General features: G+C 71.4%; 45 protein-coding genes, 1 tRNA gene, 3 pseudogenes and 1 riboswitch (1 of these 50 running past the window's edge). Of the genes and pseudogenes, 19 read left to right on the top strand and 30 right to left on the bottom strand.

Annotation, left to right across the window (positions count from 1 at the left end; all coding sequences use genetic code 11):
• Both ABZ624_RS27575 and ABZ624_RS27570 read right to left on the bottom strand, forming a co-directional pair.
• Positions 1-91, bottom strand: a pseudogene (locus tag ABZ624_RS27575) (FAD-dependent monooxygenase); its annotated part reaches 148 nt to the left of the window's first position; the annotation flags it as partial.
• Positions 92-238: 147 nt separating this feature from the next.
• Positions 239-325, bottom strand: a tRNA-Leu gene (locus ABZ624_RS27570).
• Between the two features lie 425 nt (positions 326-750).
• Between ABZ624_RS27570 and ABZ624_RS27565 the strand changes: the two genes are divergently transcribed.
• Positions 751-1,521, top strand: coding sequence for an ABC transporter ATP-binding protein (locus ABZ624_RS27565; RefSeq protein WP_360094365.1), 771 nt, complete (start codon positions 751-753; stop codon positions 1,519-1,521).
• Entirely contained in the window at positions 1,521-4,049 is a 2,529-nt protein-coding gene (locus ABZ624_RS27560; RefSeq protein ID WP_360094362.1) for an FtsX-like permease family protein, read from the top strand. Before ABZ624_RS27565 ends, ABZ624_RS27560 begins: the two co-directional genes overlap by 1 nt.
• Positions 4,050-4,121: 72 nt before the next feature.
• Here the strand turns inward: ABZ624_RS27560 and ABZ624_RS27555 are convergent, their stop codons facing one another.
• From ABZ624_RS27555 to ABZ624_RS27490, 14 genes are all read right to left on the bottom strand, one after another.
• The gene (locus tag ABZ624_RS27555; RefSeq protein ID WP_360094359.1) at positions 4,122-5,423 is read right to left on the bottom strand and encodes a cyclopropane-fatty-acyl-phospholipid synthase family protein; all 1,302 of its coding nucleotides are present in this window, start codon (positions 5,421-5,423) and stop codon (positions 4,122-4,124) included.
• A 163-nt stretch (positions 5,424-5,586) separates the two neighbouring features.
• Complete coding sequence (locus tag ABZ624_RS27550) at positions 5,587-6,978, bottom strand: NAD(P)/FAD-dependent oxidoreductase (RefSeq protein ID WP_360094356.1); 1,392 nt, start codon at positions 6,976-6,978, stop codon at positions 5,587-5,589.
• Positions 6,979-7,422: 444 nt separating this feature from the next.
• A complete protein-coding gene (locus tag ABZ624_RS27545; RefSeq protein ID WP_360094353.1) occupies positions 7,423-8,364 on the bottom strand; it encodes a Ppx/GppA phosphatase family protein in 942 nt (313 codons plus the stop codon).
• Positions 8,361-8,897 carry a DUF501 domain-containing protein gene (locus tag ABZ624_RS27540; protein WP_360094350.1) on the bottom strand — a complete coding sequence of 179 codons (537 nt, stop codon included), beginning with the start codon at positions 8,895-8,897 and terminating at the stop codon, positions 8,361-8,363. Before ABZ624_RS27540 ends, ABZ624_RS27545 begins: the two co-directional genes overlap by 4 nt.
• Positions 8,898-8,949: 52 nt before the next feature.
• Positions 8,950-9,426 (bottom strand): septum formation initiator family protein, encoded by a 477-nt coding sequence (locus tag ABZ624_RS27535; protein WP_360094347.1) that lies wholly within the window; start codon positions 9,424-9,426, stop codon positions 8,950-8,952.
• 116 nt (positions 9,427-9,542) lie between these two features.
• On the bottom strand, positions 9,543-10,829 hold the full coding sequence (gene eno / locus ABZ624_RS27530) for a phosphopyruvate hydratase (RefSeq protein ID WP_360094344.1): 1,287 nt from the start codon (positions 10,827-10,829) through the stop codon (positions 9,543-9,545).
• A 345-nt stretch (positions 10,830-11,174) separates the two neighbouring features.
• Positions 11,175-11,891 (bottom strand): transglycosylase family protein, encoded by a 717-nt coding sequence (locus tag ABZ624_RS27525; protein WP_360094341.1) that lies wholly within the window; start codon positions 11,889-11,891, stop codon positions 11,175-11,177.
• Positions 11,892-11,895: 4 nt separating this feature from the next.
• Positions 11,896-12,069, bottom strand: a riboswitch (cyclic di-AMP (ydaO/yuaA leader).
• 182 nt (positions 12,070-12,251) lie between these two features.
• Positions 12,252-13,379, bottom strand: a complete 1,128-nt coding sequence (locus tag ABZ624_RS27520) for a transglycosylase family protein (RefSeq protein ID WP_360094338.1) — start codon at positions 13,377-13,379, stop codon at positions 12,252-12,254.
• A 150-nt stretch (positions 13,380-13,529) separates the two neighbouring features.
• Entirely contained in the window at positions 13,530-14,780 is a 1,251-nt protein-coding gene (locus tag ABZ624_RS27515) for a cytochrome P450 (protein ID WP_360094558.1), read from the bottom strand.
• A 68-nt stretch (positions 14,781-14,848) separates the two neighbouring features.
• Positions 14,849-15,910, bottom strand: a complete 1,062-nt coding sequence (locus ABZ624_RS27510; protein ID WP_360094335.1) for a nucleoside triphosphate pyrophosphohydrolase — start codon at positions 15,908-15,910, stop codon at positions 14,849-14,851.
• Between the two features lie 94 nt (positions 15,911-16,004).
• The gene (locus ABZ624_RS27505; protein WP_360094332.1) at positions 16,005-16,658 is read right to left on the bottom strand and encodes a SurA N-terminal domain-containing protein; all 654 of its coding nucleotides are present in this window, start codon (positions 16,656-16,658) and stop codon (positions 16,005-16,007) included.
• A 186-nt stretch (positions 16,659-16,844) separates the two neighbouring features.
• Positions 16,845-18,338, bottom strand: coding sequence for a protein kinase (locus ABZ624_RS27500; protein WP_360094555.1), 1,494 nt, complete (start codon positions 18,336-18,338; stop codon positions 16,845-16,847).
• 38 nt (positions 18,339-18,376) lie between these two features.
• On the bottom strand, positions 18,377-19,027 hold the full coding sequence (locus ABZ624_RS27495; RefSeq protein WP_360094329.1) for a hypothetical protein: 651 nt from the start codon (positions 19,025-19,027) through the stop codon (positions 18,377-18,379).
• Positions 19,028-19,193: 166 nt separating this feature from the next.
• On the bottom strand, positions 19,194-21,548 hold the full coding sequence (locus ABZ624_RS27490; RefSeq protein WP_360094326.1) for an N-6 DNA methylase: 2,355 nt from the start codon (positions 21,546-21,548) through the stop codon (positions 19,194-19,196).
• Between the two features lie 202 nt (positions 21,549-21,750).
• Between ABZ624_RS27490 and ABZ624_RS27485 the strand changes: the two genes are divergently transcribed.
• The 3 genes from ABZ624_RS27485 (at position 21,751) to ABZ624_RS27475 (ending at position 25,481) form a co-directional block, all read left to right on the top strand.
• Positions 21,751-22,449, top strand: coding sequence for a hypothetical protein (locus ABZ624_RS27485; protein ID WP_360094323.1), 699 nt, complete (start codon positions 21,751-21,753; stop codon positions 22,447-22,449).
• 44 nt (positions 22,450-22,493) lie between these two features.
• Entirely contained in the window at positions 22,494-24,206 is a 1,713-nt protein-coding gene (locus ABZ624_RS27480) for a M48 family metalloprotease (protein ID WP_360094321.1), read from the top strand.
• A gap of 150 nt (positions 24,207-24,356) precedes the next feature.
• A complete protein-coding gene (locus ABZ624_RS27475; RefSeq protein ID WP_360094318.1) occupies positions 24,357-25,481 on the top strand; it encodes a hypothetical protein in 1,125 nt (374 codons plus the stop codon).
• A gap of 27 nt (positions 25,482-25,508) precedes the next feature.
• Here the strand turns inward: ABZ624_RS27475 and ABZ624_RS27470 are convergent, their stop codons facing one another.
• Together ABZ624_RS27470 and ABZ624_RS27465 are read right to left on the bottom strand one after the other, a co-directional pair.
• Positions 25,509-26,252 (bottom strand): N-acetyltransferase, encoded by a 744-nt coding sequence (locus tag ABZ624_RS27470; protein WP_360094315.1) that lies wholly within the window; start codon positions 26,250-26,252, stop codon positions 25,509-25,511.
• Between the two features lie 86 nt (positions 26,253-26,338).
• Positions 26,339-26,824: pseudogene (locus ABZ624_RS27465) on the bottom strand (HNH endonuclease family protein); the annotation flags it as partial.
• A 126-nt stretch (positions 26,825-26,950) separates the two neighbouring features.
• On the opposite strand from ABZ624_RS27465, the gene ABZ624_RS27460 reads away from it, so the two are divergent.
• The 4 genes from ABZ624_RS27460 (at position 26,951) to ABZ624_RS27445 (ending at position 31,545) form a co-directional block, all read left to right on the top strand.
• The gene (locus ABZ624_RS27460) at positions 26,951-28,069 is read left to right on the top strand and encodes a tyrosine-type recombinase/integrase (protein WP_360094312.1); all 1,119 of its coding nucleotides are present in this window, start codon (positions 26,951-26,953) and stop codon (positions 28,067-28,069) included.
• A 437-nt stretch (positions 28,070-28,506) separates the two neighbouring features.
• Positions 28,507-30,267, top strand: coding sequence for a site-specific integrase (locus ABZ624_RS27455; protein WP_360094309.1), 1,761 nt, complete (start codon positions 28,507-28,509; stop codon positions 30,265-30,267).
• Positions 30,264-30,878, top strand: coding sequence for a DUF6262 family protein (locus ABZ624_RS27450; protein ID WP_360094306.1), 615 nt, complete (start codon positions 30,264-30,266; stop codon positions 30,876-30,878). The genes ABZ624_RS27455 and ABZ624_RS27450 overlap by 4 nt, the downstream gene beginning before the upstream one ends.
• Before the next feature lie 40 nt (positions 30,879-30,918).
• The gene (locus ABZ624_RS27445) at positions 30,919-31,545 is read left to right on the top strand and encodes a nucleotidyltransferase family protein (protein WP_360094303.1); all 627 of its coding nucleotides are present in this window, start codon (positions 30,919-30,921) and stop codon (positions 31,543-31,545) included.
• A gap of 21 nt (positions 31,546-31,566) precedes the next feature.
• Here ABZ624_RS27445 and ABZ624_RS27440 read toward each other — a convergent pair whose 3' ends face one another.
• Together ABZ624_RS27440 and ABZ624_RS27435 are read right to left on the bottom strand one after the other, a co-directional pair.
• The gene (locus ABZ624_RS27440; protein ID WP_360094552.1) at positions 31,567-32,283 is read right to left on the bottom strand and encodes an HNH endonuclease family protein; all 717 of its coding nucleotides are present in this window, start codon (positions 32,281-32,283) and stop codon (positions 31,567-31,569) included.
• Between the two features lie 148 nt (positions 32,284-32,431).
• A pseudogene (locus ABZ624_RS27435) lies at positions 32,432-32,671 on the bottom strand (hypothetical protein); the annotation flags it as partial.
• 261 nt (positions 32,672-32,932) lie between these two features.
• Between ABZ624_RS27435 and ABZ624_RS27430 the strand changes: the two are divergent.
• Complete coding sequence (locus tag ABZ624_RS27430) at positions 32,933-33,694, top strand: SDR family oxidoreductase (RefSeq protein WP_360094300.1); 762 nt, start codon at positions 32,933-32,935, stop codon at positions 33,692-33,694.
• Between the two features lie 13 nt (positions 33,695-33,707).
• Here the strand turns inward: ABZ624_RS27430 and ABZ624_RS27425 are convergent, their stop codons facing one another.
• The 4 genes from ABZ624_RS27425 to ABZ624_RS27410 form a co-directional block, all read right to left on the bottom strand.
• Positions 33,708-34,067 carry a MerR family transcriptional regulator gene (locus ABZ624_RS27425; protein ID WP_360094297.1) on the bottom strand — a complete coding sequence of 120 codons (360 nt, stop codon included), beginning with the start codon at positions 34,065-34,067 and terminating at the stop codon, positions 33,708-33,710.
• 16 nt (positions 34,068-34,083) lie between these two features.
• A complete protein-coding gene (gene mfd / locus ABZ624_RS27420) occupies positions 34,084-37,641 on the bottom strand; it encodes a transcription-repair coupling factor (RefSeq protein WP_360094294.1) in 3,558 nt (1,185 codons plus the stop codon).
• A 271-nt stretch (positions 37,642-37,912) separates the two neighbouring features.
• On the bottom strand, positions 37,913-40,495 hold the full coding sequence (locus tag ABZ624_RS27415) for an FtsX-like permease family protein (protein WP_360094290.1): 2,583 nt from the start codon (positions 40,493-40,495) through the stop codon (positions 37,913-37,915).
• A complete protein-coding gene (locus ABZ624_RS27410; protein ID WP_360094287.1) occupies positions 40,492-41,280 on the bottom strand; it encodes an ABC transporter ATP-binding protein in 789 nt (262 codons plus the stop codon). Before ABZ624_RS27410 ends, ABZ624_RS27415 begins: the two co-directional genes overlap by 4 nt.
• 414 nt (positions 41,281-41,694) lie before the next feature.
• On the opposite strand from ABZ624_RS27410, the gene ABZ624_RS27405 reads away from it, so the two are divergent.
• Positions 41,695-43,191, top strand: a complete 1,497-nt coding sequence (locus ABZ624_RS27405) for an MFS transporter (protein WP_360094284.1) — start codon at positions 41,695-41,697, stop codon at positions 43,189-43,191.
• Positions 43,192-43,453: 262 nt separating this feature from the next.
• Here ABZ624_RS27405 and ABZ624_RS27400 read toward each other — a convergent pair whose 3' ends face one another.
• From ABZ624_RS27400 to ABZ624_RS27385, 4 genes are all read right to left on the bottom strand, one after another.
• On the bottom strand, positions 43,454-44,425 hold the full coding sequence (locus ABZ624_RS27400) for a TauD/TfdA family dioxygenase (protein WP_360094281.1): 972 nt from the start codon (positions 44,423-44,425) through the stop codon (positions 43,454-43,456).
• A 70-nt stretch (positions 44,426-44,495) separates the two neighbouring features.
• Positions 44,496-46,169, bottom strand: a complete 1,674-nt coding sequence (locus ABZ624_RS27395; RefSeq protein WP_360094278.1) for an AMP-binding protein — start codon at positions 46,167-46,169, stop codon at positions 44,496-44,498.
• Positions 46,156-46,830: a thermostable hemolysin gene (locus tag ABZ624_RS27390; RefSeq protein WP_360094275.1), complete on the bottom strand. Its 675-nt coding sequence runs from the start codon at positions 46,828-46,830 to the stop codon at positions 46,156-46,158. Before ABZ624_RS27390 ends, ABZ624_RS27395 begins: the two co-directional genes overlap by 14 nt.
• A gap of 227 nt (positions 46,831-47,057) precedes the next feature.
• Positions 47,058-48,053 carry a helix-turn-helix transcriptional regulator gene (locus tag ABZ624_RS27385; protein WP_360094272.1) on the bottom strand — a complete coding sequence of 332 codons (996 nt, stop codon included), beginning with the start codon at positions 48,051-48,053 and terminating at the stop codon, positions 47,058-47,060.
• A 207-nt stretch (positions 48,054-48,260) separates the two neighbouring features.
• Between ABZ624_RS27385 and ABZ624_RS27380 the strand changes: the two genes are divergently transcribed.
• The 8 genes from ABZ624_RS27380 to ABZ624_RS27345 all read left to right on the top strand — a co-directional run bounded on the left by ABZ624_RS27380 (position 48,261) and on the right by ABZ624_RS27345 (position 55,177).
• Positions 48,261-48,431: a hypothetical protein gene (locus tag ABZ624_RS27380; RefSeq protein ID WP_360094269.1), complete on the top strand. Its 171-nt coding sequence runs from the start codon at positions 48,261-48,263 to the stop codon at positions 48,429-48,431.
• A gap of 55 nt (positions 48,432-48,486) precedes the next feature.
• Positions 48,487-48,720 carry a helix-turn-helix transcriptional regulator gene (locus ABZ624_RS27375; RefSeq protein WP_351247724.1) on the top strand — a complete coding sequence of 78 codons (234 nt, stop codon included), beginning with the start codon at positions 48,487-48,489 and terminating at the stop codon, positions 48,718-48,720.
• 43 nt (positions 48,721-48,763) lie between these two features.
• On the top strand, positions 48,764-49,111 hold the full coding sequence (locus tag ABZ624_RS27370) for a darcynin family protein (protein ID WP_360094266.1): 348 nt from the start codon (positions 48,764-48,766) through the stop codon (positions 49,109-49,111).
• Positions 49,092-50,012, top strand: a complete 921-nt coding sequence (locus tag ABZ624_RS27365) for a hypothetical protein (protein WP_360094263.1) — start codon at positions 49,092-49,094, stop codon at positions 50,010-50,012. Before ABZ624_RS27370 ends, ABZ624_RS27365 begins: the two co-directional genes overlap by 20 nt.
• Before the next feature lie 42 nt (positions 50,013-50,054).
• Positions 50,055-51,350, top strand: coding sequence for an aminotransferase class III-fold pyridoxal phosphate-dependent enzyme (locus ABZ624_RS27360; RefSeq protein ID WP_360094260.1), 1,296 nt, complete (start codon positions 50,055-50,057; stop codon positions 51,348-51,350).
• A gap of 29 nt (positions 51,351-51,379) precedes the next feature.
• On the top strand, positions 51,380-52,792 hold the full coding sequence (locus ABZ624_RS27355; protein ID WP_360094257.1) for an MFS transporter: 1,413 nt from the start codon (positions 51,380-51,382) through the stop codon (positions 52,790-52,792).
• A gap of 331 nt (positions 52,793-53,123) precedes the next feature.
• Positions 53,124-53,534 carry a DUF485 domain-containing protein gene (locus ABZ624_RS27350; protein ID WP_360094254.1) on the top strand — a complete coding sequence of 137 codons (411 nt, stop codon included), beginning with the start codon at positions 53,124-53,126 and terminating at the stop codon, positions 53,532-53,534.
• Positions 53,531-55,177 carry a cation acetate symporter gene (locus ABZ624_RS27345; protein ID WP_360094251.1) on the top strand — a complete coding sequence of 549 codons (1,647 nt, stop codon included), beginning with the start codon at positions 53,531-53,533 and terminating at the stop codon, positions 55,175-55,177. The genes ABZ624_RS27350 and ABZ624_RS27345 overlap by 4 nt, the downstream gene beginning before the upstream one ends.
• Positions 55,178-55,245: 68 nt before the next feature.
• On the opposite strand, the gene ABZ624_RS27340 is transcribed toward ABZ624_RS27345, so the two are convergent.
• Both ABZ624_RS27340 and ABZ624_RS27335 read right to left on the bottom strand, forming a co-directional pair.
• Complete coding sequence (locus ABZ624_RS27340; RefSeq protein ID WP_360094248.1) at positions 55,246-56,133, bottom strand: cellulose-binding protein; 888 nt, start codon at positions 56,131-56,133, stop codon at positions 55,246-55,248.
• Positions 56,134-56,397: 264 nt separating this feature from the next.
• On the bottom strand, positions 56,398-57,671 hold a 1,274-nt coding region (locus tag ABZ624_RS27335), incomplete at its 5' end, for an SUKH-4 family immunity protein (RefSeq protein ID WP_360094245.1).

The raw sequence follows: 57,671 nt of genomic DNA, 5'->3' as shown, positions 1-57,671 counted from the left end.
CCGGCCGGATCTCGTCGTCGGTCCACTCCTCGGCCTGCGTCCCGGCGGGCACCCGGAGGTAGCGCCGACCCGGTGGCGGCGGCCGAAGCGCGGCTCTCCAGGACCACGGAGTCGATGCCGGCGCGGTGCAGCAGCCGCGCGAGCAGCAGTCCGGCCGGCCGGCCCCGCTCCGATGATCCCGACGGTGGTGCGCATGAACCCGACCCTTGTCCGCGAACCCCTGTCGCAGGGGCGCGGGTGGTGCCCGGAGCCGGACTTGAACCGGCACGCCCGCGAAGGGGCAGCGAGGTTTAAGCTCGCCGTGTCTGCATTCCACCATCCGGGCAGGCCATTGGGCTCCGCATCGAGGTTCGAGCCTATCGGGACGCTTCCCCCGAACAGCGGACGGGCGGACCGATGTTGTCTTATTTTATTGACGTCTGAGGGTGCATCAGCCCGCGGAACGGGCCATCCGCACTTGCCAACAGCGTGCCGTGACGGGGGTACGGGCGTACGTGGAATGACGGAATTTCACCGTCCCAACGAGGGTGTTCCACCCGTTCTCGACATCGTTCGACACCGGTTCGGCACCGGTTCGGCAGCGCCCCCTCTCGGGGTCGGCCGTCCTCCCCAGGTATGACACGGCGTCCGCCCGTCCGACCCGAGTCGCCCTCCGGAACCGGAGCAGCGACTGACTACACGGGCCCCCGGCACCGGGACGATGGAACGGTCCCCATGGAACACACGTCGTCCCGACAGGAGCACCCTCCCGTGACCACCACACCCACCGCCGGCCGGACCACCGCCGTGGCCGCACGCGCCACGGAGCTGTCGAAGACCTACGGGCAGGGTGAGACCCGGGTGGTCGCCCTGGACCGGGTCTCCGTCGACTTCCGGCAGGCCGAGTTCACCGCGATCATGGGCCCGTCCGGCTCGGGCAAGTCCACGCTGATGCACTGCGTGGCCGGCCTCGACACCTTCTCCTCCGGATCCGTGCGCATCGGCGACACCGAGCTCGGCTCCCTGAAGGACAAGCAGCTCACCAAGCTCCGCCGGGACAAGATCGGCTTCATCTTCCAGGCGTTCAACCTGCTGCCGACGCTGACGGCGCTGGAGAACATCACCCTGCCGATGGACATCGCCGGACGGAAGCCGGACAAGGCCTGGCTGGAGCGGGTGATCTCCATGGTCGGCCTGTCCGGGCGGCTCAGCCACCGGCCCTCGCAGCTCTCCGGGGGCCAGCAGCAGCGCGTGGCCGTCGCCCGCGCCCTCGCCTCCAGGCCCGACATCATCTTCGGTGACGAGCCGACCGGAAACCTCGACTCGCGCTCCGGCGCCGAGGTGCTCGGCTTCCTGCGCAACTCCGTGCGCGAACTGGGCCAGACCGTCGTCATGGTGACCCACGACCCCGTCGCCGCCGCCTACGCCGACCGCGTGATCTTCCTCGCGGACGGCCGGATCGTCGACGAGATGTACGGCCCCACGGCCGACTCCGTCCTCGACCTCATGAAGCAGTTCGACGCGAAGGGCCGTACCAGCTGATGTTCCGCACCGCCCTGCGCAACGTCCTCGCGCACAAGGCCCGGCTGCTGATGACCGTGCTCGCCGTCATGCTCGGCGTGGCCTTCGTCTCCGGGACGCTCGTCTTCACCAACACCATCTCCGACGCCTACCAGAAGAGCTCCGCGAAGGGCTTCGACCAGGTCGACGTCGCCGTACGGCCCGCGTACCAGGACTCCCGGGGCGACCAGGTCGGCCGGACGGCCGGCCTGACCCGGGCCATGCTGGACAAGGCCGGCAAGGTCCCGGGCGCCGCCTCCGCGACCGGTGTCGTCAGCGGCTTCACCGCCGTCGCCGACCAGGACGGCAAGCCGGCCGGCGGCGACTGGCAGTCCGCCGGCGGCAACTACTGGGGCACCAAGGACGCCCGCTACCCGCTGGTCAGCGGCCACGCGCCGCACGGCGAGGACGAGGTGCTGCTCGACTCCAGGACCGCGAAGCGCGCCGGCTACCAGGTCGGCGACACCGTACGCCTGTCGGTGGACGGCCCGGTCCTCACCCCGGCCCTCGCCGGCATCTTCACCACCGACGACGGCAACGTGTCCGCCGGCGGCAGCCTCGCCCTGTTCGACACGCCGACGGCGCAGAAGCTCTTCGGCAAGAAGGGCACGTACGACGAGATCGACGTCAAGGCGGCGCCCGGCACCAGCCAGTCCGCGCTCAAGGCCGAACTCGACAAGGCCCTGCCGTCCCGCCTGGTGGAGACCGCCACCGGCAAGCAGCTCGCCGACGACCAGGCGAAGACGATCGCCGACTCGATGAGCAGCCTGAAGCAGAGCCTGCTGGTGTTCGCCGGCATCGCGCTGTTCGTCGGCACGTTCATCATCGCCAACACCTTCACCATGCTGGTCGCCCAGCGCACCCGGGAACTGGCCCTGCTGCGCGCGGTCGGCGCCTCCCGCCGCCAGGTGACCCGTTCGGTGCTCATCGAGGCGTTCGCGGTCGGAGCGGTCGCCGGTGTGGCCGGTCTGGCCGCCGGTATCGGCATCGGCGCGGGCCTGCGCTCCCTGCTGGGCTCCTTCGGCGCGAGCGTGCCCGACGGGCCGCTGGTGATCAGCCCGGGCACCGTGGTGGCCGCCCTCGCGGTCGGCGTCCTCATCACCATGCTGGCCGCCTGGCTGCCCGGCCGCCGCGCCGCGAAGATCCCGCCGGTGGCGGCGATGAGCAGCGTGCACGCCAAGGCGACGACCAAGTCGCTGGTGCTGCGCAACACGTTCGGCGCCCTGTTCGCGGCGGCCGGTGTCGCGGTGGTCCTCGCGGCCACGTCGATGGACGCCGACTCCGCGCAGGGTCCGATGGGCATCGGTGCCGTCCTGCTGATCATCGGCGTGTTCATCCTGACCCCGCTGCTGTCCCGGCCGCTGATCGCGGCCGCCGCCCCGGTCATGCGCGCCTTCGGCGTCTCGGGCAAGCTCGCCCGCCAGAACTCGGTGCGCAACCCGCGCCGTACGGCGGCCACGGCCTCCGCGCTGATGATCGGCCTGACGCTGATCACCGGTATGACGGTGACGGCGGGCAGCCTGCAGGCGGCGATCGACAAGATGGCCGGCTCGTCGCTGCGCGCGGACTACGTCGTCTCGATGACCAACGGCGACTCGCTCTCCCCCGACGTGGCGAAGAAGCTCGCCGCGACCGACGGCGTGACCGCCAGCAGCCCCGTGCGCCGTGCCGTCTCCCGCATCGACGGCTCCAGCGAGGTGCTGACCGGCGTCAACGGCTCCGCGATCGGCGTCCTGACCCATCTGGAGACGAAGCAGGGCACCTTCGAGGTGAGCGGCTCCCGGGTCGCCGTGGACGAGGACACGGCCAGGTCGCACGGCTGGAAGGCCGGGTCGGTCTTCACCGTGCACTACGAGGACGGCAAGCGGCAGAAGCTGACGGTCGCCGGTGTCTACCAGGGCAACGAGATGTTCAGGGAGATCCTGGTCGACAACAAGGCCCTCACCCCGCACCTGGCCCGTCCGGCCGACAGCGACGTCATGGTCAAGACCGCGGGCGGCGCCTCCAGCGCCACCAAGGACAAGCTGGTCAAGGCCCTCGACTCCAACCCGGCCATTAAAATCCAGGACAAGCAGGACATCTCCAACGCCATCGCGAAGATGTTCACGCTGATGCTGAACATGCTCTACGGCCTGCTCGGCATGGCGGTGATCGTCGCGGTCCTCGGGGTCATCAACACCCTGGCCATGTCGGTCTTCGAGCGCTCCCAGGAGATCGGTATGCTCCGCGCGATCGGCCTGGACCGCAGGGCGGTCAAGCGGATGGTCCGCCTGGAGTCGATGGTGATCTCCCTGTTCGGCGGGGTGCTCGGCATCGGGCTCGGCGTGTTCTTCGGCTGGGCGGCCGGTGAGCTGCTGGGCACGAAGCTGGCGACGTACGAACTGGTCCTGCCCTGGGGGCGGATGGCGCTCTTCCTGCTGCTGGCGGGCCTGGTCGGGGTGCTGGCCGCCCTGTGGCCGGCCCGGCGCGCGGCCCGGCTGAACATGCTGGCGGCGATCAAGGCCGAGTAGCCGTACGACGGTCAGGGCCCCCGTTCCGGTCGCGGAGCGGGGGCCCTTGCCGTGCCGGCCGTTCAGCCCGGGTCAGCCGTGCCAGGTGCGCGGGCGCAGCGGCAGGCCGGAGGCGCCGGACTCCGGGGTGCGGATCGCCAGGACCTGGTTGACGCCGATCCGGTTGCGTTCGAAGGCGAGCGCCGAGGCGGCCATGTACAGCAGCCAGACGCGGGCGCGGCCGGGGCTGGTGAGGCGGACCGCGTGGTCCCAGTCGGCCTCCAGGTTGGCCACCCAGCGGCGCAGGGTGCAGGCGTAGTGCTCGCGGATGGACTCCACGTCCCGCACCTCGAACCCGGCGCGTTCCAGCTGGGTGACGGTGCCGCCGATCGGGGCCAGTTCGCCGTCCGGGAAGACGTAGGCGTCGATGAACTCGTCCACGCGGTACGACGATTCGTCGTGCTGCGGGCGGCGGGCGATCTGGTGGTTCAGCAGCCGTCCGCCGGGCTTCAGCAGGCCGTACAGCCGGCGGGCGTACTCCAGATAGCGTTCGGCGCCGACGTGCTCGGCCATGCCGATGGAGGAGATCGCGTCGAAGGGGCCGTCCCTGACGTCCCGGTAGTCCTGGACCCGGATCTCCACCCGGTCGGTCAGCCCCTCGTCGGCGACGCGCTTACGGGCGTACGCCGCCTGTTCCTGCGACAGGGTGACCCCGACGACGCTCACACCGTGCTCGCGGGCCGCGTGGATGGCCATCGACCCCCAGCCGCAGCCGACGTCCAGCAGCCGCCGGCCTGACGTCAGGCCGAGCTTGCGGCAGACGAGTTCGAGCTTGTCGCGCTGGGCGCTCTCCAGCGTGGCACCTTTTCCGGCGGCCTCCCAGTATGCGCAGGAGTACACCATGGACGGGCCGAGGACGAGCTCGTAGAAGTCGTTGCCGACGTCGTAGTGGTGGCTGATGGCCCGCTTGTCGGTGTGCCGGGTGTGCAGGTTCCGGCGCGGCCTGCGGGCCTCCTCGCGCGGCGGGGCGGGCGGGACCGGGGGTCCCGCCAGCTTCAGCAGCTCACGTACGGCGGCCCGTACGGCGGGGTCGCGCACGGACTCGATCAGACCGCGGGCGTCCTCCCCGCGCTCCCAGACCAGGCCCGCCATCGCGTCCAGCACGGTGTACAGGTCCCCCTCGATCTCCAGGTCGCCGGAGACCCAGGCGCGGGCGAGCCCCAGTTCGCCCGGCTTGAACAGCATGCGGCGCAGGGCGCGGCGGTTGCGCAGGACGAGCGCCGGCGCGTCCGGCGGCCCGGCCTGCGAGCCGTCCCAGGCCCGCAGTCGGACCGGGAGCGGGGCTCCCAGTACCTGCTCGGCGATACTCCTCAGCCGCGACGCGGCGTCGGCCATGACGCACACCTCCAAGACGACGATCCCGGATGCCGGTAACCAGGTAAACACCGTCGGCCACCGAAAGTAGTCCCGCGGGTCGTCTTTTCGGGGGGAAAGCCGAAGGACCTCCCGCACCACGGATGGCGGGAGGTCCTTCGGACCGGTCAGCGACCGGTGGAGGTCAGGAGGCCTTGGCCTTCTCGCCGGCCTTGTCGGCCGTGCTCGCGGCGGCGACCGGCGCGGGCTTCGCGGCCTCGTAGAACTCCTCGCGCGGGTTCTCCATGGCGCCCAGGGAGACGACCTCGCGCTTGAGGAACATGCCGAGCGTCCAGTCGGCGAAGACGCGGATCTTGCGGTTCCAGGTCGGCATCGCCATGCCGTGGTAGCCGCGGTGCATGTACCAGGCGAGGCGGCCCTTGAGCTTGATCTTCACCTTGCCCATGACGATCATCGCCACGCCCTTGTGCAGGCCGAGACCGGCCACCGCACCCTTGTTGGCGTGCTCGTAGTCCTTCTGCGGGAAGCCCCGCATACCGGAGACCACGTTGTCGCCGAGGACACGGGCCTGGCGCAGCGCGTGCTGGGCGTTCGGCGGGCACCAGGCGTTCTCGTTGCCCGCCTTGCGGCCGACGAGGTCCGGGACCTGGGCGTTGTCACCGGCGGCCCAGATGTAGTCCGTGCCCTTGACCTGGAGCGTGGGCTCGCAGTCGACGTGGCCGCGCGGGCCGAGCGGCAGCCCGAAGCGGGAGAGCGCCGGGTTCGGCTTGACGCCGGCCGTCCACACGATCGTGTTGGAGTCGACCTCCAGGCCGTTCTTCAGCACGACGTGACCGTCGACGCAGGAGTCCATGGAGGTGGAGAGGTAGATCTCCACACCGCGGCCCTCGAGGTGCTCCTTGCCGTACTGGCCGAGCTTGGGGCCGACCTCGGGAAGGATCTTGTCGGCGGCGTCGACGAGGATGAAGCGCATGTCCTCGCGGGACACGTTCTTGTAGTACTTGGCCGCGTCCCGGGCCAGGTCCTCGACCTCGCCGATGGTCTCCGCGCCCGCGAAGCCACCGCCGATGAAGACGAAGGTGAGCGCCTTGCGGCGGATCTCCTCGTCGTTGGTCGAGTCGGCCTTGTCGAGCTGCTCGAGGACGTGGTTGCGCAGGCCGATGGACTCCTCGATGCCCTTCATGCCGATGCCCTGCTCGGCGAGGCCGGGGATCGGGAAGGTGCGGGAGACCGCGCCCATCGCGATGACGAGGTAGTCGAAGGGCAGCTCGTACGCCTCGCCCACCAGCGGGGCGATCGTGGCGACCTTGCGGTCCTGGTCGATGGTGGTGACCCGGCCGGTGAGGACCTCCGCCTTGGGCAGCACGCGTCGCAGCGGGACGACGACGTGGCGAGGGGAGATGTTGCCGGCGGCGGCTTCGGGCAGGAAGGGCTGGTAGGTCATGTACGACCGGGGGTCGACGACCGTGACGGTCGCCTCGCCGTAGCGCATCTTCTTGAGAATGCGCCGAGCTGCGTACAGGCCTACGTACCCACCGCCTACTACGAGGATCCTGGGACGCTCCGTGGTGCTCATGCCATCGAGTATCCACCCGCCTCGGAGGGGTCGCTCGTGCGCCCCTTCACAAGGTCTGACACACCCTGTGCTACACTCCGCGGCTCGCGTGACGCAGATCATGGCGGCCGAGGGGAACCGCAGCACTCTCGGAGCCGTTGTCAATGCCGCGTGAGCTGCCTCTCTCGCCGACGACCGAGCATGTGAGCCGTTCGCAACACCCCTGTCGGCACGCGATCCGAAGGTGCGGTACGACCTTCATCTGAACATGTTCAAAGGGCTCTTCGCCCCCTGGAAGGGCCCAGGGGAACCCTTCCGCGCCCCGACCGGGCCGAATTCCTTGTGAAGAACTTCACGAACTTTTCCGGGGCGGTCGCGACGGAGGGGCCCATAGGGCCCCTCGCTCCCGCTCAAACGTTATCCGTCCTGCTCAGCAGGCGACTACCCATGAGTAACAAAAGAGAGCTACGCCACCGACCACGCGATGCCGTCGAGGATGTCGTGTTCGCTGACGACGACCTCCTCGGCGCCGACCCGCTCCATGATCGCGAGCAGGACCAGGGCGCCCGCGCCGATGACGTCGACCCGGCCGGGGTGCATCGACGGGATCGCGGCACGCTCGGCGTGCGTGGAGCGCAGCAGCCACTCGGTGATCTCGCGGACACGGTCGCGGGAGATCCGGGAGTGGTGGATGCGCGCGGAGTCGTACTCGGGCAGTTCCTGGGCGATCGCGGAGACGGTGGTGACCGAGCCGGCCAGACCCACCAGGGTGTGCGCCTCGCGCAGCGGGACCGTCCGCTCCGCGAGGTCCAGGGCGGCCTCGATGTCGGCCCTCATGGCGGCGATCTGCTCCTCGGTGGGCGGGTCGGCGACCTCGCCGCCCCGCACCAGATGACGTTCCGTCATCCGCACGCAGCCGACGTCCACCGACCGCGCCGCCCGGACGTGGTCGTCACCGACGACGAACTCGGTGGAGCCGCCGCCGATGTCCACGACGAGATAGGGCCGGGTGAGGTCCTGCCGCCCCGTCAGTTCCCTGGTCGCGCCGGTGAAGGAGAACTCGGCCTCCTGGTCGCCGGTGATGACCTCCGGCTCGACCCCGAGGATGTCCAGCACGCCGCGCACGAAGTCGTCCCGGTTCTCGGCGTCGCGGGAGGCGGAGGTGGCCACGAAGCGCAGGCGCTCGGCACCGTGCTCCTTGATCACGGCCGCGTACTCACGGCAGGCCGCGAACGTGCGCTCCAGCGCCTCGGGGGCGAGCCGGCCGGTGCGGTCGACGCCCTGGCCGAGCCGCACGATCGTCATGCGGCGGTCCAGTTCGACGAGTTCGCCGGTCCGGGGATGCACATCGGCGACCAGCAGACGGATGGAGTTCGTACCGCAGTCGACGGCGGCGACGCGCGTCACTTCCGGTCCCCCTCGGTGTGTTCGAGCGTCACACAGGCACCCTTGCTCCACCACTGAGGCAGCATGGCGAGCGCCTCGTCGCCGAGCGGGTTCACGCCGGGGCCGGCGGCCAGCGAGTGGGCCACCAGGACGTGCAGGCACTTGACCCGGTCCGGCATGCCGCCCGCGCTCGGGAAGCCCTTCAGCTCGTCGATCCGGTCCCGGCGCCGGATGTAGTCCTCGTGCGCGGCCCGGTAGGCGGCGGCCAGCTCGGGGTCCGTCTGCAGCCGCTCGGTCATCTCCTTCATCACGCCGTTCGCCTCCAGCGTGCCGATGGCGGAGGACGCCTTCGGGCACGTGAGGTAGTACAGCGTCGGGAAGGGCGTGCCGTCGGGCAGCCGCGGCGCGGTCTCCACGACGTCCGGCTGACCGCACGGGCAGCGGTGCGCGATGGCCCGCAGGCCCCGCGGCGGGCGGCCGAGCTGCTGCTTGAAGGCCTCGACGTCCGCGTCGGTGGGGTCGGTGCGCGGAGTGGGCGGCGGGGGCGATTCCATGACTGCTCTTCGAAGCTTTCTGTCGGTTACGGCCGAAGGCCGGCGTTACTGCTCACTGGTCGGAGGCGTCGGACTTGTCGACGCCGTCCCAGACGTTCGCGTACCAGGGCCGGTGGGCGGCCCCGAGGTCGCCACGGGACTGCTGGGCCGCGCCCGGGTCGACGACCACGTACCCGGTCTCGCCGGGCTTCACATAGTGCAGCCGGCGCCGGATCTGCTGCTCGGCGTAGGAGTCGTCCTGCCAGCGTGCCTTGAGGTCGCGCAGCTGCTCGACCCGCTTGCGGGCCTGCTCCTGCTGCCGCTGGAGGTCGGCGATCTCCGCGCGCTGGGAGACGTACTGCCGCATCGGGTAGGCGAGCGCGACGATCATCGAGCACAGCACCAGCGCGAGCAGCGCCGCCCGGCCGGTGAGCCGGGAGCGGCGGGCCTGCCGTTTGGTCTGGGAGCGGTAGACCCGGGCCGCCGTCTGCTCGCCGAGCAGCCGCAGCCTGGTCGCGGTGGAGAAACGGTCCCGGTCCCTCACGGCCATGTGGCTCTCCCGCCTCCCCTTGCCCTGCGCTTCACACGTGCGTACGTCCCCGGACACGGTACGGGACCGGGTCCGGGGACGTACGTATGACTGGCTAAGACTTAGCCCAGGTTGCGTCAGCCCTTGAAGCGCGGGAACGCGCTGCGGCCCGCGTACACCGCGGCGTCGTCGAGGATCTCCTCGATGCGGAGCAGCTGGTTGTACTTGGCGACGCGCTCGGAGCGGGCCGGGGCGCCGGTCTTGATCTGGCCGCAGTTGGTGGCGACGGCCAGGTCGGCGATGGTGACGTCCTCGGTCTCGCCGGAGCGGTGGGACATCATGCACTTGAAGCCGCTGCGCTGGGCCAGCTCGACGGCGTCCAGGGTCTCGGTCAGCGAGCCGATCTGGTTCACCTTGACGAGCAGGGCGTTGGCGGTGCCCTCCTCGATGCCGCGGGCCAGGCGCTCGGGGTTGGTGACGAACAGGTCGTCGCCGACCAGCTGGACCTTGTCGCCCAGACGGTCGGTGATGACCTTCCAGCCGGCCCAGTCGTCCTCGAACAGCGGGTCCTCGATGGAGACGAGCGGGTAGGCCGCCACGAGCTCCTCGTAGTACTCCGTCATCTCGGCGGCGGAGCGCTCCTTGCCCTCGAAGAGGTACTTGCCGTCCTTGTAGAACTCGGAGGCGGCCACGTCGAGCGCGAGGGCGATCTGCTCGCCGGGCGCGTAACCGGCTTCCTTGATCGCTTCGAGGATGAGGTCGAGGGCCTCGCGGTTGGAGCCGAGGTTCGGGGCGAAGCCGCCCTCGTCGCCGAGGCCGGTGGACAGGCCCTTGTTCTTCAGGACCTTCTTGAGGGTGTGGTACACCTCGGTGCCCCAGCGCAGGGCCTCGGAGAAGGACTCCGCGCCGATCGGGGCGATCATGAACTCCTGGATGTCCACGTTGGAGTCCGCGTGCGAGCCGCCGTTGAGGATGTTCATCATCGGCACCGGCAGCAGGTGCGCGTTCGGGCCGCCGAGGTAGCGGAAGAGGGGGAGGTCGGACGCCTCGGAGGCGGCGTGGGCGACGGCGAGGGAGACGCCGAGGATGGCGTTGGCGCCGAGGGAGCCCTTGTTGTCGGTGGCGTCCAGGTCGAACATGGCCTGGTCGATCAGGCGCTGCTCGGTGGCGTCGTAGCCGACCAGCTCCGGGCCGATCTGCTCGATGACGGCGAGGACAGCCTTCTCGACGCCCTTGCCCTGGTAACGGTTGGGGTCACCGTCGCGCAGCTCGATGGCCTCGAAGGCGCCGGTCGAGGCGCCGGACGGGACGGCGGCACGACCCGTGCTGCCGTCGTCGAGGCCGACCTCGACCTCGACCGTGGGGTTGCCTCGGGAGTCCAGGATTTCCCGGGCTACGACGACGTCGATGGACGGCACGAGCATCTCCTTCTTGGATGTGACGCTGGAAGTGCGGGGCTTGCTGCCTTACGGCTGTGCCTTGCGACTAGAGCCTAACCGTCTCCGGGGGATCGGCCACCGACCGACCGCCCCGTGGACGGGGAGGGGCACACAGACGGTACCCATTGTTCATGGGCGGAACAAAGGGTGGGTGCAGGGGGCACGTAGAAAAGGCGGGGCACGCAGAAACGGCGGGGCACACCGAAGAGGCGGGGCACACCGAAGAGGCGGGGGGCGCACAGAAAAGACCCCGCCCCGGCGCGTACGGGGGAACACGCGCCGGGGCGGGGAGCCCGTGGGGACGGGGGCGGACCCGAGGACTGCCGCCGCTTACTTCAGGTGCAGCTGCTGGCCCGGGTAGATGAGGTTCGCGTCCTCGACGATGTCCTTGTTCAGCTCGAAGAGCTTCTGCCAGCCGCCCTGGACGTGGTGCTCGACGGCGATGGAGCTGAGGGTGTCGCCCTTGACGACCTTGTACTCGCCGTCGCCCTTCTTGACCTTCTTGCCGGTCGGGGTGGTGACGGTCTTGCTCGCGGACGGAGCCGTGCGCTCGGCGGAGCGGGAGGCGGCCTGCTGGTCGGAGCGCGTGGTGGTGCTGGGCGCGGTGCTCTTCGACGAGGTGGTGTTCGAGGACGTGGTGTTCGAGGAGGTGCTGGGCGCAGAGCCGTTGTAGGCGGCGCCCGACAGGCCCGTGCCGCAGACCGGCCAGGCGCCCTTGCCCTGCGCGGCGAGGACCTTCTCGGCGACGGCTATCTGCTGCGCCTGGGTGGCCTGGTTGGCCTGCGGGGCATAGGCGGTGCCGCCGTACGCGGCCCAGGTGGAGGCGGAGAACTGCAGACCGCCGTAGTAGCCGTTGCCGGTGTTGATGGACCAGTTGCCGCCCGACTCGCACTGGGCGACCGCGTCCCACTCGGAGGCGGTGGCGGCGGAGGCGTTGCCGACCGCCATCAGCGGGGCGGCGACGGCGGCGCCGGTGACACCGGCGAGCGTGATGGCGCGGACGGCCTTGGACGGACGACGGTGCTTGCCCTTGCCGGAGAACAGCATGGATCAATCCCCTCACCGACGCCTGCGAGGTGAGCTGTCGGGTTCGGGCCGGTTGAGTTGCCCGGCCGCGCACTCGCTTTCGCGAGGCGCGGCTTCACCCCCAGCCGGTACCGGCGTGAACCGCCGGGCCCGGCACTTACCTTGGGTCCCCCGCTCCTGCCCACGGCGCTTGACGCGACGACTGTTCCCGGGCAACCGCTGGCAGGATTCGGCGTTGCGGCCGCCGGGGCTCGTGGTGACGAGCGGTCCTGACCGTAGACACGTGATCGAGGGAATTTCAAAGACGATCAGGGCTTCTGAGACTCATCCCACACTTTCACCGAATCGGACATCAGCGGCGAAAGGGGGCGTCAACTGCCGCTAGTTTCCGCCCTTTTCGGCACCGACTTCCAGGGTCTGACCGGCGGTGATGTGGTTCGGGTCGGCACCGATGACGCTCTTGTTCCCGTCGTAGAGCGCATGCCACCCGCCGGCGACGCCCAGGGAGTCGGCGATGGAGGCCAGGGTGTCCCCCTCACGCACGGTGTAGGCGTCCGTCGCGCGGCCGGCGTGACGGCCGGAAGAGGGGGCATTCTGACCGTTTGTCACGCTTTCGTCCGCACTGCCGCCCCGGTGGCGTCCGCCGCTGCCGAGCGCGCCGGTGTCGACCAGGCTCCAAGAACCGGCGGACTGCTGGTAATTGTCCGATTCGTCGGTACCGGGGGTTGCCGTCGGTGAGCTGCCATCGCCCTGCGAGCCGCCACCGTCGGAGGAACCGGTCTTGTCGGGCTTGTCGGACTTGGGGGTACCGGTTCCAGCGGAGCCCCCGGGCGCCTCCGGGGTCTTCGTGGCGTGGTGGCTCTGGTGCGGAGACGGCGTGGCGCCCGAGTCCGACGGGGAGCCGGAGGCAGCCGGACCCGAGGAGGCCGAGCCGGAGGAATCCGAACCGGAGGCCGAGTTGGAGGTCGAGTCGGAGCCGGAGTCGGAACCAGAGCCGGATGCGGACGAATCCGGCAGACCGGACGGGTCGGAGCTGTCGGCCGAGCCGGAGGTGTCCCCGGAGCCGCCCGTGTCACCCGACCCGCCGGTGCCGCCGGGGCCGCCGACGCCGGTGTCGACGTCGACCGAACCGGAGTCGGAGGTCAGGCCGGAGAGGACGGCGCAGGTGGCCCACCGCTTGGTGCCCTGGTCGGCCAGGATCTTCTCGGCGACGGCTATCTGCTGCGAGCGGCTGGCCTGGTCGGCGCTGTCGGCGTACTGCGTGCCGCCGTACTTGCCCCAGTCGTCCTGCGAGATCTGCAGGCCGCCGTAGTAGCCGTTCCCGGTGTCCGCGCTCCACGAACCGCCGCTCTCGCACTCGGCGACCTTGTCCCAGGTGGTGCCGTCGGCCGCGTGGGCGCTCGCCGCGCCGAGCAGCGGGATGGCGATGGCGGAGCCGGTCACTCCGGCCGCGACGAGGAGGGCCGGAGCCTGACGGGGGCGACGGTGACGACCGTTCCCGGAGAGCATGCGGAAGCCTTTCGTGCGACAGCAGGACCGGCGCGGCGCACTGAAACCCTTCGCCACGCTGATGGGTGAACGTATCGGCAGACGATCACTTGTCACAAGTTAATGCCGCGCAGATCACGTGAAGATCACAAAGTTGAACGCCCTTCACGTTCACCGTCGCCCGGCTGTTCCGGCGGCCGGCGTGAACTCGACGGGCAGGGTGCGCAGGCCGCGCATGATGAGCCCGCCACGCCAGCGCAACTCGTCCGGGTCCACGGCGAGCCGCAGGTCCGGCAGCCGGGTGAGCAGGGTGGCGAGCGCGGTCTGGCCCTCCAGCCGGGCGAGCGGCGCGCCGAGGCAGTAGTGGATGCCGTGGCCGTAGCCGAGGTGCTGGTTGTCGCGGCGGGCGAGGTCCAGCACGTCCGGGCCGGCGAACCGCTCCGGGTCCCGGTCGGCCGCCGCGAGCACCACGAGCACCGGGTCCCCGGGCGCGATGTCCTGGCCGCCGATGGTGAGCGGCTCGGTGGCGAACCGCCAGGTGGCCAGCTCCACCGGGCCGTCGTAGCGCAGGAGTTCCTCCACCCCGGTCTCCAGCAGGCCGGTTTCCCGCCTGGCCAGGGAGTCCTGGAGCCGCTCGCGCTGCTCGGGGTGGGTGAGCAGGGCGTAGGTGCCGTTGCCGATGAGGTTGACGGTCGTCTCGAAGCCGGCGAACAGCAGGATGAACGCCATCGCCGCGGCCTCGTTCTCGGTGAGGTGCTCGCCGTGGTCGGAGGCCCGGATGAGGCCGGAGATGAGGTCCTCGCCGGGCGCGGGCTCGGCGGGCAGCGCCTCGCGCTTCTTGTGGATGAGCTCGGCGAGGTAGCCGCGCATCTTCTTCACCGACCGGGCGACTCCGCCCCGCGGCCCTCCGCCGTGCCGGATCATCATGCCCGCCCAGTCCCGGAAGTCGTCCTGGTCCTCGCGCGGGACACCGAGCAGGTCGCAGATGGCGTAGATGGGCAGCGGGAAGGCGAACTCGTGGATGAGGTCGGCCGAACCGCTCGCCGCGAAACGGCCGATGAGGTGGTCGGTCAGCTCCTGCACCCGGGGTGCGAACTCCGCGACCCGGCGCGGGGTGAACGCCTTGCTGACCAGCCGGCGCAGCCGGGTGTGGTCCGGCGGGTCGATGTTCAGCAGATGGGTCATCAGCTCGGCCTTGCGCTCGCCGGGGATGCCGGTCTTGCCCTTGGCGTGCGCGGGCTCGTCGTGATGCGCCGGGTTCTTGCTCAGCCGCTGGTCGGCCAGGGCCTGCCTGGCGTCGGCGTACCGGGTGACCAGCCAGGCCTCGACCCCGCTGGGCAACCGCGTCCGGTGCACCGGCGCGTGCTCGCGCAGCCAGGCGTAGGCGGGGTAGGGGTCGGTGGCGAACTCCCAGGTGAACAGGGCGGGAGCGGAGTCGGGGAGGGAGTGTGGGGTGGAGCCGGGGGCGGTCCGGGGGTGGTGCTGGTCGGTCACTCCCCGACCGTATCCGGACTCGGGTGGGCCTCCGCGTCCCGGTGGCCGTCGCGGGCCGCGCGTATCGCCTCGGGCCCGGCACCCTCCGCCTGCCGGATCGCGTCCCGGTACGCCCGCGCCGCCGCCCGCAGGGCCGACTCCGGGTCCACGCCGTCCGCCTCGGCACGGACCGCCAGGGCGAGCAGTTCCCAGCCGATGCCCTCGCCGTGCGGCAGGCGTACGTCCAGGTCCGCCGTACGGGCGCGGGAGGCGAGCTTGGCGGCGAGGGCCAGTCCGGGCTGGCCGAGCGGGACGCCGTCCGTGACCGAGGTGCGCTGCTTCTCCTCTGCCTTGGTGCGCAGCCAGTGCGCCTTGACGTCCTCCGGTGTCTCGGCCTTCTCGTCGCCGAAGACATGCGGGTGCCGGTGGACGAGCTTGGCGACGATGCCGCCGGCCACGTCGTCGACGGAGAACGGCGCGTCCGGGTGTTCCTCGGCGATCCGGGCGTGGAAGACGACCTGGAGCAGGACGTCGCCCAGCTCCTCGCGCAGTTCCTCCCGGTCGCCGGCCTCGATCGCCTCGACCAGCTCGTACGCCTCCTCGAGGCCGTACTTGGCGAGGCCCTCGTGGGTCTGCCGGGACGACCAGGGGCATTCGGCGCGGATGCGGTCCATGACCTGCACGAGGTCCAGCAGGCGGGCGCCGGGCAGGTCGTAGGAGGCGGGCAGCAGCTCCAGCTCCGGCATGCGGACGCGGCCGGAGCCGGCCAGCCGGGCCAGGCCGTCGGTGAGCGCGGGCTCTCCCTCAGCGGTGGCCACGACCACCACGGTCCGCCCGCCGGCGCACGCGTCGACCAGCTCCTGCGCGGTGGGGGACGCCTCCTCCACCGCTATGCCCGCCTCGCGCAGATACGGCAGCTGCGGATGCGCCCCGTCCGCGCAGAGCACGGCGTCGGCGGCGCGCAGTGCCTGCCAGGCGGGCCAGGACAGCAGACCGGGGGCGACGCGGTGGCTGGTGGTGAGCAGGACGATGCGGCCCGGGTCGGTGGCGGGGGCGAGGTCGGAGCTGGATGCGTTCACAGTCCGAACGTAACCCACGGTGGGAGGCAGCGGATTTGGCTATCCACAGGGTGGGGGTGTTCATGTGATCGTATGACTGCCGACCGTCGACCGGCTACGCCGTCAGCGGCTGTCCGCCCGACACCGCCGTGACCTCCCGTACCCACGGCGTCCTGGCGTCCACGCGGCTGCTCTTCTGCACGTCCCAGCCGCCGTAGCGCGGGTTGAGGGAGATGCGGAGTTCCCGGGATGCGGTGGACAGGGCCTTCCAGAAAGCGGGCCGGGAGGTGTCGGTGCCGAGCTTCTGGGCCAGCTTCTGCGCCTCCAGCTGGAGCCGGAGGTTGTCGTCGAGGTGGGCGGGGGCGATGCCGTACTTCTGCAGCCAGGCGGCCTGCAGCCCCTTGGCGCCGCCGGCCTGCTGCTCCAGGCCGGCACGCATCTGCTGGACCTCCTTGCGGGTGACCGTGATGTCCGCGTCCTGCGCGGCACGGTCCAGCACCCGGTCGAGGACCATGTTGTGCAGGGTGTCCCGGGTGAGACTGCTGGTGGAGGCGAGGACCTGCTGGTACTGGGTCTCGTCCGGCACCGCGGCCCGCTGTGCCCTGCGGACCTCGTCGACCCGGCTCTGCAGCTGGGCGACGGTGATCCGCTGCCCACCGACGACGGCCGCGGCGCCCGGGTGCGTGTCGTTTCCGCAGGCGGTGAGCAGGGGTGCCGCGGCGGCGATCGCGGCGGTGAGGACGAGCGCGGTGCGACGGCGGCGGTGCAAGGGGACCTCCAAGGGAGATTGTGCGACGGTGCACAAAGTCTTGCGGTGATCGATGGTAGGCAGTGGGCGGGCCGGGGCCAACCCATTCGACCAACGATTCGCACGCACTTGGGGCACCGCTGCGCCCCCGCACCCACCGCTTCGGCTCAGCCGGTGGCGCACGCCCCGTTCGTGACGTCGTACGCGCTAACCGCGCACCTGTCCGAGCCACTGCAGGGTGCGCCGGATCTCCAGGGCCATCGGGTGACCGGGGCCGCGCAGCCGCTCCACGTCCATCAGCAGCCGGGCCAGCGTGTCATGGGCGGACGGCCGGTCGCCCACGGCGAGCAGCAGATGGCCGATACGCCGGCGGACGTCATGGGCGAGCTGCGGGTCGCCGGAGACGTACTGGTTCTCGTAGTACGGCAGCAGCGCGCGGTACTCGGCGAGCGCCGCCGCCGGTTCGCCCAGCTGCTCCAGGCACTGCGCGGCCTCGTAGCGGTAGCGCAGGGACTGCGGGTCGGCCTGGCCGGCCTCGGCGGCGCGTTCGTCGGCGAGGCGGCGCAGTTCGGGCAGTGCGCGCCGGTACTGGCCGTCGTCCATGAGCGTCGCCGCGTACTGCTTGCGCAGCGTGCGCACCACCGGGGAGTGCTCGCCGTGCTGTTCGGCGGCGGCGGGCAGGATCGCGCCCAGGATGTCCACGGCCTGGGTGATGCGCCCCTCCCCCAGCAGGCGCTTGACCTCGTCCACGGCCGCGGCGACGTCCGGCTTCTCGGCCACGCGCGGCGCCGGCGCGACGGGGGCGGGCTGGGGCGCGGGGGTCCGCGCACGGTCCGGCCAGGGGGCGTGCGGGCGCAGGAAAGGGCGCGTGGGGTCCAACGGCGCCCCTGTGGGCGTCCCGCGCGCGGGCAGGAGCAGCGCCAGGTCCTCGTACACCTCCTGCGCGGAGGCCGGGCGGTGCTGCGGGTCCTTGGCGAGCAGCCGCAGGACGAGCGTCTCCAGCGCCTCGGGGACCTCGGGGCGGATCCGGCGCACGGGCACCGGCGGCTCGTACAGGTGCCGGTGCAGCACGCCGAGCGCCGTGGAGCCCGCGAACGGCACGTCACCGCTGAGCAGTTCGTGCATCAGCACGCCGAGCGCGTACAGGTCGGTGTACGGGCCGACCGCGCCGCCCATCGCCTGCTCCGGCGCCATGTAGGCGGGCGAGCCGATCGGGGAGCCGGTGTGGGTGAGACGCGTGGTGTCGGTGTCCATGACGGACGCCACGCCGAGGTCGAGCACGGTGACCGTGCCGTCCTGCTTGACCATCACGTTGCGCGGCTTGAGGTCGCGGTGCACGATCGGCACGGCGTGCACGGCGCTCAGCACGGCGCACAGTTGCGCGGCCACCGCGACCGTCCACGGCCACGGGTACGGATCGTGCTCGGCGAGATGGTCGGACAGGTCGGCGCCGTCGATGTACTGCATGACGAGGAACAGCTCCTCGCCCTCGCTGCCCGCGTCGTGCACGGTCACCAGACCGGGATGGTCCACCTGCGCGGTCACCCGGCACTCGCGCAGGAACCGGCGGCGCAGCTCGTCCGCCTCCTGGCCCGCCACCTTGTCGGGGCGCAGCAGCTTCACCGCCACGCGCCGGTCGAGCCGCCGGTCGTACGCCGTCCACACCTGGCCCATGCCGCCCTGCCCGATGAGCGTGGACAGCTCGTACCGGCCGGCGACGACTCGTCCTGTCGCCACGCTCACCTGCCGCCCTCGTGGCTGTCGTGCCGGCCGTCGTGCTGGCGCAGGTAGTCGCTCAGCTCGTCCAGTTCGGCGCGCACCTGCTCGATGTGGGTGGGCGCCGGGCGCTGCGGCGGCGGGGTGGCCAGCGGCGGCCGGGGCGGGGGCGTGCGGGGCATCGGGGGCGGCGTGTGCGGGGCGACCGGGGCCGGCGGGAAGGGCGTTTCGCGGCCCGCGTGACCGATCGGCACGGTGGGGACGGTCGCCGCCGGGTACGGGTTCGCGGGGCCCGGGTAGGCGTAGCCGGCCTGTGCCGCGTACGTCCGCCGCCACAGTGCGTAGTGGCGGATCTCCGCGGTGAGGTAGTACGCCGTCGTGGCCACCAGCCCGCCGAACAGCATGAACATGCCGAAGTAGCCGATCGGGGTGTGCACGTCGTCGCCGGGCTCGCTGCCCACCAGCGCCACGCTGAGGAAGTTGATGATCAGCGCGGCGCCGAACAGGCACCAGTCCAGCGCCCGCCGCGTGACGATCGCCAGCCGCAGCAGCATCACCCAGGCCAGGAAGCCGATGCTGAACATCCCGATCGCCACGAACAGCAGACGCAGCAGAACCAGCCCTGCGGTGTGCGGCGGCTGCTTCACCGGCTGTCCGTAGCCGTGGCCTTGCATGACTGCTCCTGATGCCTGATGTGGGCGTGCGTGTCCGCCCGGCGCGCTCCGCGGGGCGGGCAACGCCGGTCGTGCGATTGTCGCTTCGAGCATATGACCCGACACGGACAAGGACACGGGCGAGCGTCCCGGTTGTACCGAACCGTTGTCCGGCCCGCACCCACGATCAGTCAGGCGCCACCGTGCCGTCGGTGAGGCCGTCGTACATCCCGCGCACGAGCTGGTCCCCGAGCCGGCTCGCGTGGCGCAGCGACCGCTCGAACTCGTCGAGTGCGCGGAAGCGCGCGCCGTAGCGCCGTTGTTCGTCCAGCGGAAGCCGGGGCAGCTGTAGGCGGCGCACGTCCAGCCGGGTCGCGGTGGAGGCATAGCTGCTGGCCTGCCGGTTGTTCGCGGTGCCGCGCAGGAAGCCGGCGAGGAACCACGGGTCGAGCGCCGTGCGATCGGGGCGCAGAAGCACGAGGTTGCGCCCCAGGGCGGCGCCCCCCGTCGCCTCGTCGATCACGCGCGCCACCGAGCCACCGCCCAGAACCGGTACGACGACGTCGCCCGGCTCGGTCAGTACGGCCTCCTCCTCGCTCTCCGGCAGCGTCCCGGAGGGCGCCGAGCCGGCGAGGACGTCGTGGTCGGTGAGCACGGGCACGCGCGCGTGGCCGCCGTTTCCACCGGTGCGCATCATCAGCGCGCCTCCGCGCGCGAGTTCACCGACGGTGGTGAGCGGCCAGCGCGCGCCCGGCGCGGGCGCTGCGGGCGGCGGAGTGAGCTCGGCGGTCAGGCGCAGGGTCGCGCCGAGGCGTTCGCGCACCGCCGTGAGCTGCTCCGCGCCGTCGGCCACGGCGGCCGGCGGCAGATGGCGGGCGGGGGCGAGGTCGACGTCGTCGTCGAGGAGTTCGATGACCGGCACGGACCGGGCGAGCCCCGGCCGGTCCTCCAGCCGCCCCGCGCGCTCGAAGGCGCGCCAGGCGTCCAGGGCCGCCTCCCGCACCGCCGCCCAGTCCGGCCCGCCGCGCCCCTCCCCGGCGAACCTCCCCGTGTCCACGAGCAGCACCTCGGGCGCCGCCGGCGTCCGGTCGGGCCGGCGCAGCACCCATACGTGCAGCGGGATGTTGTACGGCGGAGCCGCCCCGACCGGCAGCGCGATCACGGCCCTGAGCGCGCCCCGGCGCAGCAGGTCGGCACGGATCCGGCGCCCGGAACGGCGGGAGGCGGCGGCCGGCGGCATGAGCAGCACGGCGAAGCCGCCGTCGGCCAGCCGGGCCAGCGCGTGCTGCACCCAGGCCAGCTCGGACTCGGTGCGGGCCGGGAATCCGTACTCCCAGCGGGGGTCGTAGGCGAGTTCGTCGTGGCCCCAGTTGCGCTCGTTGAACGGCGGATGGCACAGCACGGCGTCGGCGCGCAGTACGGGGTGGGCATCGGCGCGCAGGGTGTCGCCGGCGGCGCCGCGCACGGTGGCCCGGGAGTGCAGCGCGAGCCGCAGCGCGGTGAGCGCGGCCAGGTCGGGTGCGCTGTCCTGGGCGTACAGCTCCTGGTCGGGGCGGGTGCCGACGGCCCGCAGCAGGGCGCCGGTGCCGCAGGCCGGGTCCAGGACGGTACGGGCGGGGCCGGCGAGGTCGGCCATGAGTCCGGCGAGTTCGGCGGGGGTGAGCGTGTACTGGCGGGGGTTGGCGTCCAGGTGCCGGCCCAGCAGGAATTCGAAGGCCTGCCGCGCCCCCAGCTCAGCGGCCAGCTCGGCCGCGCCGCGCAGGAGGGGGGCGGAGAGGAGGAGTTGGGGGCCGGAGGGGGTGCGCAGCGCGGGGGTGGCGGTGGGGGTCGCGGGGGTGGGTGAGGTGTTCGCAGCAGGTGCCGCGGAGGGCGGGTTCACACCGGGCGTCGAGGAGCCGGCGTTCACAGCAGGTGCAGCGTGACCCGAGTTCACACCTGGCGTCGAGCGGAGGGCGTCCGCAGCCAGTGCCGCGTGACCGGAGTTCACACCCGGCGCCGTTGCACCGCCGTTCACGCCGGGTGCCGCCGGCGCGGCGTTCACAGCATCTGCCTCACCACGCCCATTCACCCCCTGAGCGCCACCGGAGGTGTTCACAGCAGCCACATGCCCCGCAGTTCGGCCGCCGCGCACCACCTGCCCCGCTGCTCCGCCGAAGCGCGGTGTCAGCGCCTGTTCCAGCGCGCCCGGCAGCATCGCGGCCAGGCGCGCGTCGGAGCCGGCGCTCACGTCGAGCCAGACGGTGGGTCGCTCGTGGATCAGCAGCAGGACGCATCCCGCGTGGACCAGGGCGGCCAGCGGGCCCTCGGGATGTCCGACGAGTTGCTGCCAGACGCGTTCCCGCAGCGGGACCTCGGCGATTTTGCCCTGCTTGCGCAGCCAGGCCTCGACCTCGGCGAGCGCGAAGGAGGGGCTGGTCTCGGTGCCACCGACCGGCTTGGGGAAGTCGGCGTGCCGGCGCCGCCAGTTGCTCACCGCGGCTCGGCCCACTCCGGCGAGCCGGGCGATTCCGGCGGCGGTCACCTCTGTCGCGCTGTGCTGCACCGGCCCCGCTCCCCTCGTCCCGTGTGTGGACCGAGCATACCGGCGCACACAAGATCCAAGCATTCACGAGCGTGTACACATCCAGACCCGTGAACCATGTTGACTCGGTTCACAAGCTCTGTTCTTATTGGCGCCGCGAACGATCGGCCGCTCACCGGTCACACTCACCCCTGTTACACCCACCCCTGTTTCAAGGACTGTCATGCACCTTTCCCCCCGTGTCACCACGCTGCTCGCCGTCGCCGTGCTTCCCCTGGCCCTCACCGCCTGCTCCTCCGGTTCGACCAAGGCGAAGGACCCGAACGCCGGTCTTTCCACCGGTACGCAGCTGAAGAAGGCACTGGCGCCCGCGTCGGCCTTCCCGGCCGGGCTCACCGCCGAGGCCGACGGTGCCTCGGACAGCGGCGGCGCGTTCCTCTCCCCGTCCGGCAGGACGACCGGTAAGCCGGACTGCACCAGGCTGGAGGGCACCTCCTGGATCCAGCTGAGCGGCTTCAAGGGGGGCGTGTCGTTCGCGCAGAACGACTACGCCAACCAGGACAAGACCGAGGAAGTCGCCCAGGAGATCGACCAGTTCCAGGGCGCCACGGCCACCGGCGTGATGAAGGACCTGCAGGACGTCGCCACCCGGTGCACCACGTTCACGGACACCGACACGCACGCCAAGGTGAAGCTCACGAGCACGCGCACGGCCGGGCTCGGCGACGAGGCCCGCACGATGACGCTGAAGAGCGGCGCCTGGGAGAACGGCACCACGCTGATCGCGGCACGCTCGGGCAGATCCGTGGTCACCGTGCTGTCCACGGCGGGCGGCGACAACGGCGCCGCGTCCGCGAAGAAAGTAACGACGACGATCCTGGCGGCGCTGAAGAAGGAGGCACAGCCGGGCGGCCGGGCCTGAACACCGGCTGCCCAGCCGCCACCCCGCCCCCGTGAAAGATGCCGATGCCTCCGACGTCCCGCCCCGCCGACAGGACGGCCGCCGAAGAAGCCGCCGTACGACACCGCGTCCTCCCCGGAACCTCGCCGCGTGCCGCGCTCGCTCTCGGCCTGCTGATCGGGTTCTATCTGCTGGCCCTGCTCGTCCTCGCCGCGCTGGCGCTCCTGGACGTCGCCCTGGCCCGGGGCCCCGGTTTCACGGTCGTCGCCGTCGAGGGCTACCTCGGCTCACTGGCGATCGCCTGGTGCGTGGTGCGGGTCGTCCTTCTCAGCCGTGGCCGCGGGGACGGGCGGGACGGGCCTTCCGGTCTGTCGCTGACGCCGCAGGAGCAGCCGGAGCTGTGGCGGCGCGTGCGTGACCTGGCCGAGCGGGTGGGCACGCGGCCGCCCGGGGAGATACGGGTGGTCCCGGGGGCCAACGCCATGGTGCGGGAGGACGTCCGGTGGCTCGGGCTGGCCGCGGGCGAACGACGGCTCTTCCTCGGCGTGGCGCTGCTGATCGGCCTGCCGGAGGACGAGCTGGACGCCGTACTCGCGCACGAGCTGGGGCATTACGCGCATGACGACACCCGGCTGGCCGGCCTGGTCTGGGCACTGCGCAGCAGGTTGCTGCACACCGTGCTCACCTTGCAGCAGCGGGCCGCGCGTCAGGAGGCCGAGGAGAAGGCGGCGTCGGCCGCACGGGCCGCACGGCGCCGGGCGGCCGGCAAGCCGCCACCGGTGACGCGGGAGCCCACGCGGGGCCCGGACCACTATCTGGCCGTCGTCTTCTCCGCGTACGCGAGGCTGTGCCTCCGCCTGACCGAGGCCGTCAGCCGCCGGCAGGAGTACGCGGCCGATCTGATGGCCGCCCGGATCGCCGGGCGGGACACCACGGCCGCCGCACTGCGCCGTATCCCCGCGCTCGAAGCCGCGGACGACCTCTATCTGAGCACTTACGCGCGGATGGGCTGGGCGGCCGGCCTGCTGCCGCCGGAGGGTCAGTTCTACGGCGGGCTCGCTCTTCTGCTCGCCGACGGCACACGCCGGGCGGAACTGGAGGCGCCGGCCCAGGAGCCGCTCCCGGAGCAGAGCTCTCCCTACGACAGCCATCCGCTCACGGCCGATCGCATCGCGGCGCTTGAGGCACTCCCCGACGACGGACGCGCCGCCCGGCGCGTGCGGCGCCCCGCGTCCGCGGCGCTCCGGGCCCCGGACGGCCTCCTGGCCGAGCTGGAGCGGGTCGTGCTGAGCCCGCAGGCGCTGTCCATGCGGCGGGTGCCGTGGTCCGAACTGCCGTCGCAGACCCGGCGCGCGAGCTGGGCGCGGGGTGCGGAGCCGCTGCTGCGGGCCATGACCCAGGCGGCCGGCGCGAGGGGCGTCACCCCACCCGGAGGCACGCACCTCGGCCGTCTCCTGGACATGATCGACCACGGCCTGCTGTACGACATCGCCGGCCGGCTGCCCAGATCGGAGCAGGCCGGCCGGAGCAGCGGCCGTGCGGCGCGCGAGTTCGCCAGGACGGCCTTCCGCTCGGCCCTGCGCCACCTGGTCCTGCTCGCCGCGCTGGACGCGGGGCTGTGCCGGTGGGAGCTGTGCTGGGCGGGGCCCCCGGTGCGGCAGGTGGCGCCCGACCGGCTCGCCGAGGCACTGGAGGAGGCCCTGGACTGCGCGGTCGCCGATCCACCGGACACGGCACCACTGCGCGCCCTGCTGTCCGGCGGGGCCGTTCTCTGGTAGGCCGACACGGCACTCCCACCCCCCGTCCTGCCCCGGCCGCCGCCCCGCGCCCTGCCCCGACACCTGCCCTGACACCCTCCCGCTCTCCCGCTCTCCCGCGAAAGCCTCTTCGGTCACCTCTCCAGGCGGCCCCACTCGGAAAGACCCGGTATGAACGTCCTGATCGACATAGCCGGTGCCGGCGCCCTCGTCTACGCGGCCGTCACCATCCCGCGCAACGCCCGCAAGGCGCGCGCACTGCGGGCCGAGGCGAAGGCCAAGGCGCCGGTCAACATCGACGCCGCCCAGTACGGGCTGGTGCCCGCCGCGCAGCTCGACACCCGTTTCGCGGGCCCGGATCCGGAGGCCGACGCGGTCGCGGCAGCGGCGCTCGCCGGTGACTGGCGGCGGGCCGCCGCCTACCTGGCAGGGGCGGGCCGCGACTGGGACCTGCGGTGGTACCGGCTCGGCATCCTCACGCACGCGGCCGCCGAGGACGACACCTGGGTCCAGGCGTGGAGAACCGAGCACCCCGACGACCCGTCCGCCGCGCTGGTGCACGCCGACGCGCTGGTCGCGCTCGCGGGCAAGGTCCGCGGTGGAAAGGGGGCGAAGCACACCACGGCCGAGCAGTTCGAGGGCTTCCACCGGCTGCTGGCCCAGGCGCTGCCCGCCTGCCAGGAGGCCGCGCGGATGGCACCCGACGATCCCTGCCCCTGGATCGCGCAGATCACCATCGCTCTGGGTCTGGGCTGGTCGCACGACGAGTTCCGCGCGCTGTGGGCAGAGATCACCGCACGCGACCCGCACCACTTCGGTGCCCATGCCAACGCCTTGCAGTACTGGTGCGCCAAGTGGCGCGGTTCGCACGAGCTGATGTACGCGTTCGCCGAGCAGGCCGCCGCCTCCGCCCCGCCGGGAAGCCTGCTGCCCGTACTGCGCCTGTACGCGCTGTTCGAGCACGCGTTCCGGGAGCGCGACGAGCCCGTGTACGGCCAGCCGTTCGTACAGGCGGCCGTGGACGCCACCCTGGACGCCGTGGACCAGGTGCCGGCCGGGCACCACCGGCTGCCGCTGGTCCGGCATCTGCTGGCGAAGATGCTGTTCCAGACGAAGCGGTACGCGGAGGCCGTCGAGCAGTTCCGGGCGGTCGGCGGATACATCGGCAGCGTGCCCTGGACCTACTCCGGCGACCCGGTCAAGGCCTTCGTCCACGCCCGCACCAACACGTTCGTCTTCTGGGAGAAGGCGGGCTGCCCCGCCCCTCCGCCCCGCGGTCACGCCACCGGGCTCTGACGGTCACCCGGGCGCGGGTTCGGCCGGCTACAGCGCGTGCCGCATCCAGACATTGGGCTCGACGTATACGGCGTACCCGCGCTCCGGTTCACAGCGGACCGGGACGAGCGCGCCGGGCACCTCGACGTCCTCTGCGGTGTCGAACGGCAGCCCCGTCCAGCGGCGCCACTCCTCCAGCGAGGCGCCCACGGTCATGGAGGCCGGCGCGATGGAGTCGATGCGTGCGCCGGCCCGCGCGTGGACGCGCAGCCACGGGTCCTCGGGCAGGCCGTCGGGGCGGACCCGGTGGGCGTACTCGGTGATCGGGGTGTGCGGTTCGCGGTGCTTGGCGCTGGGGCGGACGGGGGCGACGACCTCGCGGAAGCCGCGGGCGCGGGCGCGGTCCCGCATCGCCGAGAGCATGACGGCGGACAGGCCGTGGCCCTGGGCGTGCGGGGCGATGGTGACGGAGACGGCGCTCACCGTGTCGGGGCGGGTGCCGCGGCGCAGGTCGGCGAAGGCCCAGAGCAGGATCTGGTCCCAGCCGCGCGCGGGCAGGGTGCGCCGGCCGTCGGTGTCGAGGGCGAAGGGCACGCTGAAGGCGTGGGCGACAATGTCGCCGTGCTCGTCCTCGGCGAACAGCGCGTACTGAGGCAGTTCGGTGGGGATGCGGCCGTAATGGGCGGTGCCCACGGGGTCGTTGGTCACGAACTCGGGCCAGGTGTCGGCCATCTCGAACAACGCCGGCAGCCGGTCGGGCCGCTCGGCGATGCTGCTCACCTTGACGTCCATGACGCCCACGGTAGGCGCCGGCACCCGGCTCCGGAAATGAGTTTGCCGGTCAGCGGGGTGATGTGCGGGGTGACGCCGGCCCCCGCTCACCGCGCCCGGAAACGGTCCGGTGCCTTGGTGGGGATGCCGCCCGTGGGGAGTTTCTGGCCGGGGCAGCCGGTGAGGACCTTCTTCATGGCGGCCTTCTCGGCGGCGGTGACCCACAGGCCGTACTTCTTCTTCACCGCGACCTGGGCGGCCACATAGGTGCAGCGGTACTGCGGGTTGGGCGGCAGCCAGGTGGCCGCGTCGCCGTCGCCCTTGCCGCGGTTGGCGCTCGCGTCGACGGCGATGAGGTTGAGGGGGTCGTTGGCCAGCGCTATGCGTTTACCCGGGTCCCAGTACTCGGCGCCCTTCTGCCAGGCGTCGGAGAGGGCGACGACATGGTCGATGTCGACCTGGCTGCTGCCGCGCCGGTAGGTGATGTCCTTGCCGGAGTAGGGGTCGGGTTCGAGCAGGCCGTAGGAGACCTTGCAGGCGCCGCCGGTGAACTTCACGTTCTTCAGGTCGCGTTTGAGTATGTCGTCGCGGGTTATCTGCACTCCCCTCTTCTCTGCGAGAGACATGAGTGGCAGCCGTGTCCTCTCGTTGTGCCTTGCCGTTATCAGTCATACCAAGAGGCACATGAGCGACATGCTCAGGAGGGGGAGGATTCAGTGGTGTTGCGTGCCGAGAAGGCCATCTCACCCACCACGGGAGAGATCACCTGGCTGTTGGTCGACGAGGAGACGTACCGCCCTCATGCCGAGGCGCAGGAGTTCGCGCTCTACCTCCGAGGAGCAGGGCGCTCCCCGCAGACGCAGCGCGCTTACGTTCCTCGCATCGGGCGCTTCCTCAACTGGTGCGCAGAACGGGGCACCGACTGGAAGACCGTCGGGCTAGGCGACATGACCAGGTTCAAGTTCCACATCGAGCGGACACCGACCCGACACGGGCATCCGCCGTCGGGCAAGACCGTCAACGCGGTCCTCACCGCCGTCTGCGAGTTCCTTCGGTTCTGTGCCGTCCACGGGCACGTCGCCCACGAGGTCGCCGCCCGGCTGAGCGAGCCGCGCTTCCTGACGTCGCCCCCTGTCGGCTTCGATCCGGGTGAAGGCGGCCAGCACCTCATGGTGAAGGCTCGTGCATTGAAGGCGCCCGAGATCGAGTCGGCGCCCGCGACGCTCAGTCCGCCGCAGGTGACTAAAGTCCTCGATGCGGCGCGCACAGCCCGCGACCGATTGCTCCTGACCGTGCTCGTGGACGGAGGGCTGCGGATTGGCGAGGCTCTCGGGTTGCGGCGCGAGGACATGCACCTGTTGCCGAACTCGACGCATCTCGGGTGCCAAACCCGCGGCGCCCACCTGCACGTCCGGCCCCGCCAGCACAACGAGAACGGCGCACGCGCAAAGGCCGGCCGACACCGCATGGTGCCACTCGCTCAGAGCGCCGTTCACCGGTACCGCGAATATCTGGCCGAGCGGGAAGAGGTACCCGAAGCGGCAGCCTGTGACTACGTATTCGTCAATCTCGTCGGCGGCTGGGCGGGCCGTCCGATGTCGTACTCGAACGCGAAACAGGTCATCGAGCGCATCGGTGACCGCTGCGGCCTGCGTGCCCGGCCGCACGTGATGCGGCACACAGCGGCAACCCGGTGGATCCGCAGCGGCATCGCGCCAGATGTCGTGCAGACCTTGCTGGGGCATGCGTCATCGGCCAGCACGGCCATCTATCTCCACGCTCAGGACGAGGACCTTCGATCGGCCGTCGACGGCCTCACCCCGGAGACCGCGCGATGACATCGAGCGCTGTTCTCGCCGCGGTTCCCTCGCAGGCAACCACGCACTCCGACTGGTCCGCCTGGCTCGAAGAACGCCTCACTCCCGGTTGGCGAACGACTGAATGGGAGCCGGCCAAGGCACTGTTCACAGCTGATCCAGGCAATCCGACGACCCACGTGTTCACCTGCCTGGTCGCGGCTTGCTCCACGCACGTCGGGAGTAATGGAAGCCGCTGCGACGCCTGCCGCAAGGCGCGGCTGCTCAGGGGAAACCCTGCGGACTTCGACACGACGTACACCCCGGTGGTGGCTCGTCGACGGCCGAATGCCACGGACGGCGTGAAGCCCGGAGTCTCCCAGTTCTCTCTCGCACGCGTTTCGCCAGCCGTGCGACACGAGATTCTGTACGGGCTTCAGCAGCGCGACGACGCGGGAATCAGCCTTGTCCTCCAGCGCATGCGCCGCATCGTGGCCGGTCTTCCGCGGGGGCTCGATTCCCTCCTGAGCCTTGACTCCGAGTTCTCCTCCCAACTCCCCGCTGCCGCCCGAGGCGTGCTCAACGGTCTCCTCCTTCACGTCCGACGTGCGCGGGCCGAGTTCGAAGGCGCCGACCCCACCGCGGGTGACGTGTGGGAATGCGCTCTGGTGGGCCTGACCGCGGGCCGCGGCAGGAAGTACACAGCCGTTCACGGCGTGATCGATTTCCGGCCTGTACGACAGACGTGGTTGCGGGAGCTGGTCAAGGAGTACGGGCGCACCGCGCGTCCCGACGTTCTGGAGCTGAGGCAGACCGTGTACGCCGCGACCATCGCCTCGGCCGCGCTGAATCACCGCCCCGACGGAGACACCCCGGAGCGCCTGTCGATGGCGGACATGAACGCCGTAGTGGACCACTTCCGCGTCACCAAACGCCCCGAGGACGGGCACGACTACTCGACGAGCCACAGGCGGGCACTGCTGCGGAGCTGGCGCACCTTTCTGGAGTTCGCCCGGCAGGCCGGGATGATGGACCACATCCCCGGCGGGTTCGCCGTCAATCCCCGCTTTCACACCATCGCGGCGATCGAGGTCACCGAGGACGACATCGGCCGAGCCATACCTGAACACGTCATCGCTCAACTCGATGCGCACATCGACCTGCTGGGTACCTCCACCATGTACGAGAGCGGCGGTTGGACCACTGCCGACTTCGCCCGCATGTATCAGGTGGTCTACACAGTCCTGAGGGACACAGGTCGCCGCCCGGGCGAGGTCACCAGCCTGCGGCGAAACTGTCTTGAGTGGATCGACGGCAAACCCACGCTGATCTACGACAACCACAAACGGCGCCGCCACGGCCGCCGGCTACCGATCCCGGAGAGCACCGCCCGGGAGGTCGAAGCCTGGCAGAAGGAGTTGGAGGCTCTCCCTCCTGTGCCGGCCTGCACCCAGTGGCTGTTCCCCTCTCCCGGTCAACGCAACCGCCCCCGCCGTGGTCACCTGACCTCGGCGCAGTTCTGCAGCCGTATCTTCCGCATCTGGGTCGACGAGCTGATCCCCAGCATCTGGGACGAGCGCCTGGACGACAACGGCGAACCACTGGCATACGACCGCACCAAGATCGTCCCCTACGGCTTCCGGCACGCCTACGCCCAGCGCCACGCGGACGCCGGAACCCGGCCGGACGTCCTCCGGGAGCTCATGGACCACCGGTCACTCGACGTCACCATGGGCTACTACAAGGTCTCGCTGACCAGAAAGCAGGAGGCTGTCAGGACGGTGGCCAAGCTCGCCGTCGACCGACATGGCACCCCGCGCGGCTTCGAGGACCCTCTGGCCTATGAAGTAGAAAGCGTCGCGGTCCCGTTCGGCGGCTGCACCGAGCCGAGCAACGTCAAGGCCGGGGGTGGCCACTGCCGGATTCGTTTCCAGTGTGCTGGCTGCGACTTCTACCGGCCCGACCCGTCCTACCTGCCCGCTCTCGAACAACAGATCGCTGACCTGCGAGCGGACAAGGAGGCCGCTTTCGCGTTGGACGCCGCCGACTGGGTCGTGCGTAACCTCGACGACCAGATCCGCGCCTACTCGAAGTCGGCCGACGAGATGCGCCGCCGACTCGACGCCTTGCCGGAGGAGGAGCGAACCAGGGTGGAGGATGCCTCGCGCGAGCTGCGCAAGGCCCGCTCGGCTGCCGCCTTCATCCCCGTACAGTCGCTGACCACACGGAGTGCCCCGTGACCCCTCCCGCCTCCTACGATGCTGCGGGCCGGGAAGCACGTGTCCAGCGCCTTCGCGCCGCCCGCGCTCAGGACAGTGCAGTCAAGATCGACCGCGCCTTGAAGGTCGTTCACGACCTCCTTGCTTCCTGCCAGCGGATCACCTTCGCGCGCGTGGCCCGCGAAGCATCGGTGTCGACCTGGTTCGTCTACAACCAGCCGCAGGTGCGGAATGCCGTCCAGACCGCCATGCACGAGCAGCGCGCGCACGGACGCCGGACCGCTGCCACGCCGGACTCGAGGCTGGTCACCCCCGCCGGCTTGCAGACCGAACTCGCCTTGGCCCGGGAAGAGATCAAGGACCTGAAGAAGGAAAGGGACCGTCTCCGGGAACGCGTACGGCTCTCCCTCGGGGCGGAACTGGACGATGTAGGCCGCCGTCAGCTGGTCGAGCGGGTTCAGCAGCTGGAACAGCAGAACACGGACCTGAGGCGCGAACTATCGGAGACCAGGGATCGTCTCACCGGTGTGGAGCGGCGCCTGCAGGAGTCGGAAGACGACCTCACCGCCGCCAGGGCAAGTCTCCGTCGCGCGATGCGGGCGGTGCCCTCGAGCCCTCGAAATGACCAATGACGGAACCGGTGTGAGGCCCACGTTGTGGTAGGCAGGGTTCATGATCGGCCGACTCCCTCTTGACCAGCAACTTGAGTGCCTTCGTGCGACGCTGTCGCGGAACGAGGTGTTGACGAAGGTACTGGCACGAGCTGCGACCTTGAATCTGCCCGGGTGGTATCTCACGGCCGGGTGCCTCTTCCAGACTGTATGGAACGTGGTTACGGGCAGACCGCCGACCAGCGGCATCAAGGACTACGACGTCTTCTACTTCGACTCCGACGATGTGTCCTGGGAGGCGGAGGACGCTGTGATCAAGGCCGGACGGGAGGTCTTCGCAGGTCTGGCCGCAGAGGTTGAGATCCGGAACGAGGCGCGGGTGCACCTCTGGTACGAGGACAAGTTCGGAGTGGCGTGTCCGCCGTATGAGTCCACCGAGGCGGCGATCGACAGTTTCGCCGCTACGACGTGCTGTCTGGGAGTGCGTACTGAGGCGGACGGCGAGTGGCGGGTGTACGCGCCGCATGGCCTGTCAGACGTGTTCAACCTCGTCGTCCGACCGAACCCGGTGCTTGCTCCGCAGTCGGTCTACGAGGCCAAGGCGGCGCGGTGGCAGGAGCAGTGGCCCGAGCTGACGGTGTTGGACTGGCCCGCCATGAGTTCCGCGGCCCCCTCGACCGACGGCTGATCTCGGCTGCCTCGGCCTTGATCAGCCGCCGCACTGCTTCAGCATCATCTGCTTGTCCGCCGCCGTCACCGGCAGCTTGTACTTCAGCGAGACCTGCGCGAACCGCACGCTGTACGAGCAGCGGATGCTCTTGTTCGGCGGCAGCCACGTAGCCGGACCCGAGTCGCCCTTCGCGCCGTTGGTCGGTCCGTCCACCGGGATCAGGTTGAGCGGGTCGTTGGCGATGTCCTCCCGCTCACCCTTCGTCCAGTGGGAGGCACCCATCTGCCAGTCGTACGAAAGCGGCATGACGTGGTCGATCTGGACCGTCGTCGCACGAGGCTTGGTCCACTGAATCGTCTTCCCGGTGTACGGGTCATGCAGCGTCATGGAGGTGACGACGCAGTCCGAGCCCGCCCGGAAACGGACATTCTCTCCATCACGTTTCAAGAGATCGTTCCGCGAGTCACACCCATTGTGAGCAAAGGGGATGCCGCCCGGAGCCGAGTCCATCCAGGCGTAGCCGAACTTCTCCCGCTCGTAGCCGGTCTTCGGACCGCGCCCCTTCGTCGAGACTTTCTCGATCAGCGTTCGTGCCTTTGCCTTGTCCGCGGGCGAGGTGATCCCTGCCAATCCCGACTTCGTTCCGTCCGGGTTGTCGAGTGGGTTCACAGCGCGAGCATTATCGGCGGTTGGGACGGCGGAACCCGAGGGAGCGTCATCCGAAGAGATGCCTCCAGTCTTGCAGCCAGTAAGCATCAAGCCGCTGCCGAGCACCACGGCGGATACGAAGCGGACAGTCCGTGTTCGGCTGGTGTGCCTCACGTGCCTCTCAGTACGCATAGTGCACCGCCTGCGACATGAGCTGCGAAAATCCTGCGATCATGCTTCGCAGCATAGAGATAACGCGGGTGTCGCAGGAGTTGGAGTCGGTGTCCGCCCACGCGGTGCCGAACCGTTCCCGCGAGTACCCGGTCTTCGGGGCGCGTCCCTTGACGGTCAGCGAGTCGGCGGCGGCCAGCACCGCTCCCTCGCCCTGCGTCCTTCCGGGTCCGGAGGATCCCTTGGTGTGCTCGCTCTTGCAGCCGGCCACGGCGACGGTCATGACGACCACCGCGGCGACCGCACCGCCCCTCAGACGCGTCACGGTACGTCCCCCTCGCTCGCCCTCGTCCGCCCTGCTGGACGGGCGGATCGTTCCTGTGCCCACGGTAACGGACTCCCGCTTTCCGCCCGATGGGACCAAAAGGCGCCATCAGGTGCAATACGGGCTCGACTTGGGGCAGGGGTGGGGCTTTGCGGGGGAGTCCGGGGGGCGCGGATGTGCGCCCGCTCACACTGTGACGCGTCCGCACGTCGAGAAGCCCGCTTGACCTTGTCGCCGGTGTCAGGGTCCGAGGATCCCGGCATGAGCGAAGACACCCGCACCCACAGCCCCCGTATCGTCGTCGTCACCGGTGCCGGTACCGGTATCGGCCGGGCCACCGCGCGCGCGTTCGCCGCCGAGGGCGCGCGGGTCGTCGCGGTCGGCCGCCGGGCGGCGCCGCTGGCCGGGACCGCCGACGGGCACCCCCGGATCACACCGGTGTCCGCCGACCTCGTGTCCGCGGACGGCCCCGGGACGGTCGTGCGTACGACGCTGGAGCGGTTCGGCCGGATCGACGTGCTCGTCAACAACGCGGGGGTCGTCACCCCCGGTTCCCTGCGCACCTGCACACGCACATCGGTACGCCCCCTGCTGGAGACCAACCTCCTCGCTCCCGTCCTGCTCACCCAGGCCGCGCTGCCGGCGCTGGAGGCCGTGCGGGGCGTGGTGGTGAACGTGACGACCTCCGTCGGTCAGCGCGCCTGGCCCGGCAACTCCCTCTACGCGGCGGGCAAGACCGCCCTGGAGACGCTGACCCGCAGCTGGGCCGTGGAACTCGCGCCGCACGGGGTCCGGGTGGTCGCCGTGGCGCCCGGTGCGATCGACACGCCCATCGGTGAGCACTCCGGCTACAGCCCCGAGCAGGTGGCGCGGCTGCGCACGTGGCAGCGGGAGCACACCCCGCTCGGCAGGATCGGCCGCCCGGAGGAGGTCGCCTGGGCGATCACCCGGCTCGCCTCCCCGCAGGCGTCGTTCGTGACGGGAGTGGTGCTGCCCGTGGACGGCGGGGCGGTCGTCGCCTGACCGGCCCCGCACCTCAGGGACCCGGGTCCCCCGCCTCCCGCAGCGCCGCCGCCAGCCGGTCCCGTACCGCCGTCTGCGCCGCGATCCGCGCGTCCAGCACCGCGAGCCGGTCCCGGGCGACCCCGAGGCCCTTGGCGGAGGCGGGGCCGGCGGTGACGTCGCCGTCCAGGCAGGGCAGGAACACCCGTACGTCGTCCAGGGTGAGGCCCGCTTCCAGCAGGTGCCGGATGTTGCGGACGCGGACGGCGGCACGGACGTCGTACTCCCGGTAGCCGTTGACGGCGCGTTCGGAGGTGATCAGGCCCTGCTGCTCGTAGTGGCGCAGGGCGCGCGGTGTCACCCCGGTCGCCGCCGCCAGTTCCCCGATCCTCATGCCCCCCTCACGGCTCCTACGATCCCAGGACCGAGGCGAGGAACTCGCCGACCCAGCCCAGCAGTTCGCGGCCGACCAGCGGCTTGCCGCCGACCTTCGCGGTCTTCGGGCGCGGCACCAGCACCTGGTGCACGGCCGGCTTGATGACCGTGCCCGGGTACAGACGCTTGACCCGGAGTTCCTGCGACTCGCGCAACTCCACCGGTGCGAAGCGGATGCTGGTGCCCTGCAGGACGATCTCGCCGACGCCGCACGCGCGCGCGAGCATCCGCAGCGCGGCCACCAGCAGCAGGTTCTCCACCGGTTCGGGCAGCTTGCCGTAGCGGTCGGTGAGTTCCTCGCGGACGGCCTTGATGTCCTCCTCGGAGTTGGCGGAGGCGATGGCCCGGTACGCCTGCAGGCGCAGGCGCTCGCCGGGGGCGTAGTCGTGCGGGACGTGCGCGTCGACGGGCAGCTCGATCTTTACCTCGAGCGGCGCCTCCTCCTCGATCTCACCGGTCTCCAGCTGACGCCGGTAGTCCGCGACGGCCTCGCCGACCATACGGACGTACAGGTCGAAGCCGACGCCCGCGATGTGGCCGGACTGCTCACCGCCGAGGAGGTTGCCGGCGCCGCGGATCTCCAGGTCCTTCATCGCCACGTACATGCCCGCGCCCATCTCGGTGTGCTGGGCGATGGTCGCCAGGCGCTCGTGCGCGGTCTCCGTGAGCGGCTTCTCCGGCGGGTACAGGAAGTAGGCGTAGCCGCGCTCGCGGCCCCGGCCGACCCGGCCGCGCAGCTGGTGCAGCTGGGACAGACCGAAGGTGTCGCCGCGCTCCACGATCAGCGTGTTGGCGTTGGAGATGTCGATACCGGACTCGACGATCGTGGTCGAGACGAGGACGTCGAACCTCTTCTCCCAGAAGTCGACGACGACCTGCTCCAGCGCCGACTCCGACATCTGGCCGTGGGCGATCGCGATGCGTGCCTCGGGGACGATCTCGCGCAGTCTCGCCGCCGCGCGGTCGATGGACTCGACGCGGTTGTGGATGTAGAAGACCTGGCCCTCGCGCAGCAGTTCGCGGCGGATGGCGGCGCCGATCTGCTTCTCCTCGTACGGCCCGACGAAGGTGAGCACCGGGTGGCGCTCCTCCGGGGGTGTGGTGATCGTGGACATCTCACGGATGCCGGTGACCGCCATCTCCAGGGTGCGCGGGATGGGCGTGGCGGACATGGTCAGCACGTCGACGTTGGCGCGGAGCTTCTTCAGCTGCTCCTTGTGCTCGACGCCGAAGCGCTGCTCCTCGTCGACGATGACCAGGCCCAGGTCCTTGAACTTCGTCTCGGACGAGAACAGGCGGTGGGTGCCGATGACGACGTCCACCGCGCCGTCCTTCAGGCCTTCCAGGACGGCCTTGGCCTCGGTGTCGGTCTGGAAGCGGGACAGCGCCTTCACACTCACCGGGAACTGCGCGTACCGCTCCGAGAACGTCCCGAAGTGCTGCTGCACCAGCAGCGTCGTGGGCACGAGGACGGCGACCTGCTTGCCGTCCTGTACGGCCTTGAAGGCGGCCCGCACCGCGATCTCGGTCTTGCCGTAGCCGACGTCGCCGCACACGAGGCGGTCCATGGGGACGGACTTCTCCATGTCCTCCTTGACCTCGGCGATGGTGGTGAGCTGGTCGGGGGTCTCGGCGTAGGGGAAGGCGTCCTCCAGCTCGCGCTGCCAGGGCGTGTCGGTGCCGAAGGAGTGTCCGGGGGCGGCCATGCGCGCGCTGTACAGCTTGATCAGGTCGGCGGCGATCTCCTTGACGGCCTTCTTCGCGCGTGCCTTGGTCTTCGTCCAGTCGGCGCCGCCGAGCCGGTGCAGGGTGGGCGCCTCGCCGCCGACGTACTTGGTGATCTGCTCCAGCTGGTCGGTCGGGATGTACAGCCGGTCGCCGGGCTGGCCGCGCTTGGCGGGCGCGTATTCCACGACCAGGTACTCGCGCGTGGCGCCCTGCACGGTGCGCTGCACCATCTCGATGTACCGGCCCACGCCGTGCTGTTCGTGGACGATGTAGTCGCCCGGCTCCAGGGTGAGCGGGTCGATGGTCTTGCGGCGGCGGGCCGGCATCCGGGCGCCGTCGCGGCCGGTGGCGCGCTGCCCGGACAGGTCGGTCTCGGTGAGCACGGCGAGCTTGAGCGCCGGGTCGACGAGGCCGTACTCGATCGAGCCGCAGGAGACGTGCACGAGGGAGGGGCTCAGCTCGCCGAGGTCGGCGTCGAGCCGTGCGGCGATGCCCTCGCCGCCGAGCACCTCGACCGTGCGGGCGGCCGGCCCGTGGCCCTCGGTGACGAACACCGTGCGCCAGCCGTCGGCGAGCCAGCCCTTGGTGTCGGCGAGGGCCCGCGCGGTGTCGCCGCGGTAGGTCTCGGGTGCGTGCATGCCGAGCTTGAGGGTGTCGCCCGCCGCGCCGGCGGCCCAGGGGTCCGTGAGCTCCTCGTCGGCGGCGAACGGCGAGACGGACCACCACATCATGTCCAGCTCGCGCGCGCGGTCGCGAACGCCGGCGAGGGACCACAGGGAGGCGGCGCCGACGTCGATCGGGGCCTCGCCGCCCCCGGCGGTGGCCGCCCAGGAGGCTTGCAGGAACTCCTGGGAGGTGGCCACGAGGTCGGCGGCACGCGTGCGTACCCGCTCCGGGTCGCAGACCACGGCCATGGCGCCCTTGGGGAGGACGTCGAGCAGCAGTTCCATGTCGTCCACGAGGACGGGGGCGAGGGACTCCATGCCCTCGACCGCGATGCCCTCGGCGATCTTGTTCAGGAGTTCGCCCAGCTCCGGGTGGTCCTCGGCGAGGGCACGCGCGCGTGCGCGTACGTCGTCGGTGAGCAGGAGTTCGCGGCACGGCGGCGCCCACAGGCCGTGTTCGGCGACTTCGAGGGAGCGCTGGTCGGCGACCTTGAAGTAGCGGATCTCCTCGACGTCGTCGCCCCAGAACTCGACGCGCAGGGGGTGTTCCTCGGTGGGCGGGAAGACGTCCAGGATGCCGCCGCGCACGGCGAACTCGCCGCGCCTCTCGACCAGCTCCACGCGCGCGTAGGCGGCGGCCGCGAGGGCGTCCACGACGTCGTTCAGGTCGGCGCTCCGGCCCTGCTTCAGGGACACCGGCTCCAGGTCGCCGAGGCCCTTGACCTGCGGCTGCAGCACGGATCGCACGGGCGCCACGACGACGGAGACCGGGCCGGTCTCGGGGTCGTCCTGGCTGGGGTGGGCGAGGCGGCGCAGGACCGCGAGACGACGGCCGACGGTGTCGCTGCGCGGGCTGAGCCGCTCGTGCGGGAGGGTCTCCCAGGAGGGGTACTCCACGACGCCCTCCGGGGGGAGGAGGGAGCGCAGGGCTGCCGTCAGGTCCTCGGCCTCGCGGCCCGTCGCCGTGACCGCGAGCACGGGGCGGCCGGCCTCGCGGGCGAGGGCGGCGAGGGCGAAGGGGCGGGCCGCCGGGGGGCCGACGAGGTCGATGTGCATGCGGTTGCCGTCCGCAGCCGCCGTGATCGCTTCCGCGAGGGCGGGGTCCTTGACTACGGCGTCGAGCAGACCGTGCAGGCTCATGGGGGCTTTCCGTCCGGGGTGGGCAACGCAAGTAGCCCGGCGCGGGTGGCAGCCGGGGTTGTCCAGCCTACGACGCCGGCGGCGTTGCCGTCGGGGGCTGTGGACAACCCTCCCGGAAGCGCACCTCCGGAACAGCCCGGTGGAACAGCCCGGTGAGCAACCCGGTGGAGCAACCCGGTGCCGGGAAGTCTCCAGGACTTCCCGGCACCGGGTCTTCCCCCGCAACCCCCGTATGCGGTGGTCATCGGTCCGCCTGCGCGGCTGGACCTGTCTAGTCCGTCGCGATGGCGTTCAGGACGTTCATCCGGCCCGCGCGGAACGCCGGGATCAGCGCGGCGAACAGGCCCACGAAGGCCGAGGCGACGAAGACGGTGATGATCGTCGGCCAGGGGATGTCCAGGATGCTCAGGCCCTCCATGGCGAGGAGCTTCTGGGCGGTCGCGCCCCAGCCCATGCCCAGGCCGAGGCCGAGCAGGGCGCCGAAGACGGCGATCACCACGGACTCCAGGCGGATCATGCGGCGCAGCTGGCGGCGGGAGAGGCCGATGGCCCGCATCAGGCCGATCTCCCGGGTCCGCTCGACCACCGACAGCGCCAGGGTGTTCACCACGCCCAGGACCGCGACGATGATCGCGAGTGCCAGCAGGCCGTAGATCATGTTCAGCAGCTGGCCGATCTGGTCCTTCAGCTCCTTCTTGTAGTCGGTCTGGTCGCGCACGGCCAGGTCGGGGTAGTCGTGCAGGGCCGACTTCAGCGCCTTGTAGGCGGCTGCCTGCCGCCCGTCCTCGGCCATGGCGAAGAGAAGTTCGTCCTGCGGCATCTTGCCGGCGGGGACGTACGTGGCCAGCGTCCGCAGGGACATGTACTTCGCGCCCGCGTCGATCAGGCCGTCGCTGCTGGTGATCGCCCGTACGGTCAGGTGGCCCGTGGAGCCGTCCGCGAAGGCGACGGCGATCCCGGAGCCGAGCCGGATGCCGTGCTCCTTGGCGAACGTGTCGGGTACCGACATCGAGTCGGGCCGGTAGGCGTCCTTCAGCTCGCCGGCGACGGTCCTGGTCCGCACGTCGCTCGCGTAGGTCGGGTCGGCGGCCATGATCGTGGTCTTCTTGAGGGTGGTGCCGTCCGGCAGGGTGAGGTCCGCGTCGGTCCACTTGTACTCGGTGACCCGCTTGAGGCCCGCCGTCTGTTTGACGGCCTTGACCGCCTGCGGGGTGATGAGCCCGCCCGGGGTGTCGCTGCGGATGATGAAGTCCGTACCGACGGTCTTGTCGAGCTGGTCGGTGGCCGAGGCGACCATGGAGGAGCCGACCACCGACAGGGAGGCCACCAGGGCCAGGCCGATCATCAGGGCCGCGCCGGTGGCGCCGGTGCGGCGCGGGTTGCGCAGCGCGTTGCGCTCGGCCATCCGGCCGACCGGGCCGAAGATCCGCAGCATGACCGCGCCGAGGACCCGGACCAGTCCGCCGGCGAGCAGCGGGCCGATGACGACGAAGCCGATCAGCGTGGCCACCACGCCCAGCCCCAGCCAGCCCGAACCGGCCTTGGCCTTGTCGGCGGTGGCGGCGACGTACAGGCTCCAGCCGCCGGCGGCGGTGAGGAGCAGGCCGATCACGGCGCGGACCGTGCCGGCCCTGGCGTCGCCCGGGGCGCCCGCGTCGCGCAGCGCGGCCATCGGGGAGACCTTGCCGGCGCGCCGGGCGGGCAGGTAGGCGGCCAGGACGGTGACCACGACGCCCAGGAGCAGGCCGACGGCCGGGGTCGTCCAGGCGACGGTCAGGTCGTCGGTGGACAGGTGCATGCCCATCCTGCCCATGAGCTTCATCAGGCCGACGGCGATGCCGACGCCCGCGCCGACGCCGAGCAGGGAGCCGATCACGCCGAGCAGCAGCGCCTCGATCAGCACCGACCGGTTGACCTGCTTGCGGGAGGAGCCGATGGCGCGCATCAGGCCGATCTCGCGGGTGCGCTGGGCGACCAGCATGGAGAAGGTGTTGATGATCAGGAAGATGCCGACCAGAAGGGCGATCCCGGCGAAGCCGAGCATCGCGTACTTCATGACGTTCAGGAAGCTCTTCACGCTCTTCTGGTTGGCGTCGGCGACCTCCTTGGCGGTCTGCACCTTGTAGCCGTGGCCGAGGACCGCGGTCACGTTCTTCTTCAGCTGCGCGTCGGTCACGCCCTGGGCGGCGGTGACGTTGACGTCGGTGTAGACGCCGGTCCTCCCGACCAGGGTCTGCTGGGCGGTCCTCGTGTCCAGGTAGAAGATCGCCGCGCCCGGGTTGGTGACCTTGAAGGCGGCGATGCCGGACACGCGCGCGTGGTGGGTGCCCACGACCGAGATCACACCGATCTCGTCACCGAGTTTCAGATGGTGCTTGCCGGCGGTGTCCTCGTCGACCATGACCTGGTCCGGTCCCTTGGGCGCCGTGCCGCTGGTGACCTTCATGGTGCGGGCGTCCTTGCCGTTCCAGCTGCCGACGATGGTGGGCGCGCCGCTGCTGGGCGACAGCTTGTCCTTCTCGGCGTCGATGACGGTCACCGAGGTGGAGAACACCGTCCCCTCGGCCGACTTCACGCCCTGCGCCCCGCGGACCTCGCCGAGCACGGAGGCCGGCATGACCGGCGGCCTGCCGGTGCGGGAGGTCGTGTCACCGGCGTCGGAGGAGCCCTTCGCACTGACCGTCACGTCCGAGGCCGTGGCCTGGAACAGCTTGTCGAAGGTGGTGTTCATCGTGTCGGTGAACACCAGCGTGCCGCACACGAACGCCACCGACAGCAGGACCGCGACCGCCGAGAGCGCCATACGGCCCTTGTGCGCGAAGAAGTTGCGCATCGAGGTCTTCAGGACGGTCATGACGTACGCCCCCGGGCGTCGAAGTCCTTCATGCGGTCGAGGACCTGATCGGCCGTCGGCTGGTGCATCTCGTCGACGATCCGGCCGTCGGCGAGGTAGAGCACACGGTCCGCGTAGGAGGCGGCCACCGGGTCGTGGGTGACCATGACGATGGTCTGGCCGAGTTCGTCCACCGAGCGGCGCAGGAAGCCGAGCACCTCCGCACCCGCGCGCGAGTCGAGGTTCCCGGTCGGCTCGTCCCCGAAGATGATCTCCGGCCGGGCGGCGAGCGCACGGGCCACGGCGACACGCTGCTGCTGGCCGCCGGAGAGCTGGGCCGGCCGGTGCCGGAGGCGGCCGGCGAGCCCGACGGTCTCCACCACCCGGTCCAGCCACGCCCGGTCCGGCTTGCGCCCGGCGATGTCCATGGGCAGCGTGATGTTCTCGAGCGCGTTCAGCGTCGGCAGCAGGTTGAACGCCTGGAAGATGAACCCGATCCGGTCCCGGCGCAGCTGGGTGAGCTTCTTGTCCTTCAGGCCGGTGATCTCGGTCTCGTCCAGGAAGATCTGACCGCCGGTCACGGTGTCGAGCCCGGCGAGGCAGTGCATCAGCGTGGACTTGCCGGACCCCGAGGGGCCCATGATCGCGGTGAACTGGCCGCGCATGATGTCCACGTCGACGTGATCGAGGGCGACGACACGGGTCTCGCCGGACCCGTACGCCTTCACGACCTGCCGTGCCCGCGCGGCAACGGCCGTACGCCCTCCAGTGCCCCCGTGCCTGGGAATGGTCACAGCCGATGTCACGGTATGTCTCCTATGTCGGTTGGCAAGTCGGTGCGGTGCGTCGGTGGTGCCCCGGTGGGGCGTCGTTCTGGGTACGCCGTCGAGTCTCGCGGCCGGCAGGGCCGTCGCGCGCTGGTGCGAAGCCCCCTGTTTCCCGGGGGAAAGCCCCACCCCGCCGGTGCGGTCAGCCGCCCCCCAGCGGCGTAAAGCCAGGTTAAGGACCGGGCCCGGCCCGTCTCGTCCTCCGTCGGGACGAACCCTCCCCGAGCCGTAGTACGGAGATACCCCTAGGGGCACTCCACCCCCGGGCGGAGTCGTTCTCGGGGTCGTCTCCACCCTTCGGCTCCGCAAGCCTCCACCCTCCCGTCGCGTGAGGGTCAATGGGAAGCTGGCCTACCGGAGATGGGTGCAAGGGGCACGGAGAGGGGACGTCCGGTGGGGAGTACGACACCCGCGATAAGCGGCGGAGCGGTCAGGCGGCAGGACACCGGGCGGCGGGGCGCGGTGGTCGCCGCGCTGATGCTGGCGATGGCGCTGGCGGCGCTGGACGCCACCATCGTCTCCACGGCCGTACCGCAGATCGTCGGCGACCTCGGCGGGTTCTCCGTGTTCTCCTGGCTGTTCTCCGGCTATCTGCTCGCTGTGACCGTCACGCTCCCCGTCTACGGCAAGCTCTCCGACACCTTCGGCCGCAAGCCGGTGCTGGTGGCGGGCGCGGCAGTGTTCCTGCTGGGCTCGCTGCTGTGCGCGGGGGCCTGGAACATGGCGGCGCTGATCGCGTTCCGGGTGGTGCAGGGGCTGGGCGGCGGGGCGTTGCAGGGGACGGTGCAGACGCTGGCCGCCGACCTGTACCCGCTGGCGGAGCGCCCGAAGATCCAGGCCAGGCTGTCCACCGTGTGGGCGGTGTCGGCGGTGGCCGGGCCGGGCCTCGGCGGCATGCTGGCCGCGTACGCCGACTGGCGCTGGATCTTCCTCGTCAACCTGCCGATCGGCGCCGCCGCACTGTGGCTGATCGTCCGTCATCTGCACGAGCCGGAACGCGAGAAATCCGTCCACGCGCGCGTGGACTGGGCGGGCGCGCTGGCGGTGTTCGCGTGCGGCGGGGTGCTGCTGGCCGCGCTGGTGCAGGGCGGGGTGGCCTGGGCGTGGCTGTCGGCGCCCTCGCTCGCGCTGTTCGGCGCCGGGCTCGCCCTGGCCGGGGTCGTGGTGTGGGTGGAGCGGCGGGCGACCGACCCGATCATCCCCGGGTGGGTGTGGCGCCGCCGTACGATCGCGGCCGTCAATCTGGCGCTCGGTGCGCTGGGACTGCTGATGGTGGCGCCGAGCGTGTTCCTGCCGACGTACGCCCAGTCGGTGCTCGGGCTCGGTCCGGCGGCCGCCGGTCTGGTGCTGTGCGTGTGGACGTTGACCTGGTCGGCATCGGCGGCGCTCAGCCAGCACGTGTACCGGCGCATCGGCTTCCGCGACACCGCGCTGCTCGGCATCGGGCTGGGCGCGCTGATCCTGCTCGCGTTCCCGTTCCTGCCGTATCCCGGTTCCTGGTGGCAGCCGATGCTGCTGATGCTGCTGCTCGGCGGCGCGCTGGGGCTCTTCCAGCTGCCGCTGATCATCGGGGTGCAGTCGACGGTGGGCTGGTCGGAGCGGGGCACGACGACCGCGTCGGTGCTGTTCTGCCGGCAGACCGGGCAGACCGTGGGCGCCTCCGTCTTCGGTGCCGTCGCCAACGGGGTGCTGGCCGCGCGGCTGGGCGGAGCGGGCGACCTGGAGTCCGTCACCCGCGCACTGGACGCCGGCAGGGCTCCGGAGGCGACACGGCGGGCGATCGCCGCGGCGGTGCACGCCGTGTACGTCGGGGCGGCCTGTGCGGCGGCGCTGGCCTTCGTGGTGCTGCTGGTGGTGGCGCCGCGGCGGTTTCCGGTGCGGCAGGAGTAGCCGTACGGCGCCGCTGCCGGTACGGCGACGCGCCCCGGGCGGGACCGTGGGGGATGTCGGTCCCGTTCCCGGGGCGGTGTCGAGGGATACCGGAGTCAGTCCAGCCGGCCCTCCCTTCTCGCGGCCCGCGCCCGGCCCTGGTACGGGCCCGGCACGGGCGGGTGGTGCGAGCCCGGCACGGGCGGGTGGCGCGTGCCGGGCGGCCTGCTGGTGCCCGGCAGGCAACGTGTGCGCGGCGGGGCGAACGCTGCCTGTCGGGGCACTAGGCGGGCACGGCCGACAGGACCTCCGTGGTGCACGTGCCGAACTGGTTGCCGAGGGCGTTCAGCAGGTGCGCGGCGGCGTAGCTCTGGGAGTTGTAGATGCTGCGGTCGGTGTCCAGCACCGCCCTGCGTCCGTGCATGGCCCGGGTGTTGTCGACCAGGACGACGTCGCCGTCGACCCAGTTGATCTCCTCGGTCACCGACTCGGTGACGTCGCGCACCTCGTCCCACAGCCACTCGGGCAGCTCACTGCCGTCCGCGAAGGTGATCTTCGGCGGCTCGTAGTTGTACGACGGGCCGAGCATGCTGTTGGCGAAGGACTGGCGGCGGCCGAACAGCGTGGAGTGCACGGCCGGGGTGCGGTAGGCGTAGGTGAGGTAGCCGTCCTCGTCGACGTGGAAGGTGGTGTGACCGGGGCCTGTGGCCAGGCCCTGCACGTCGTGGACGGTGATGTCCTCGACGTCCTTGACCTCCTCCAGCTGGAACTGGGTGAACGCCTTCCACATCGCCTCGCTCACCCGGCGGGTGTAGACGATGTCCTGCTCCTTGAAGGCACGCTTGGCCTGCGGGCTGAACCGCTCCCAGGCCGCGTACCCGTCGCACACGGTGGTCTGCGAGCCGGACTTGGCGGCCTTCTCGCACAGGAACCAGGTGAGCGTCGGCACGAACGGGCTGTTGCCGTTCTCGATGTGCAGACCGAGCGCCTCGGTGCCGGCGTCGACCTTCTGGGCGACGTTGCCGCCGAAGAAGGTGCGGGCCGGGTCGAGGGTGACCTTGTCGGAGTGGGCGCGGACGAAGTCGGAGAACTCCTCCAGGCTCGGGTCGAAGCCGCGGAAGAGCAGGAAGCCGGTCTCCGCGAGGACGTTCATCACCTGCTTGGGCTGCAGGTCGGCGAGGTTCCCGCCGGGGCGGGCCATGGCGATCCTGCCGAGGCCGTTTCCGTAGCGTATGAGGTCGACGCCGGCGATCATGGTGTGGGTGTCTCCTTTGTGCACAGGCGAAGTCGGCGCTTCGCGAAGGTGGTGAATCGGTCGGTGCGGTTCACACGGCCACCGGCACCCGGTCGGGCACGGCCGGCTCCGCGAGGAAGGCGGCGATGACCGGGCGGCGCGGGCGGCCCGTGACGGTGAAGAACCGCAGGTACAGGTCCTCGTCGGCGACGAACACCCGTGGCTCCTGGACCCGTTCGACGATCGAGAGATGACGTTCGCCGTGCGCGGCGATCTCCCGTTCGGCCTCGGCCGGGTCGGTGCCCGGTTCCACCAGGAACAGGCCCTGCAGGGCGGTCAGGCCGTCGCCGCTGACGGCGACCGCCCGGACGAAGGGCAGCGTGGTGTACGACGCCTCCACCCACTCCGGCGCGACATTGCGGCCGGAGGCGGTGATGATGACGTTCTTCTTGCGGCCGACGATGCGGACGAACCCGTCGTCGTCGACGGTCGCGAGGTCCCCGGTGTGCAGCCAGCCGTCCTCGTCCAGCGCGCAGCTGGAGGGGTCGGTGCGGCTGTAGCCGGCGAACAGGGAGGCGCTGCGCACCAGTAGCTCTCCGTCGTGGGCCAGACGTACGGTCACGTGCGGCAGCGGGCGGCCTACGGTGCCGATACGGCGGGCGGTGGGGGTGTTCCAGCAGACCACCGAGCTGTTCTCGCTGAGCCCGTAGCCCTCGTGCACGGGCATGCCGTGCGCCTCCAGGCGGTGCAGCACCTGCGGGGTGACCGGGGCGCCGCCGCAGCAGATCAGCGGGGCGGGCGAGCGGCCGAACAGGGCCTCGGCGGCGGCCCGTTGGCCGGCCCCCTGGTCCACGGCGAGCCGTTCGGCCTCCGCGGCGAGCACCTCGGCCAGGGCGGGGGTGACCACCAGGGCGCTGGGCGCGGCGGCCGCCAGGTAGGGCAGGACGCGCTGAGGTGCGGTCGCGGAGGTGCCGACCAGGGGTGCCGACGGGGGCAGCAGAACGACCGTGCCGCGGTCGGCGAGGACCAGGTAGACGGCGGTGACCTGCTCGATCAGCAGACTGAAGGGGACCAGGGAGAGATAGCGGGTGTAGGAGCCGGCGGGCATCTCCTGGTGCAGCGAGTCCACCAGGGCGTTCACACCGGCCGAGCGGATCCGCACGCCCTTGGGACGGGAGGTGGTGCCGGAGGTGTGGATGACCTTGCAGATCCAGTCCGGCCGGGCGGCCGGGGGCGCGGCGTGCGCGGGCACGGCGGACGCGGGTGCTGTGGGCAGGAAGTGCGCCGGTGCCGGGGCGTCCAGCAACTCCTCGATGTCGACCAGGAGATGACCGCAGTCGGCAGGGATGACGGGCGTCTCGGCGGACCACTGGGCGAGCCGCTCCCAGCCGGCCTGGTCGGTCAGGACGACGTCGATGTCCTCCAGCAGCCCGGCGGCCTGCTCGGACGAGAAGGCCAGCGGTACGGGCACCTCGGTGGCCCCGTGCTGCAGCAGCGCCAGGTCGGCGACGAGGAACTCGGGGGTGTTGCCCATGGCCACGCCCACCTTGAGGCGTTCGCCGCGGGCCGGGCAGCGGTCCAGCAGGGAGCGCAGCGCGGCTATGGCGGAGCCCGTCTGGCGGTAGGTGTAGCGGGCCTCGGTCCGCCCGTTGTCACCGAGCACCTCCACCAGGGGCAGGTCCTGTGCGGCGGGGTCGGCCAGGGCGGCGGCGGTGCGCTCCTCCAGCAGGGCGCCGTACCTCTCGTGGGCGTCAGGCAGCAGCATCGGCGAGCACCTTCTCCTGGCGGCCGGCGGTGAGTTCGATGTCCAGGCCGCTGAAGCGGTAGCGGCCGGTGGTGGAGGACAGCAGGGCGCCGATGGCGTGCAGCGGGATGACGCCGGTGCGCGGGGTCTGCTGGTAGTACGTCCCCCAGCGCTCCCGCTCGAAGTCGTCCAGGGTGGAGGCGTCGGCGGAGACGATCGGCTTGAAGGGGATGCCGAGCCGGTCCAGAGTGCGGGCGAGCTGGCCGGTGGCCGTGCACAGGATGTAGCGCAGGCCCTGGCACCAGGCGATGATCGGGGTCAGCCGGATCAGTTCCAGGCCGGAGCGGTCGCCGCCGCCGGCGAGGGAGCCGATCTCCACGATGGAGTCGCGGGTGCAGGTGGCGCCGGTGACCCGGGCGACGGCCTCCTCGACGGGTTCGCCGCCGAGATAGCGCTCGGAGAAGAAGCCCCGCTCCGAGTCGAACGTCATGCCGACGCAGGCGAGAATACGGTCGGCCGGGTCCGTGCCGTCGTACTCCTCCTGCTGTGTGCCGGAGGCGACGATGAAATAGTCCGGGGCGGGTATGACATCGGCACCGAATGCCTTCGAATACCGTTCCCTGGCGAAGTCGCTGGCGCTGCTCCAGCTGGGCGTCAGACGATTGGCGACAGTAATGCGCACGATTGTCTCCTCACATTTCCGGTGCCCTGGGGATACCGTTCGCTGCGGTGTCCGCCGAGGGACCTCGACGAGATCCATCTTCGGGATCCGGAAAGCCAGGAAAAAGTCGCCAGAAACAGTGTCTTGACCGCGGCCGGGACGGCTGCTATTCGCGCGTGCCGCGCGCGCCCCGCCACTGAGGAGAACGGCGGCGGGGCGGACGAATGGACGCGTCGTTCGACGCAGGTTCAGCCGGTGGTCAACTCGTATTCGGTCAGTCCGGCCCGTGCGGCCAGAACCCCGGCCTGGAACCTGCTTTCGGCGCCGAGGGTCTGGGTGATCTCGGAGATGTGCTTGCGCACGGTGCGCACGGACATCGCCAGCCGGCGGGCGATGACCTCGTCCTTCGCGCCTTCGGCGAGGAGTCGTACGATGCGTTTCTTCACGAGGTCGCTGATGGTCGTGGTGACGGCGGCGCCGCCTTCGAAGGGAATGGCCACGTCCCAGAGATGGTCGAAAACACCGCACAGGTACTGGACCGCACTGGGTTCGTGGACGACGGCCGCGCCGCCCCGGTTTCCCGGGGTGGGCAGAAAGACCGTCTCCCGGTCGAAGATGATCATCCGGTCGGGAAGTTCCTCCAGCGTCCGCATTTCGGCGCGGTATCCCGCGACCTGTTCGACATAGCTCTGGTATTCCAGGTCGTAGCGTGCGGTGTGCTGGACGAGTGAGCGCATGGTGACACCGCGTTCCAGCATGGCGAGGTCGCGCGGCAGGACGTCGCTGAGCAGGGTGCCGGTGCGCCGCCGGGCCGGCTGGATGGCGGAGATCTCCGTGCACCGGGCGGTGGCGTTGCGCAGCAGCGAGAGCACCTCGCCGACCTCGGGCACGACGCTGACCGCGGCGTCGCGACCGCGCTCGCGGCGGGCGGCCTGGTAGAGCGAGGTGAGCGCGGCGAGGTCGACGCGGATCCCGTCGATCGCCTGCTGCCTGCGACGTTGGGCGAGTTCGACCGGTGCGAGCAGCTCGCCGGCCGCCGCGTCGGGGCTGACCGCCACCAGCGCCGAGGGGTCGCCCGGCTTGGGGCGCAGCAGATGGAGCACCTTCAGCTTCTCCGCGGCGGCCTCCACCTGCTCCCGGGTCAGCCCGAGTACGGCGACGACCTGGTCGATGTCCAGGCTGTCCTGGCGCAACGCGCACTCGTAGACGGCGGTGGCGTCGCCGTCCAGCCGGGGAAGCCCCACCCAGCCATCCATAATGTCCACATCCACCCCACTTTGTTCACGCTTCCTGTTGATGCGTGCAGGCTCATGATCCCTTGTCGGGCTGGCTCGGCCGAATCAAATCCAGGCAAGATCGTGGCCAGGGAAAGCGCCCGCAGCGGGCGGCCCCGAAAACCACTGCAACGCGATAGTCGGCTTCTTGCCGCGCTTCAATCAATGGGGGATGAAATGAAGTTCGCCAGCACCGCTCTCGTCGTCATCGCGACCCTGACTTCCGGCTGGTTCGGCACGCTCGGCCAGGTCGCCGCACACGCCGGTAACTCCGGCGCCGCGACGGCGGTTTCCGCGGCCGTCTCGCACGGCACCACCGAATGGGGCGTCGTGAAGCCCACCGCATAACGGCCGGCATAACGGCCGTTGTAACGGAATATTCAATTCCGCACGGAGGACACGCATGCCCACCACCGCCCCGCCGGCGCGTCGCGTGGAGTTGCAGGCGCCGGAGCTGGCGCCCCGGGAGCAGGAGGCGCTGGGCTACATAGCCCGCGGTTACACCGACTCCCAGACCGCGAAGCGCATGGGCATCAGCCCGTACACCGTCCACACGTACCTGCGGCGGATCAGGGCCAAATACGGCCTCGACAATCGCGCCCAGCTGGTACGGCTCGCCTTCGAACTGCGGCTGTGACGAGCACGGTCCGCGCCCACCCACGAACACCTAGGAAAAGGCTGTGAAGTACGGCATCTTCATCGGCTACACGTTCAGTCCCGCCTGGCTCGCCAAGAGCTGGGACGAGCGCGAGCAGTTCCAGCAGGAGCACCTCGCGCCCCTCTACGCCAAATACGCCGGCCGGCTGAGCATCCAGCAGTACGACGCCGAGGCGTTCTCGGCGGCGCCGACGGACTTCGCGTTCATCGAGACCGAGGACCTGACCGCCTACTACTTCTTCGTCGAGGAACTGCGCGACACCCCGCTCTTCGCCCAGGGGCTGGCCCGCATCGATGTCATCCACGTCGGTCTCGCCGACGGCTACCGGCACTTCGCCCAGGAGGTTCTCCATGCTGACGACGACCGCTGACGACGCCCGGGGCAGGCTGCGGGACATCTACGCCGACGCCCACGAGCAGACCCTGCACCCCAACCTGCTGGGCTGGCCGGGCCGTCCCGACGAGGCGGAGCTGGACTTCCTCTCCCGGGTCGTCTACGACCGCCCCGGCAAGGGGGTCGAGGCCAGCGCCTACCTGGTCAAGGAGCTGGCCCAGCTCGCCGAGATCGAGCGGCACGTGTCCGCCGTGTTCGGCATCATCACCGCCCAGCTCGGCGCCGACGACTCGCCGCTGAGCGCCGGCTACGACCTGCACCACGCCCTCAACCTGTTCGCGGCCGAGGAGTATCTGCATGCCGACTTCTTCTACCGCTACGTACGTGAACTGGCGGGCAAGGACGTGAAGCTGGCCGACTCCCTCTTCATGGAGCGGCTCGCGCTGTACCAGGGCGACGACTCGCCGTACGTGAAGCTCGCCGCGATGTGCATGTCGGCGTACATCGGCGAGTCGGTCATCACCGTGTTCGAGAAGCGCACCGCGCACCTCGACCCCGGACAGAAGCACTTCCTGACCCGGCTGCTGTGGGCGCACGGCATGGACGAGGCCCGGCACGTGCAGGTCGACCACGTCGTCCTGGAGCATGTGATCCCCTCCCTCACCGAGGCCGAGCGGGCTCGCGCCTACGAGCTGTTCCGGGGCACCGAGGAGCTCGACCGCGAACTGGCCGACCGCTTCCAGAACCTGGTGCGCGAGCTGTTCGGCCTGGACCACCAGCCCGGCAACCGGGCCTGGCAGATCCAGCTGCAGCTCACCGGCGCCTTCCGCGCGGCCCTGGCCGAGTCCTGGCCGCCGGTCCCGGTGGACGAGCACATCGACGCCGCAACGCGTGCGCTGCTGGTGGAGTTCTCGGGCAGCGACCACGTCCACGCCTGACGCCGCATCCCGCCCGCCCCCTCCGACGAAGGCCGACCCCCCGTGACCGCCACCGCCCCGCCCCGCTACCTGGACCTGACCGACGACGCCGAGCCCTTCCTGACCGGCCCGGGCCGTCCGAGCCCGAACGGCAGCGCGCCCAGGGAAGCGCGCGCCCCTGGTGCGGGGCGGGCGTCGTCCGGGGGCGCCTTCGGCGGGACGGGAGACGGTCGCGACGGCGGGCGCGGGGGCGTGGCCCGGGCATCCCGCCTCCGGCGCAACGGCGCGCCGGACGGCGTGGTCCGGGCGGTTCACGACCGGCGGGGCAGCGTGCACCAGGGCGCTGCCTCCCGCACTGCCGCCGACCTGTTCTCTCTCCTGCGCTCCGTGCTCCCCGACGGGCTCGACCACTACGTCCTCGGGAGTTCCGCGGCCGAGGTCTGTGACGTCGCCCTGCGGGCCGCGCGGCGCGCGCGGCCCGCCCGGCGGCAGGTGGCCGTGGCCGCGGGCGGGCACCACGGGGTGACCCTCGGCCGCGTCGACGGGCTGGTCGTCGTGCCGTACGGGGACGCGGAGGCGATGGGTGAGGCGCTGGCGGACCGGTCGGTCGCGGCGGTGTTCCTGGAGCCGGTGCTGGACGGCCCCCGGCTGACCGTGCCGCCGCGCGGCTATGTCGGCCGGGTCGCCGAGGCCTGCGCCCGCACGGGCACGCTGCTCGTCGCGGACGAGTTCCAGACCTGTCTGGGCCGCACGGGCAGGATGTTCGCCGTGGACCACGACGCCGTGGTCCCCGATGTCATGCTCCTGTCCAAAGCGGGGGCGGGCTTTCCCCGAGTCGGCGTCTGCGCGCTCGGCACGGCCCTCGCCGAGGCCGTCGAGGACCCCCCGCTCGCCCACGGCGGCCCCTCCGCGCTGTCGCTGGCCGCCGCCTGCGCCGCGGTCCGGGAAGCCGTCGACCTCGACCTGCCGGCCCACGCCGCCCGGCTCGGCCCCCGGCTGCTGGCCGGCCTGGAGGAGGCCTGCCGGCGTCACCCCGCTCATCTGCTGGGCGCCGTCGGCACCGGCCTGATGACCGGCCTGCGCACCCGCGACTCCTCCGCCGAGTTCCAGATCTCGATGATGCTCGCCGGCCACGGCCTGCGCACCGGCCACTCCCGGCGCCACCCCGGAGGCCGTACCGACCACCCCGTCCTGCCGTTCTGCCCTCCACCGACCGTCACCGAACAGCAGATCGACCACGTGCTGGCCGCCCTGGAAACCACCCTCACCTGGCTGGACGGCCGACCCCGCGCCCGTACCGGCGGAGTCGGCCACCTCCTGCGCGGCCTCGGCCCCTTCCGGACACCCACCGACTGGTGAACCCCTCGCCACGATTCCCAAGGACCGACATGTCACACACGACCGCCCCCCGGCCGGCCACCACGGCCCCGCCCGCCCCCGAGCCGCCCGCGGCCCCCGCCGGCCGCACCGCCCTGCTCGCGGGTGTCCTGCTCTCCCTGTTCCTCGCCGCGGCCGACTCCACCGTCGTCGGCTCGCTGCTGCCCACCATCGCCGGCCAGCTCGGCCGCCAGGATCTGTACTCCTGGCTGATCTCCGCGTTCCTGCTGGCCAGTGTGCTCGTCACACCGGTCGCCGGAGCGGCGGCCGACCGCTGGGGCGGACGCCGCGCGATGCTGGCCGCCCTCACCGTGTTCGCCGCCGCCTCCGCGGGCGTCGCCGCCGCCCACACCATGCCCCTGCTGATCGTCGCCCGCGCGGCCCAGGGCATCGGCGCCGGTGCCGTCGCCGCGCTGACGTACGTGCTGATCGGCCAGGCCTTCGACGCAGGTGAGCGCGGCCGTATGCAGGGCATGCTGTCCTCCGTGTGGGGCCTGGCCGCCGTCGCCGGACCCGCCCTGGGCACGGCCGCCCAGGCCACCGTCGGCTGGCGCTGGATCTTCCTGCTCAACCTGCCGCTGGCCGCCGTCGCCGCCGTCCTGGTCCGCAAGGTGCCCGCCGCCCCGGCGACCGCCCCCCGCGTGATCAGCCCCGGCGCGCTGCTGTCGTTCGCCGCCGGCCTCGGGGGTCTGCTCCTGCTGATCCAGGCACCCGCCCTGCACGTGCGCACCCCGTACGTCGTCGCACTCGCCCTGGTGACCTTCCTCGGCCTGGCCGCACACATCGTCCTGGTCCGGCGCCGCCCCGCCGCGGCCCTCGTCCCGTCCGCCTTCGCCACCCAGGGCGACCAGCGCATCTCCGGGCTGCTCGCGGTCGGTGCCGCCGCTGTGCTGTACGCCTCGGTGACCCTGCTGCCGCTGGCCCTCACCGCGGGCGGCGCGGCCGGCGCGACCGAGAGCGGACTGTTCGTCATCACCGGCGCGCTCGGCTGGGTGGCCGGCTCGGCCGTGTGCGGCGGCCTGCTGCAGCGCCTCGGCCCGCGCGCCACCGCCGCCATCGGCGGTCTGCTGCTGGCGGCCGGCCCGGCGCTGCTCGCCGCGGGTGCCGCCCACTCGCTGCCGCTGGCCGTCGCCGGCGAGTCCCTGGCCGGTCTCGGCACCGGGTTCGTCGCCACCACCAGCCTGGTCCACACCCAGAACACCGCCCCCGCCCAGTGGCTCGGCGCCTACACCGCCGCCGTCACCCTGTGCCGGAACATCGGTGCCGCCGTCGGCGTCAACCTGCTCGCCTCCATCCAGCTCAGCGCCGCCGGCCACGGCTCCCACGGCGCCTCGACGGGCTCGTACACCACCGCCTTCGCGGCCCTCGCCATGATCGGACTGCTCACCCTCGCCGGGGCCCTGCGTCTGCCCCGCCGCCACTGACACCGGTCGACCACTGTCCGGCCCGGCGGGCGGCCACCCTCCCGCCGGGCCGGCGACCACTGCCTCAAGGAGACGGACATGCCGACCGACAGCCCGCTGACCCAGGTGCTGTCCCTCTTCACCGGCGCCGCACCCGCCCACCCGACTCGCCCGGTCAACGCGGGTATCACGCGAGGCCGGACACGTTTTCCCGTAGTAAGCGCATACCGACCGGCCAGTTCGACGAAAAGCCCACGCGACCCCGAACCCCGCGGGTAGCGTGCGTGGCTCCGCTCCCCCCACCTCCCTGCGGTCCGCCGCCACGGACCCGAGCCACGCAAGGAGCCCCGGGATGTCCCACGACCCGCCGCCGCACCAGCCGACGTACCTCACCTACCCCTGGCAGCCCCCACCCGCCGAACCAGCCCGCCCGCCCCGCACTCCGCCCCGCGAACCCCTCGGCCACCACAGCGACCTGCGGGTGCTGCGCAGCGCCTACCGCTGGCAGCGGCGCACCGCCACGCTCACCGCCCTGGGCTACTTCACACTGTTCCTGGCCCTGTCCGCGGGCGCACCCGGCTTCATGACGCGCACGGTCGCCGACGGCATCCCCGCCGGACTGCTGCTCGCCCTGATCCAGCTCCCCGTCACCTGGCTGGCGATCGCCCTGTACGAGCACACCGCCCGCCGGCACGTCGATCCGCTCGCCGACCGCATCCGCAGGGAGACCGAACTGGACGCACGCCGAGGAGCGACCCGATGACCGCCGCCACAGGCACCCCGGCCGTCGGAGGCTTCACCGGTTTCAGCGGCTCGGGCCAGGCCATGTCCCTGGTCGCCTTCTCCACCGTCGCCACGGTGACCCTGCTGCTGTGCGTGATGACCGGCCCCGACCGGGACGACCTCGACGAGTTCTACACCGGCTACGGCTCCCTGTCCCCGCTGCGCAACGGCCTCGCCATCGCCGGCGACTACATCTCCGCGGCCACCGTCCTCGGCACCGGCGGAGTGATCGCCCTGTGCGGCTACGACGGCGTCGTCCTCGCCCTCAGTACGGCGCTGTCGCTGATGCTGCTGATGTTCCTGCTGGCCGAACCGCTGCGCAACGCCGGCCGGTTCACCATGGGCGACGCGCTGGCCCGCCGGCTGCCGGGCCGCGCGGTACGCATCACGGCCTGCGCGGTGACCATCGCCGCCCTGCTGCCGCTGATGCTGGTCCAGCTCGCCGGAACCGGGCAGCTGATCGCGTTCATCCTGGGCTTCTCCAACGAGTCGCTGAAGACCGGATGCGTCGTGGGACTCGGCGCCCTGATGATCGCCTACGCGGCCATCGGCGGCATGAAGGGCACCGCGCTCATCCAGATCCTGAAGATCGTGATGCTGGTCGGTTCCGGCGCCGTGGTCGCCGTACTGATCCTGCACCGCTTCGGCTGGGACCCGGGCGCGCTGTTCACCGCGGCCGCACGGCAGAGCGGCGCCGGACCGGCCTTCCTGCACTCGGGGCTGCAGTTCGGCACCTCCGGCAGGTCCCGCCTCGACATGATCGCCTCGGAGCTGACCGTGGTGCTGGGCGGCGCTGTCCTGCCGCACATCACCATGCGCATGTACACCGCCTCCAGCGCCCGCCAGGTACGCCGCTCGATGTCCTGGGCGGTGTCGATCGTCGCCCTGTTCGTCCTGGTCATCACGGTGGTGGGATTCGGCGCCACCGCACTGGTCGGCCGTGCCGTGATCGCGGGGGCCGACCCGCAGGGCAACACGGCCTACCTGCTGGGCTCCCGGGCGGCGTTCGGCGCGAACGTGTCGACGGCGGAGACCTTCCTGTTCACCATGGTGACGACGGCGATCTTCCTGACCCTGCTCGCATCGGTGGCCGGGATGATCCTCGCCTGCGCCAACTCCCTCGCCCACGACGTGTTCGCGGCCCGCGTGCAGGAGATGCCGCCCCGGCGCGAGATGGCGCTGGCCCGCTTCTCCGCGCTCGCCATAGGCGCGCCGACCATCCTGCTGGCCACCCTGGTGCAGCACCACAGCCTGCAGCCCCTCGTGACACTCTCCTTCTGCCTGGGCGCCTCGGCCATCGCACCCGCCCTGGTCTACGGGCTCTTCTGGCGCCGCTACACCCGCAGCGGGCTGCTGAGCACACTGATCGGGGGCTCGCTGACCGTGCTGCTGCTGATGCCGGGCACCGATCTGGTCTCCGGCTCACCCGTCTCGGCCTTCCCGCACGCCGACTTCAACTGGTTCCCCTTCACCACCACCGGCATCGTCTCCATCCCGGCCGGCTTCTTCTTCGGCTGGCTGGGCACGGTGCTCTCCGGCCGCGCCGAGGCGGAACAGCAACGCCACCAGTACGAGGCGGTGGAGGGCCGGATCCTGGCGGGGGCGGTGCGGGAGGAAGGGTGACGGGCGGGGTCGCCACGGCGGCGGCCGCGACGCCGGCCAGGGCGGGGCCGGGGCGGGGGCCGGGGTGGTCATTCCAGCGCCGTTCTTCCCGTCAGGGAGATCAGGTTGCTGCGGGCCTCGTCCATGTGGGCGTGCACGTCGTCCCAGGCATCACCGTGCTCACGCAGCACCCGTTCCGTCTCCCGGGCGATGCGTTCCTCGTGCAGGCGCGCGTCGGCGATGATGTCGGCGGCACGCGCGCACGCCTCCTGCTGGCTGCGGTGCGCGAACTCCTCGGCCTCGCCGAGGACCCGCTCGGCGTCGGCCAGCGCGGCCTCGGCCCGGCTCACCCGCTCGGCATACCGGGCATCCAGGGCGGCGATCCGCTCGGCCTCCTCGCGCTCGGCCTCGGCCCACCGCTCGGCCTGCTCCCGGGACAGCTGGGCGGTCAAGCCGGTCGTGCGCTGCCGCACCTCGCGCAACGCGGCGAGCATCTCCGCGCGCCCCTTCCTCACCTCGCGCCGCGTCCTGACGCGGATGCCATCGGCCTCGGCGCGCGCGGCGAGGAGCCGCCGGCGGGCGTGTTCGTCCGCTTGCGCGCGGAGCGCGTCCGCCGCTTCCTGCGCCTTCCGGCGTGCGCCCTCGGCGCGCGCTTCGGCCTGCACGACCTGCCGGTGCGCTTCCCGCCGCGTGCGCTCACGGAGATCTGCCGCTTCCTCCTGCACGAGCTGGAACAAGCGCCGTGCACGCCCCCCGAGCGACTCGTACGTCTGCGGCGGGAGCTGGGCGACGACCTCGCCCATCCGCGCAGCCTCCGCCTCCATGTCCTTGGCGAGCACGGTCAGCCGCGCGGCACGTTCCCACGCGGCATCGCGGTCGTACGACAACGTCTCCAGGTAGGCGTCGACCTGGTCGGTGCGGTAGCCGCGCCCCCGGACGGTCACAAAGCCGTGCGGCGACTTCGATGCACTGCTCACCCTGGGAACCCCTCTCCACCGGACATACACGACAGAATGATTTCGCGCATATCTTGATGGATCGGACGTAAGCGTTCATAACGCGACACTCCGCGGTCACGTCACGCTCGTCCCCGCGCATGTCACGCCCGGGGTGCAGGGAATCCGCCTCCCTGCACCGCGCGAGAGCACGACAGCGCCCACCCGTTCGGCCGACACACGACCGGGAACGCAAGCGTGCCCTTCACGCACGCGTGAAGGGCACGATCGCCTGAGCGGGCGTCCCTACAGCAGCCCGTCCCACATCTGTTCCAGCAGCACCGACCACCAGCTCTCCGGCGAACCGAGCGCCGCCGGGTCCAATGCGGCCAGCTGCGCCTGGAAGTCGACGGTCCAGCGGCCCGCCTGCTCCTGGTTCAGCCCGTACCTCAGCCGCCACATCCTGCCCAGCAGGGCCAGGCAGCGTGCGAACTCCGGCAGCCCGGTGTTCACGAACTGCGGCGGCACCGGAGCCCCGCCCGGCCCCGCCTCGACCGGCACGGCCACGATGTTCGCCGTCCCGTACTGCACACAGATCGCCTTGCCGAAATCGGTGCCCATGACGAGGTACGAGCCCGCGTCCGCCGCCGGCTGCACCCCGCGCTCGGCCGCCAGCTCCGCCAGCGTGGGCACCGGGCGGCCCGGCTGGGCCTGCGCCCAGAAGAACGGGCCCATGTCCATCGGCAGACCGGCCACCACCAGCGTGTGCGCCACGACCGGCGGCACCCCCTGCCGGGACACCGCCTGCTGCTCGAACCGGAAGACCCCCGGCCCGAACACCGCCGCCAGCTCCTGCCCGACACCCTCCGGCGGGATCGGCGGCGCGGCCTGCACCGGCGCCAGCGGAGCCCGCACCGGCGCCGGCCGCGCCGGACCGTCCGCCACCTGATGCAGCTCACCCTGGTGCGCCAGCAACTGCCGCATGCCCTGCTGCCTGCTCGCGTGATCCGTGCCGTACGGCGCGATGCTCGCGATCCGTGCCTGCGGCCACTGCTCCCGGATCATCCGCGCACAGTAGGCGCCCGGCAGCTCGCACGACTCCAGCTCCGTGTGCAGCTCCAGCACCTGGTCCGGCGGCACGTTCATCGCCCGCAGCTCGTGGAAGATCTGCCACTCCGGGTGCGGGGTGCCCGGCGCCGAACGCCGGATCAGCTGCTGCTCCGAACCGTCCTGCGCGCGGTAGCGCAGCACCGCCTGATAGCCGGGTCCGACCGTCGGCTGGCCGGTGGGCGGCTGCGGATAACCGTACGCCGGTGGCTGCCCCGGAACCGGCGCACCCGGCGGCGGCATCGCACCCGGCGGCATCGGCTGCGGCACACCCGGAGCGCCCGGAGGCATGCCAGGAGCGGCCGGCGCGCCGGGGGCGGGCGGCGGCGGAGGCGCGCCCGGACCTGCCACGGGCGGCGCCGCCAGCACCGTCTCCGCGTGGTGCACGGCCCCGCGCCCGCCCCCCGGAGCGCCAGGGTCGATCGCGATGGGGATCGGGCTCTCCGCGCTGTCGCCGTACTCTGCGAGGAGGT

The sequence above is a fragment of the Streptomyces sp. NPDC007205 genome (genome assembly GCF_040634095.1).
In the GTDB taxonomy this organism is placed as follows: domain Bacteria; phylum Actinomycetota; class Actinomycetes; order Streptomycetales; family Streptomycetaceae; genus Streptomyces.
Note: the sequence above shows the minus strand (reverse complement) of the source record. Positions and strands in the feature narration are given on the sequence as shown.

What these genes read in the sequence shown, in the direction of transcription:
- ABZ624_RS27560 (WP_360094362.1), top strand. Translation starts at nt 1,521, where the DNA reads ATGTTCCGCACCGCCCTGCGCAACGTCCTCGCGCACAAGGCCCGGCTG.
- ABZ624_RS27555 (WP_360094359.1), bottom strand. Translation starts at nt 5,423, where the DNA reads ATGGCCGACGCCGCGTCGCGGCTGAGGAGTATCGCCGAGCAGGTACTG.
- ABZ624_RS27550 (WP_360094356.1), bottom strand. Translation starts at nt 6,978, where the DNA reads ATGAGCACCACGGAGCGTCCCAGGATCCTCGTAGTAGGCGGTGGGTAC.
- ABZ624_RS27540 (WP_360094350.1), bottom strand. Translation starts at nt 8,897, where the DNA reads ATGGAATCGCCCCCGCCGCCCACTCCGCGCACCGACCCCACCGACGCG.
- ABZ624_RS27535 (WP_360094347.1), bottom strand. Translation starts at nt 9,426, where the DNA reads ATGGCCGTGAGGGACCGGGACCGTTTCTCCACCGCGACCAGGCTGCGG.
- eno (WP_360094344.1), bottom strand. Translation starts at nt 10,829, where the DNA reads ATGCTCGTGCCGTCCATCGACGTCGTCGTAGCCCGGGAAATCCTGGAC.
- ABZ624_RS27525 (WP_360094341.1), bottom strand. Translation starts at nt 11,891, where the DNA reads ATGCTGTTCTCCGGCAAGGGCAAGCACCGTCGTCCGTCCAAGGCCGTC.
- ABZ624_RS27520 (WP_360094338.1), bottom strand. Translation starts at nt 13,379, where the DNA reads ATGCTCTCCGGGAACGGTCGTCACCGTCGCCCCCGTCAGGCTCCGGCC.
- ABZ624_RS27495 (WP_360094329.1), bottom strand. Translation starts at nt 19,027, where the DNA reads ATGCAAGGCCACGGCTACGGACAGCCGGTGAAGCAGCCGCCGCACACC.
- ABZ624_RS27485 (WP_360094323.1), top strand. Translation starts at nt 21,751, where the DNA reads ATGCACCTTTCCCCCCGTGTCACCACGCTGCTCGCCGTCGCCGTGCTT.
- ABZ624_RS27480 (WP_360094321.1), top strand. Translation starts at nt 22,494, where the DNA reads ATGCCTCCGACGTCCCGCCCCGCCGACAGGACGGCCGCCGAAGAAGCC.
- ABZ624_RS27475 (WP_360094318.1), top strand. Translation starts at nt 24,357, where the DNA reads ATGAACGTCCTGATCGACATAGCCGGTGCCGGCGCCCTCGTCTACGCG.
- ABZ624_RS27470 (WP_360094315.1), bottom strand. Translation starts at nt 26,252, where the DNA reads ATGGACGTCAAGGTGAGCAGCATCGCCGAGCGGCCCGACCGGCTGCCG.
- ABZ624_RS27455 (WP_360094309.1), top strand. Translation starts at nt 28,507, where the DNA reads ATGCGCCGCATCGTGGCCGGTCTTCCGCGGGGGCTCGATTCCCTCCTG.
- ABZ624_RS27445 (WP_360094303.1), top strand. Translation starts at nt 30,919, where the DNA reads ATGATCGGCCGACTCCCTCTTGACCAGCAACTTGAGTGCCTTCGTGCG.
- ABZ624_RS27440 (WP_360094552.1), bottom strand. Translation starts at nt 32,283, where the DNA reads ATGCTTACTGGCTGCAAGACTGGAGGCATCTCTTCGGATGACGCTCCC.
- ABZ624_RS27430 (WP_360094300.1), top strand. Translation starts at nt 32,933, where the DNA reads ATGAGCGAAGACACCCGCACCCACAGCCCCCGTATCGTCGTCGTCACC.
- ABZ624_RS27425 (WP_360094297.1), bottom strand. Translation starts at nt 34,067, where the DNA reads ATGAGGATCGGGGAACTGGCGGCGGCGACCGGGGTGACACCGCGCGCC.
- mfd (WP_360094294.1), bottom strand. Translation starts at nt 37,641, where the DNA reads ATGAGCCTGCACGGTCTGCTCGACGCCGTAGTCAAGGACCCCGCCCTC.
- ABZ624_RS27415 (WP_360094290.1), bottom strand. Translation starts at nt 40,495, where the DNA reads ATGACCGTCCTGAAGACCTCGATGCGCAACTTCTTCGCGCACAAGGGC.
- ABZ624_RS27400 (WP_360094281.1), bottom strand. Translation starts at nt 44,425, where the DNA reads ATGATCGCCGGCGTCGACCTCATACGCTACGGAAACGGCCTCGGCAGG.
- ABZ624_RS27395 (WP_360094278.1), bottom strand. Translation starts at nt 46,169, where the DNA reads ATGCTGCTGCCTGACGCCCACGAGAGGTACGGCGCCCTGCTGGAGGAG.
- ABZ624_RS27380 (WP_360094269.1), top strand. Translation starts at nt 48,261, where the DNA reads ATGAAGTTCGCCAGCACCGCTCTCGTCGTCATCGCGACCCTGACTTCC.
- ABZ624_RS27375 (WP_351247724.1), top strand. Translation starts at nt 48,487, where the DNA reads ATGCCCACCACCGCCCCGCCGGCGCGTCGCGTGGAGTTGCAGGCGCCG.
- ABZ624_RS27365 (WP_360094263.1), top strand. Translation starts at nt 49,092, where the DNA reads ATGCTGACGACGACCGCTGACGACGCCCGGGGCAGGCTGCGGGACATC.
- ABZ624_RS27355 (WP_360094257.1), top strand. Translation starts at nt 51,380, where the DNA reads ATGTCACACACGACCGCCCCCCGGCCGGCCACCACGGCCCCGCCCGCC.
- ABZ624_RS27350 (WP_360094254.1), top strand. Translation starts at nt 53,124, where the DNA reads ATGTCCCACGACCCGCCGCCGCACCAGCCGACGTACCTCACCTACCCC.
- ABZ624_RS27345 (WP_360094251.1), top strand. Translation starts at nt 53,531, where the DNA reads ATGACCGCCGCCACAGGCACCCCGGCCGTCGGAGGCTTCACCGGTTTC.